The organism is Wenjunlia vitaminophila DSM 41686 (assembly GCF_000380165.1).
Lineage (GTDB): Bacteria > Actinomycetota > Actinomycetes > Streptomycetales > Streptomycetaceae > Wenjunlia > Wenjunlia vitaminophila.
Genome location: NZ_KB904660.1, coordinates 1 through 57,671, shown reverse-complemented (window position 1 = coordinate 57,671; position 57,671 = coordinate 1). Strand labels below are relative to the sequence as shown.

Genomic DNA, 57,671 nt, shown 5'->3' with positions numbered 1-57,671 from the left:
AGCACTCGATGCCCCGGGCGTCCAGCAGCAGGAGCAGGGAGTCACCCTCGCACCCGGGGAAGGAGAAGTGGGCGTTGCCCGGCAGCCGGCCCCGCGGGTCGGGGTCGCCGTTGAGCACCGCGTCGGGCACCGCCCCGGTCACCGCGCGCACCAGGTCGTCGCGGAGCTCGCCGATCCTCCGGGCGAAGTCCTCCCGGCCCCGCACGGCGTGCTCGGCGGCGACCGCGAAGGCCACGATCGACGGGACGTCCAGCGTCCCCGAGCGGACCTCACGCTCCTGTCCACCGCCGTGGAGCTGGGGGACCGGGGCGTGCTCCCGGCCGAGCACCAGCGCGCCCACACCGTACGGCCCGCCGACCTTGTGTCCGGTGACGGTCATCGCGTCCAGCCCGGAGGAGGCGAAGTCCAGGGGCACCTGTCCCAGCGCCTGGACGGCGTCCGCGTGCAGCGGCACCTCGAACTCATGGGCGACGTCGGCGAGTTGGCGCACCGGCATCACGGTGCCGACCTCGTTGTTGGCCCACATCACGGTGGCCAGGGCGACGCTGTGCGGGTCCGCCTCCAGCGCTCGGCGCAGCGCCTCGGGGTGCACCCGGCCGTGGGAGTCCACCGGCAGCCACTCCAGCACCGCGCCCTCGTGCTCGGCGAGCCAGATGACCGCGTCCAGCACCGCGTGGTGCTCCACCGGGCTGGCCAGCACCCGTACCCGGCGTGGGTCCTCCGCCCGGCGGGACCAGTACAGCCCCTTGACGGCGAGGTTGTCCGACTCGGTGCCGCCGCCGGTGAAGACGACCTCGCTGGGCCGGGCGCCCAGGGCGCGGGCCAGCCCCTCGCGCGACTCCTCAACGACCCGTCGGGCACGCCGCCCCGCCGCGTGCAACGACGACGCGTTGCCGGTGTGGCCGAGCTCCTCGGTCATGGCCTGGATGGCCTCCGGGAGCATCGGTGTCGTGGCGGCGTGGTCGAGGTAAGGCATGGTGACGCCATCCTAAGGGCCTGTCTGATGAATACTCCCGGGGTCCGGGGCGGCGGGGAGGTCCCGCCGCCGGCACCGGTCGGGTCACCGTGTCCGGCGGGGGGTCCTGGCGAGCTGACGGGACTGGGCGACCAGGCGGTCGGCGCTGTCCCAGACCTCGGCGTCCTCCTCCAGCAGGCCCCCGGCCAGGTTGCGGGTGCCCAGCACCACCCGCAGCGGCCCGGGAGCCGGCCTGGCACGGACGTGGACGGTGAGCTCCAAGGTGGGCACCCAGCCCCGTATCCCCAGGTCGAACGCCGTGGGTGGGAACGCGTCGGTGGCCAGCAGCACCGCCAGCGGGTCGTTGGGCCGCCCGTCCGCGAGCCGGAACCAACCGCGGATCTCGCCGCGGCCCGAGGGTTCGCCCAGCGCCCAGCCGACCGTCGCGGGGTCCATGCGGACATCCAGCCGCTCGATGAGCCCGTTGGTCTCCCGGGGGCCGAACACCCCGTCGGGGGCGTGTTCCGCGCCGACGCACTGGTGCGGCGGTGGCATCACCGGGGGCGACGCCGAGGTGCGCACCTCCGTGGGAAGCGCGTCGAGGTCCCCGTGGTGGGCCACGACTCGGAGCCGTTCCACCTCGTTGCCCTCGCTGTCCGTCTGGAGCACCCTGGCCTGCCCGGTGGACATCGACCGCCCGGTGCGCACCACCTCGGTGCGCACCACGGCCGGTCCCGGGACGGACGCCGTCAGGTAGTAGGCGCTCACCGAGAGCGGGTCCGGATGCGGCAGCACCTGGGACAGCGCCCGGTCGGCGATCGCCAGCAGGTAGCCACCGTTGATCCCCAGGCTGATCGTCCAGCCCGAGGAGAGGACCGCGTCGAACACGCCGGGGTCGTCGGAACGCGGGACGACCTCCGTGTCCCGGTCGAACTCACTCTCGCCGACGGGCAGTTCCGCGGCGGTAGGGGGGGACATACGGGCGCCTCCGGTGCTGATGGGTCGAACAGGTGGAGCGGAGTGGAACCAGCGAAGCCGGGCCCCGACCGGGCCCGGCTCACCGTACTCCACAGCCGTGTCACGGCGGAGCGGTCAGCCCTTGCGGGCCCTGACCTCCTCCGTGGCCTGCGGCAGGACGTCGAACAGGTCGCCGATGACCCCGAAGTCGGCCAGATCGAAGATCGGCGCCTCCGGGTCCTTGTTGACGGCGACGATGGTCTTCGAGGTCTGCATGCCGGCCCGGTGTTGGATCGCCCCGGAGATCCCCGCGGCGACGTAGAGCTGCGGCGACACGGTCTTGCCGGTCTGGCCCACCTGCGACTGGTGCGGGTACCACCCGGCGTCAACGGCGGCGCGGGAGGCGCCCACCGCACCGCCGAGCGCGTCGGCGAGCTCCTCGACCACGGGGAAGTTCTCGGCGCCGTTGACCCCGCGCCCTCCGGAGACGACGACCGAGGCCTCGGTGAGGTCGGGGCGCCCGCTGCGCGGCTTGAACACCCGTTGGGCGATGGTGGCCAGCCTGGCGGCGTCGGAGAGCGCCACGGCGACGTCCACCCGCTGGGCCGCGGTGGGGGCCGGCTCGGGCTCCGTGGCGTTGGGGCGCATGGCGATGATCGGGGTTCCGCGGGTCACCCGCGCCCGTACCAGCGTCGAGCCGCCGAAGACCGACTGCTCGGCGACGAGGCAGCCCTCGACCTCGGTGACGTCCACCGCGTCGGTGAGCACTCCGGACCCGGTCCTGACCGCCAGCCGCGCGGCCACCTCCTTTCCCTCGGCGGTACCGGCCACCAGCACCGCGGCCGGCTCTCGCGACGTCACCAACTGGGCGAGCACCTCGGCCGTGGGCGCCACCGGGTGAGAGGTCAGCTCGGGGGCGTCGGCCACGTAGACCTTCCCCGCACCGAACTCCGCGAGCCGGCCTTCCGCGGTGTCGAAGCCCGGGCCGACGAACACCGCCGCGGGTTCCCCCAACGCACGGGCCTTGGTGAGCAGTTCGAGGGTCACCTTCTTGACGTCCCCGTCGAGGTGGTCGACCAGGACCAGGATCTCAGCCATGGGTTCTCGCTCCTGTGGAAGTTGGGAGGGCGCCCGCGTCCGTGGCCACCGGAGGGGCGGGGAGGAGGGGAGGGAGGTGCGTCACACCAGCTTCCGCCCGGCCAGGAAGGCCACGAGCTGCCGGCCGCCCTCGCCCTCGTCCTTGACGAGTTCGCCGGCGGCGCGCGGGGGCCGGACGGTGAAGTCGTCCACCGCGCTCCAGGCCCCGGCGGCACCCACCTCGGTGGCGTCGAGCTCCAGGTCGGACAGGTCCAGGGTGCGGACCGGCTTCTTCTTGGCTGCCATGATCCCCTTGAAGGTGGGGTACCGCGGTTCGTTGATCTTCTCCACCACGGAGACCAGCGCCGGGAGCCGCGCGGTCACCACGTCGTGGCCGTAGTCGGTGAGCCGTTCGACGGTGATCTCGGTGCCGTCGGTCTCCACCTTCTGCGCGAAGGTGAGTTGCGGCAGGCCGAGGCGCTCGGCGAGCATCGCCGGTACCAGGGAGGTCCGTGCGTCGGACGCCTCACAGCCGAGCAGCACGAGGTCGAACCCGACCTCCCGCAGCGCGGCGGCGAGGACCGCCGAGGTGGCCACCGCGTCCGAACCACGGAGCGCGTCGTCGACCACGTGCAGGGCCCGGTCGGCCCCCATGGACAGGGCCTTGCGGATGGTGTCCGCACCCTGCTCGGGGCCCATGAGCAGCACGGTCACCTCGCCGCCGGTCCGCTCGGCGAGTTGCAGCGCCTCCTCGACGGCGAACTCGTCCATCTCGTTCATCACCGCGTCCACCGCTTCGCGGTCCAGGGTGAGGTCCTCCGGCCGCAGCGCCTTCTCGGACTCGGTGTCCGGAACCTGCTTCACACAGACGACGATCTTCATGGGGAAGAGACCGACCTCTCGAACGGAGTGGGCGCGACCGTCCCGGCAGGCCGGGACGACCATGGCCCACCTATGTTACCCATCGGTAGCTACATCGGGTCCAGCCCTCCGCGGCCTGCCGGCACGTGGTGTCGGTCACCCTCGGGATCGACCGCAGGGTCCGTTCCGCCCCGGCGCTACGCTCGGCCCATGGACGATCGAATGCGGGCCGTCTGCGACCTGATGGTGCCCTCGGTGCGCGAGATGGCCGGGTTGCACCAGTACGATGGCCGGGTGCAGGACCTCTCCCCCGAGGGGGTGCGGGCGGGACTGGCCGCGCTGCGCCGGGCCCGGAGGGACGGCGGGACGTTGGCCGACCCCCAGGACGAGGCCCACCTGTCGGTGTTCGAAGAGACCCTGCGGGTCCAGCTCGGCGAACTGGAACTGCACCGCCGCGATCCCTACCTCCACCTGTCCAACCTGGAACTGACCGCCTACGACCGCGAGTACGCGCCCGCGGAGGAGCGCGCCCGGGCCCGGAGGCAGCACCTCGCGGCGTGGCCGGACGCGGTGGACGGGGCCATCGCCTCGCTGGACCTGCTCTCCGCACCGGTGGCGCAGGCCCTGCTCGGCGCGGTCCGCGGGCTGACGGCCGATCTCGACCCGGCCGGGGGTCCGGAGGTCACCGCGGCGCTCAGGGCACACGAACGGCTGGTCGCCCACATGGCCAGGGCGGCCGAGTTCGGCGACCCGGACCCCACCCTGGGCGGTGCCGCGCTGGCCGCGCTCATGGGCAGCCAGGAGGGCGTTCCGCTGGACCTGTCCGCACTGGCCGAACGGGCCGACGCCGAACGCGACCGGCTGGTGCAGCTCCTGGCCGACGCCTGCCGGGACCTGGACCCGTCCCGGAGCGTGGCGGAGCTGGTCCCGGAGCTACTGGGCGACCATCCCGACGCCGACCAGGTGGTGGCCGAGACGGCGCGGCTCACCGACGAGGTGCTGGAGTTCACCAGGGAGCGGCGCCTCGCCCCACACCTGGACGGAACGTGCCTCGTGGGGATCGCTCCCCCGTCCCGCCGCTGGTCGTCGGCGATGATGACCTGGGCGGGCCCGGAGGAGCCCGAGGCGCCCTCCTGGTACCACCTGACCCCTCCCGAGCCTGACTGGCCCGAGGAGGAACGCCGTGAATGGCTACAGAACTTCAGCCGCACCACGCTGCCCGCGGTCACCGTGCACGAGGTCGCTCCCGGCCACTACGCCCACGGGCGCTCACTGCGCCGGGCGCCGACCCCGGTGCGCCGGGTGTTGCACTCGCTGTCCTTCTGCGAGGGGTGGGCGCACTACGCGGAGGAGGTCTGCCTGGAGGAGGGCTTCCGCCGCCATGACCCGCGGTTCGCGGTGGGTGTGGCGCTGGAGGCGCTCACCCGGGTCACTCGTCTCTACTGCGCCATCGGCCTGCACACGGGCGCGATGGACGTCGCGGAGGCCACCCGGCGGTTCATGACCGACGCCCACCTGTCCCACGCGGCCGCGGCCGCGGAGGCACGGCGCGGCACCTTCGACGCCGCGTACGGCCGTTACACGTGGGGCAAGCTGGAGATACTGGAGCTACGGTCGCGGGCCCGCGACCGATGGGGCGCGCGGTTCAGCCTGGAACGGTTCCACACCGCGCTGCTGAACCTCGGCAGCCCACCGCTCGGCCTGTTGGACGCGGCGCTGGACGACCCCGCCCCTGACGCCTGAGACCCCACGGCACCCCACCGCCCCGCCGCCCCCGGTCTTGTGACGACGCCCGGCCCCGGATTCCGTGGTCGCGAGCAGCCAGCCCTCCGTGCCCGTCGCGGGCGGCCGGCGTTGGGACCCGGCTTTCGGCCACCGCCGCTCATCGACGCGGCGGAGTGTCCGCGCGAGCTCCCCCGCCCTGGCCGGCGTCCGCAGCGCTGGCCCCCCGTGCCCCTCGCCCTAATTCATGTACATGGCTACAGTAGCCATGTACTATAAAAGTATGAGCGGGGAACTCAGAGAACCAACGCCCGGGTACCTGGTCTGGCGGCTGTCCATCAAGTGGCGGGTCGCGGTCGACCGCGCACTGGCGCCGTTGGGCCTGACCCACGCCCAGTACGTACTGCTGTCCTCACTGCTCGGCATGGAGGAGGCCGGCTGCCGACCCAGCCAGCGGGAGCTGGCCGACCACACCGGCCTGGAGGCGCTGTACGTGTCCAAGCTGGCCCGCACCCTGGAGAGCGACGGCCTCGTCGAACGCGTCCGCGACCCCGCGGACACCCGCGTGGTGCGGCTCGGCCTCACCGACCGGGGACGCGAGGCCGTCACCCCCGCCATCGCCACCGTCCAGGCACTGCTGACCCGGCTCCTGGCACCTCTGGGCGGCCTGGACGACCCGAGGACCGCAACACTCGTGCGCGACCTGACGGCCCTGGTGAACACCCCGCTCGACCTCCCCACCTAGCGAAGGGGCCCGACGTGCCCGAGACACCCGTACTCGACTCGACCATCCACTACCAGGACTCGGGGACCGGCACCGCCTTCGTCTTCCTCCACGGCAACCCGAGTTCCTCACACCTGTGGCGCGACGTCCTGCCCCGCGTGGGCCGGGGACGGCTCCTCGCACCCGACCTCATCGGCATGGGCCGCTCCGGCAAGCCGGACATCCCCTACCACTTCGCCGACCACGCCCGCTACCTCGACGCCTGGTTCGACGCGCTCGCACTGGACCGGGTCGTCCTGATCGGCCATGACTGGGGCGGCGCCCTCGCCTTCGACTGGGCGGCCCGGCACCCCGAACGGGTGCGGGGCCTCGCGTTCCTCGAGAGCATCGTCAAGCCCATGGCCTGGGAAGAGCTGTCCCCTCAGGCGCGCAAGCGCTCCGAGACCATCCGCACCCCCGGTGCCGGTGAGGACATGGTCCTGGACCGGGATCTCTTCGTCCGCCAGGCGTTCACCGGCGGAGTCCTCACCCCGGTCGGCGACGCGGACCTACGGACCTACCTCGCCCCCTACCCGACCCGCGACAGCCGCCGACCCATCCTCGCCTGGGCCCGACAGATGCCGCTCGGCGGCGAGCCCGCCGCGCTCGTCTCCCGCATCGAGGCGTACGACAGGTGGCTGGCGGCCAGCACGGACGTCCCCAAGCTGCTCATGACCTTCGAGGGGTCACCCACCCTGCTCATCGGCCGTGACCTGGCCGACTGGTGCAGGACACACATCGCCGCGCTGGAAACCGTGCACTGCGGCGAAGCCGGGCACCACGCCCCCGAGGACCGCCCGGACGAGATCGCCGCCGCCGTCTCGGCCTGGGCGGACCGGCACGGGTTGCGCCAGCTCCCGCCATCGCAGTGATCCCTGGCCGGGGCCCCGCGGTGTCCGTGGAGCGCGGTCCGTCACCGGACGTCGGTGCGTCCCGGTCGCACCGCACGCCGCAGGGCGCTCACGGCTGGACGCCCGGACGGCCCCACCGCAGGGACTTCCCCGGCCGGGACGCCCCCGCCCCAGTCCTGATGTGAGCCTGACAGTTTGAGCAGCTTCTAGTACGGCCTGCCGGGTTGGTGCCAGCCCGGTTGGGAGGGCCATGCCGGTTGGGGTGCCCCGGGAGCGGGTGGCCAGGTCGGCGCGGGAGCCGGGGCCGGGATCGGGGCGGCGAAGGCATCCCGGTCGAAGAACGGCCGCTGGTAGGCGCGCATCCACATGGCCACCTGGTCGTACTCGTCGGCCATGACCACCGTCGATATCGGCAGGCCCTCCGGCGCGCCACCCAGACAGTGCTGCATCATCTGCCGCACCGCCTCCATCGCCTGCGGTGCGGTGTCGTACAGGTCCAGCCCGATCGCCAGGTAGGGATCGCCCAGCGCCGGGTGCACCCACGCGCGGCGCAACGAACGCACCACCGGTGTGTGGTGGGCGGCCTGACACAGCAGGGCGTAGAAGTGGTCCAACGGCAGGGTCGGCTCGCTGAGTTGCAGCGGGCCGGCCGGCAGCCGGTCCAGGCCGGTGGCGACGCGGCGCAGGTCGAGCCAGGGGACGCCCACCCCGCCGCCCGGAGCGTGCGGGTTGAGCCAGAGCCCCCAGCGGGTGCGGAACAGGGAGTTGGCGATGGTGCGGCCCTGGATGATCTCGTGGGAGCGGTTCCAGCCGCTCGCGGAGAGCTCACGCGCCGACGTCACGCAGGGCGCGTAGCCGTAGCCGTCCACGTCCATGTTCCCGTACTGGGCGTCGGGGGAGCCCGGTTGCCCCTGCCAGAGCAGCATCCACACCTGGTCCTGGGCGAGCGCCCTGAGCAGGGCCTCGTAGGCGTCGTACCGACCGGGCGCGACCTGGTGCAGCAACTGCTCGACCTGGCCGGCCGCCGCCGCACCGCCTCCCACGCCCGCGCTCACCGTCGCAACCGCCCTTCTATCGCCGTCCCAGACCGCGCACACCTGTGCGCCGCCGCCATCAAATCAGGTTACGGGTCCGTAGCCGGCAAGGTCCCCGATGACTGTCCTAGTCTTGCCGTTCGGCGTTCCCCCCGCCCCGCTTCCGCCCCTTCCCGTCGCCTGGCGGCCGGCGGACGGGGGCCGGCACGCGACCGGGTGCCGCACCGTCACCCTGCGCCATGGCGCTCGCAGATGGCTCGGCCCGGTAGCGGCGCGAACCCACTGGTGACCGACCGGTCAACGTCGGTCACTCGCGGGTGTAGAACGGCTCCACCCGCTCCAGCATCCAGTCACCGACCGGGTCCTGGGCGATGTCGAGCAGCACGCAGTTGACCGCCCAGGGCAGTGGGACGACGCCCAGCGCCCGGCCCAGGGCCTGCATCGCGGCAGCCCGGTCCTCCTCCTGCCAGCGGTCCAGCTCGACCCCGACGAAGAGCGCCGGGGGCCCTCCCTCGACGCTGCCCAGCGCCCGCCGCGCGGACAGCACCACCGGGGTCACCGCCAACTCGCCCGCCGCGGTCGCCAGGAAGTCCACCGGCTCGCTGGCCGAGTCCGGCTCCCACAGCCGCACCCTGGCCCCCTGACGCGCCGCCCTGAGCTCCCCGTGGCCGGTCGGGTCGGTGGCGTCCGCCCGGGGGTCGACGGGGCTCCGGCACAGCTCGGGAACCGCGGCCGGCGGGACGGGCACCGCCACCGCGCCGTCGGGGTTGACCACCACGCCCACCTGGGGCGGGAGGCCACGGGCGAACTCGTACATGGGCGCGACGGCACAGGGCATGGCCCCCGCGACCCGCCGGAACTGCTCGGGGGAGCTGAACACCGGCACATAGGTGACCCCGTCGAGCTCGACGGTGGGCAGGTCCAGGTCCGGGCTGTCGGGGCCGCCGCCGGACGGCAACGGTATCCACACCTGAGCCCCGGCCAGCGCCTGGAGCAGGCGGGGAGCGACCTCCGGGTGCCCCACCGACGCGGCCAGCACCTGCTCGAGCTCGTTGCTGGGGAACCCGGCCACCGAATCACCGTATCCCTGCGCCGGGATGCCCATCGCGCTCCACCCGCCCCTCACCGAACCCCGTCGGCGTACCGTTCCGCACTTCCGCCCCGATCTTGCCAGCTCCGTCCGGGAACCCCGCGCCGGTGTTCAGCCCCCGAAGGAGATCCGGCGGAGTTCACGCGCGGCCGGCCGGTCGATCAGCACCGCTGAGACGCACCCCGGGGGCAGGGCGGAGCCCGCGGCCCCAACGGCCCGCACGGCGCCCTCGACCAGCCGCTGGCAGGCCCGCCGGTGCCGGGCGAACGCGTGGTCGGACACCCGGCGCCCGCGCGCCCGCTGTCCCTCGACGGCCACCTCGGGGGGCACGTCGAGGACGAGCAGGTGCATCCCCCGGCCCCGTCGCCGCGCGAGACGGGCCAGCCCCGACCGCACCCAGGGCACAGAACCGCAGTCGTGCACCACCAGGCTGAGTCCGGAACGGGCCGCGCGCAGCAGCCGGCAGTAGTGGGCGACGCGGACCACCGGCCGGTACACCAGGTAGGGGACCCAGCGCGGCAGCCGCCGTTCCCAGCGCTCCCGCACCTCCTGGGAGTCCAGGCACCGCACGGTCCCGCGGGCGCCGGCGACCGTCCGGTCGATCAGCGTGCTCTTCCCGCTGCCCGGCAGCCCCGAGACCACCACCACGTCGCCGACCGGGTAACACAGCGCGCGCACCGCCCTCGTCGGGTGCGGTCCCGGGCCGCGGCGGAGGTCGAGCACCCGGTCAGGCCACACCTGTCGGGTCCGCGCCGACGGGACGTACGCCCGCCCCGAAGCGGTGCGAGCGGCCCCTCCGCCCGTCGCGGGGACACACACCGTCGTCATGCCTGCGTTCCGCCACCACACCGGTTCGCCCTTCCCCCAAGGTCATCCCCCGACTCGTCCAAGAAAGGGTAATGGCGTATCCCGACGGTGCACCGGAGCTGTGCGATGATGTGCCGGTCAATTCCATACCGGCCGTTCGAGGCCGCGCGGGAGAGTCCCCGTCCACGACGCCGGTTGTCGTGCGTGGGGCGCCGAAGGAGCAAGTCCTCCCCGGAATCTCTCAGGCAACCGTAACCGCGTGGGCGAGGCAGTTCTGAAAAGCGGACCCTCGGCCTGCCGGCCACCGGTCCCACCCAAGGTGCAAGCCGGGCCCCTCGCTGGCCCCGGCGAACCTCTCAGGTTCCGATGACAGATGGGGAGGACCCGCCTCCCCGTACGCCCACCTCGGAGCCCGTGATGACCAGCGAACAAGGCAGCACCAACGACATGCGTGACGGCACACCGCCCACGGCCGGGTCCGCGCCCCGCAGGACCCCGCTTGACGCGGTGCACCGCCGGCTCGGCGCGACCATCGCCCCGTTCGCCGGTTGGGACATGCCGCTCCGCTACGGCAGCGAACGCGAGGAGCACCTCGCGGTGCGCCAGCGGGCGGGCCTCTTCGACCTGTCCCACATGGGGGAGATCACCCTCACCGGCCCCGGGGCGGGGGCGGCGCTCGACCACGCGCTGGTCGGGTACCTGTCCGCGCTGGCGGTGGGGCGGGCCCGCTACACCATGCTGTGCGCCGAGGACGGCGGCATCCTCGACGACCTGATCGTCTACCGCACCGGGGACGAGGAGTTCCTGGTGGTGGCGAACGCGGCCAACGCCGAGCGGGTCCTTGCGGAACTGCGGTCGCGGGTCGCCGGGTACGCCACCGAACTCCGCGACGACCGCGACGCCTACGCGCTGGTCGCGGTGCAGGGCCCGGCCGCCGCCGGCATCCTGGGTCGGCTCACCGACGCGCCCCTGGCCGGGCTGAGGTACTACGCGTGTCTGTCCGGGACCGTCGCCGGTGTCCCCGCGCTGATCGCCCGCACCGGCTACACCGGCGAGGACGGCTTCGAGCTGTTCGTCCCCCCGGGGGACGCGGAGCGCCTGTGGGACGCGTTGACCGACGCCGGAGCGGACGACGGGCTCGTCCCCGCGGGCCTGTCCTGCCGGGACACCCTGCGGCTCGAGGCCGGCATGCCGCTGTACGGGCACGAACTGACCGACGCCACCACGCCCTTCGACGCCGGCCTCGGCCGGGTGGTCCGGTTCGACAAGGGCACCGGGGACGTTCGTTTCGTCGGCCGCGAAGCCCTGGCCAGGGCCGCGGAGGCGGCTGCCGGAACGCCCGGGAGGGCCCTGGTCGGCCTGGTCGCCGAGGGACGGCGGGTGCCCCGCGCCGGCTACCGCGTGACCACCCCGGACGGAACGGTGGTCGGCGAGGTCACCTCGGGCGCGCCATCGCCCACCCTGGGCCGCCCGATCGCCATGGCGTACGTGGACGCCGAGCACGGCGAGCCGGGCACGGAGGTCGCCGTGGACATCCGTGGCGGCCTGGAACCGCACCGGGTGGTCGCGCTCCCCTTCTACCAGCGCCCGCGTTGACCGGACGGCCAAGCGCCCCGCCCACCCAGCACCGCGGGGCCGGCCGACCCACCAGCCCCTGACCGCGCGGCCACCCACCGGCCAGGAGCGGGCCGCCCCGGTCGCGCCGCCGCTCCGCCCCTCCCTCCTCCAACCGACCCAGCCGTCCCCGGCCCGGTCCCCCGGGCAACCGGGCAACCGGGCAACCGGGCAACCGGGAGCCACCCGGGTCGGTGAACACCGTGGCCGCCATCCCGGCCGCACCCCGTTCCCGGGGACACTCCCAACGGGTCCCCTGGACCCCCTCGTACGACCACCTCCCACGATCCAGGAGAATCCCTGCCATGAGCACCCCAGACAACCTGCGTTACAGCAAGGAGCACGAGTGGCTGTCCGCCACCGTGGACGGCGTGGCCACCGTGGGCATCACCGAGCACGCCGCCAACGCCCTCGGCGACGTGGTCTTCGTCGACCTGCCGCAGGTGGGCGCCACCGTCTCCGCCGGCGAGGTCTGCGGCGAACTGGAGTCCACCAAGTCGGTGAGCGAGCTGTACTCCCCGGTCTCCGGCGAGATCACCGAGATCAACCAGGACGTGGTGGACGCGCCGGCCCTGGTCAACTCGGGGCCCTACGAGAGCGGCTGGCTGTTCAAGGTGCGGGTGTCCGAGGAGCCGACCGACCTGCTCGGCGCCGACGAGTACGACGCCTTCACCCAGTCCTGACCCGCCCGGTCCGGTCGGCCCGCCCTGCATCCGCCCCGGAGCACAGCACGGTCATCCGCCCCGGACCACAGCGGTGTCCTGTTCCGGCGCCCCCACCGACGGGCGCCGGAACAGGACACCGGCACCATCCGGACCGGCACCACCGGCCGCACCGTTCCCCGTCCAACCCGGCACCCCGGCCCCGGACACCGCCCATGCCTGCCGCTCCCCCACCCCCGCGGGAACACACCCAGAAGGAACCCATGTCCATGACCCCCCAGTCGATGCTGAACAGTCCGCTGCACGAGTTCGACCCCGAGGTCGCCGCCGCCGTCGACGCTGAGCTGCACCGCCAGCAGTCCACGCTTGAGATGATCGCCTCGGAGAACTTCGCCCCGGTGGCGGTGCTCCAGGCGCAGGGCTCCGTCCTCACCAACAAGTACGCCGAGGGCTACCCTGGCCGCCGCTACTACGGCGGGTGCGAACACGTCGACGTGATCGAGCGGCTCGCCATCGACCGGGTCACCGCGCTGTTCGGGGCGGAGGCGGCCAACGTGCAGCCGCACTCCGGCGCCCAGGCCAACGCGGCGGCGATGTTCGCCCTGCTCCAGCCGGGCGACACCATCCTGGGCCTGGACCTCGCCCACGGCGGGCACCTGACGCACGGGATGCGGATCAACTTCTCCGGCAAGCTCTACAACGTCGTCGCCTACCACGTGGACGCCGAGACCCACCGGGTGGACATGGAGGAGGTGGAGCGGCTCGCCAAGGAGCACCGCCCCAAACTGATCATCGCGGGGTGGTCCGCGTACCCCCGGCAGCTCGACTTCGCCGCCTTCCGGGCCATCGCCGACGAGGTCGGTGCGTACCTCATGGTGGACATGGCCCACTTCGCCGGCCTGGTCGCCGCCGGGCTGCACCCGTCCCCCGTCCCGTACGCCGACGTGGTGACCACCACCACGCACAAGACCCTCGGCGGGCCCCGCGGCGGGGTGATCCTCTGCCGTGACGAGTACGCCAAGAAGATCAATTCCGCGGTGTTCCCGGGGCAGCAGGGCGGCCCGCTGGAGCATGTGATCGCGGCCAAGGCCGTGGCGTTCAAGGCCGCCGCCTCCGAGCAGTTCCGGGAGCGCCAGCAGCGCACCCTGAGGGGCGCTGGCCTGTTGGCCGAACGCCTCACCCAGGCGGACGCCGTCGATGCGGGCGTGTCCGTGCTGACCGGCGGCACCGACGTGCACCTGGTCCTGGTGGACCTGCGCGCGTCCGAACTCGACGGGCGGCAGGCCGAGGACCGCCTGCACACGGCCGGCATCACGGTCAACCGCAACGCCGTCCCGTTCGACCCGCGGCCCCCCATGGTCACCTCCGGACTCCGGATCGGCACCCCGGCCCTGGCCACCCGCGGGTTCCAGGAGGCCGACTTCCGTGAGGTCTCGGACGTCATCGCGGAGGCCCTGAAGCCGGGCTTCGACGACGCGACGGCACGGCAACTGCGGTCGAGGGTCACCGCGCTCGCCGAGGGGCACCCGCTGTACCCGTCCCTGTGACCGATCCAGCAGGCGGTGGCGTTCGGCGCGGCGGGGCACCGCGCCGACGCGTCCGGTGACGCACACTGGACCGAAGCGGTGCCCCGTCGCGTGTCCCTCGTCAGGCACCCCACCACCGACAACGGAGTCTCCGTGGCCATCAGCGTGTTCGATCTCTTCTCCGTGGGCATCGGCCCTTCGAGTTCCCACACCGTGGGGCCGATGCGGGCGGCGTCGATGTTCGCCTGGCGACTGAAGAAGGACGGGTTGCTGGCCCAGACCGCCTCGGTGCGGGCCGAGCTCTTCGGCTCGCTCGGGGCGACCGGCCACGGCCACGGGACCCCGAAGGCGGTGCTGCTCGGACTCGAGGGGCACGTCCCGCGGACGGTGGACGTGGACCGGGCCGACGCCGAGGTGGCCAGAATCCGGTCCACCGGCCGGCTGCGCCTGCTGGCCACCGAGATAGGCGCCACCCACGAGATCGACTTCGACGAGCAGAGCCACCTCGTCCTGCACCGCCGCCGCTCGCTGCCGTACCACGCCAACGGCATGGTCCTGCGCGCCTTCGCCCTCACGGGGCAGCCGCTGCTCGAGAAGACCTACTACTCGGTCGGCGGCGGTTTCGTGGTGGACCAGGACGCGCTCGGCGAGAAGCGCTTCAGGCCCGACGACACAGTGCTGACCCACCCGTTCCGGACCGGCGACGAACTGCTGCGCCTGGCCCGGGAGACCGGCCTGTCCATCTCGGCCCTGATGCTCCAGAACGAGCTGGCCTGGCGGACCGAGGAGGAGGTCCGGGCGGGGCTCTTGGAGATCTGGCAGGTGATGCGGGCCTGTGTCGCCCGCGGCATGTCCCGCGAGGGCATCCTGCCCGGCGGCCTGAAGGTCCGCCGCCGGGCCGCCACCGCGGCCCGCGCCCTGCGCTCCGAGGGCGACCCGGTCAGCCGCGCCATGGAGTGGGTCACCCTCTACGCCATGGCCGTCAACGAGGAGAACGCCGCCGGCGGACGGGTCGTGACCGCCCCCACCAACGGCGCCGCCGGGATCATCCCCGCCGTGTTGCACTACTACACCGAGTTCGTCCCCGGTGCCGACGACGACGGGGTGGTGCGCTTCCTGCTCGCCGCGGGCGCCATCGGCATGCTCTTCAAGGAGAACGCGTCCATCTCCGGGGCCGAGGTGGGCTGCCAGGGCGAGGTGGGGGCCGCCTGCTCCATGGCGGCCGGCGGTCTCGCGGAGGTCCTGGGCGGCAGTCCTGAGCAGGTGGAGAACGCCGCCGAGATCGGCATGGAACACAACCTCGGCCTCACCTGCGACCCGGTCGGCGGCCTGGTCCAGATCCCGTGCATCGAACGCAACGGCATGGCCTCGGTCAAGGCGGTCACCGCCGCCCGCATGGCCCTGCGCGGTGACGGCCGCCACCACGTCTCCCTGGACAAGGTCATCAAGACTATGAAAGAGACGGGTGCCGACATGAAGGTCAAGTACAAGGAGACGGCGCGCGGCGGACTCGCCGTGAACGTGATCGAGTGCTGAGGATCTAGCTCTGACCTGCACAGACGCACTCCGCCTGCGGGCGGGGTGCTGGTCGGCGGGGACGGGGGCCTCCGGTTCGCCGCGGAGCGCTGGGGGCGGGGACGAGGACGAAACGCGGGGTGTGCTGCTCCGTGGTCTGTGCTCGCGAGATGAGAGTTTGCAGGACCGCGTGGTGAGAGTTTTTGCCGCAGTGAGCGGAGTGGAATTATGTAACCGGCGAAGGCGGCTGCGGCGTGCTACTGTCGACCTCAGTTGCAGTTGTGGTTCCCAAAACTTCAAGTGCCCCCACTCGGCTCCTGCCGGCGGGAGCGTTTTGTATTTCCGGTCGTTTTCCGGGGCGGGTAATCATCGCGGCGACACGGCGTCCGCGCGGTGCGGATTCCGTTGCACTGCCCCAAAGGAGACATGACATGGCTAGTGGTACCGTGAAGTGGTTCAACGCGGAAAAAGGTTTCGGGTTCATCGAGCAGGACGGTGGCGGCCCTGACGTGTTCGCCCACTACTCGAACATCTCCGCCCAGGGCTTCCGTGAGCTGCTCGAGGGCCAGAAGGTGACCTTCGACATCGCGCAGGGCCAGAAGGGCCCGACGGCCGAGAACATCGTTCTTGCCTGACGCCGACGCGAACTTCGTAGCTGGCGCCCGCATCCTTCGGGGTGCGGGCGCCAGCTACACGCGTTTCCCGCGACGGTCCCACCGGCCGCGGAGCGATCCACAGTCCCACCACGCACAGATCCCGTTCAGGGACGCAGGCGCATCCTTAAGAGCTACACCGCAGTCGGCGCCCGGATCTTCACGCACTCCCGCGTCACCAATTTCGGCACCTACGCCCGCGTGGATTTCCATCGGCCAGCGTGCTTGCTATTACCACCGGCCCATACTTGCAATTCTCCATGCCGCTCACCGCTGCGGGGATTCCTTGATATGCGCCGCATCAAGGAAGGTTCCGCATGAACCGCAGTCACACGAACGACCGCTCGTCCCGCACCCGTAAGGGCGGTGCCCACGCGGGGAAGGGCGGCAGCCGCTTCGGCTCGCCGGCGGCGCGCCGTTCCGGCGGGCCTGCCCGTTCCGGCGGTCACGGCCGCAGGACGGCCGCCGTGCGGGGTGAGTTCGCACTCCCCACGACGGTCACCCCCGCGCTGCCCGCAGTTGAGGGCTTCGCCGAACTCTCCATGCCCAAGCAGTTGCTGGCCGAGCTCGGCAGGCAGGGTGTGAGCGCACCGTTCCCCATCCAGGCCGCGACCCTGCCGAACTCCCTGGCGGGCCGTGACGTCCTGGGCCGCGGGCGCACCGGTTCCGGCAAGACCCTTGCCTTCGGCCTCGCCCTGCTCGCCCGTACCGCCGGACAGCGCGCCCAGCCCCGCCAGCCGCTGGGGCTGGTCCTCGTACCGACGCGTGAGCTGGCGCAGCAGGTGACCGACGCGCTCACTCCGTATGCCCGAACCGTCAGGCTGCGGCTGGCCACGGTGGTGGGCGGGATGTCGATCGGCAAGCAGGCCGGCGCGCTGCGAGGCGGCGCCGAGATCGTCGTCGCGACCCCTGGCCGGCTCAAGGACCTCATCGACCGTGGCGACTGCCGACTGGACCAGGTGGGCAGCACAGTCCTGGACGAGGCCGACCAGATGGCTGACATGGGGTTCATGCCGCAGGTCACCGCGCTGCTCGACCAGGTTCGTCCGGAGGGGCAGCGGATGCTGTTCTCCGCCACCCTGGACCGTAACGTGGACCTGCTGGTGCGCCGCTACCTGACCGACCCCGTGGTGCACTCGGTCGACCCGTCGGCCGGTGCGGTCACGACGATGGAGCACCACGTCCTGCACGTCCACGGCGCCGACAAGCACACCACCACGACGGAGATCGCCGCCCGCGACGGCCGCGTGATCATGTTCTTGGACACCAAGCGCGCCGTCGACCGGCTCACCCAGGACCTGCTCAACAGCGGGGTACGGGCCGCCGCGCTGCACGGCGGCAAGTCGCAGCCGCAGCGCACCCGCACGCTGGCGCAGTTCAAGACGGGTCACGTCAGCGTGCTGGTCGCGACCAATGTCGCGGCGCGCGGCATCCACGTCGACGACCTCGACCTGGTCGTCAACGTGGACCCGCCGACCGACCACAAGGACTACCTCCACCGCGGCGGCCGAACCGCTCGCGCCGGCCAGTCCGGCAGCGTCGTCACCCTCGTCACACCGAACCAGCGCCAAGCCATGGTCCGCCTCATGTCGGACGCCGGCATCCGGCCGCAGACCACCCAGGTCCACTCCGGCGACGAGGCCCTGCACCGGATCACCGGCGCCCAGGCACCGTCCGGTATCCCGGTCGTCATCTCCGCACCGGTGGTCGAACCCCCCAAGCGCGGCGCCTCCCCACGAGGCCGACGCCGCCCCGCTCCGGCGACCAGGCGCGCGTCCGCACGCAAGTCCGCCTTCGACGCGGCGGCCTAGGACCCCCGTGGTCCTCCGTGATCGAGACGGTGGTTGAGGCCGTGGACCCGACCGCGCCGGAGGTCCGTGACGACATCGGCGTCGAGGGCGCCGGCCGTCATGGCCACCGCACGCACGGGCCGACTGGTCGTCCGCGAACCCGGACGACCAGGGCACCGGCCAGGTCACCCAGGCCGAACCGAGAGCCCTGGGCTTCCTCTCCCCCACTGAACCGCCCCGCCACCCCGGCCGGACGGTTCTCCCCTCCTCCCTGCGAGGTCACATGCGCTGCGTCATCGCCCGCTACCCCTTCGAGCTCACCAAGATCGGCGTGCTGGAATCGATGAAGGGCATCAAGCCCGAACCAGGCACCGGTGAATCCGTGACCATCGGCCGCCGCCGCTATCCCGTCATGCAAGTCGGCCAGGTCATCACCCGCCAGGACCGCCGTGATTTCACCGCCGGCGAAGTCCTCCGGGCCATGGAGCGGCTCGGCTTCACCTGCCACACCCTTCCCAAGGCCGCACCCGCACGCCCCCTCAGCCCGCTCCAGCAGGCCTCCGCGATGCTCGGCGCTCCCACGCCCGCCTGACCGGGGGAACCAGGACCGAGCGGCACCTGGACAGCGGTGTGGGCCCGACGGAACGCGTCGGGCCCACCACCGCTCGCAACGGGTTTCCGTCGCAGTGGTTGCACAGTGGCCGGAACAGCCGAAGTCGCCCGTGGCCCAGGCGCTGACATCGGTGACCGCAATGCGGTATGTCCCGCCTGCTCGGGGACACCGACCGCGCCCTGCCTGATCCGGGCGAGATGAGAGTGCAGATGAGGGGCCGTCCCCCCTCTTCGCGAGCGTCCGCGAGAGAACACCGAACTCCTCGGCGTGCCAGCCGACGTCCCTGCCCTGAACGTCACCCGCGGCTTCCCCGGACGCTTCTCCCGCCAAGGCTTCCCCAACCGGCCCCGACGAGGTGTCCCCCTGGAACGCCCATCCGTCTCAGGTCGCGGTGGGCGGGTTCGACGACTCGGCGGCGCGGCGGTATTCGGCGTTGATCCGCTGGGCTTCTTCGAGCTGGTCTTCGAGGATGATGATGCGGCAGGCGGCTTCGATGGGGGTGCCCTGGTCGACGAGTTCGCGGGCTCGGGCGGCGATACGCAGTTGGTAGCGGGAGTAGCGACGGTGGCCGCCGGCGGAGCGGAGCGGGGTGATGAGGCGGGCCTCGCCGATGGCGCGGAGGAAGCCCTGGGTGGTGCCGAGTACTTCGGCGGCCCGGCCCATGGTGTAGGCGGGGTAGTCGTCGTCGTCGAGACGGCCGTACGAGTCGTCTGCTGTCATTGAACCCTCTCATGGAACGCATGGAGGGGCCTGGGTGCCGACCGGCACCCAGGCCCCGAAGGAACTACTACACCATCTGCCAGCGTCAGTACTGCGCTGGCCTTCTGTTTCCGCCGGCCCGACCGGAATGCTGCCGGGGCCGCGGGGATCGCGGTTGCTTGACCGGAGACCACCTCACTATCGATGTCCTGCGGTACCCGGACTCCAGACTTCCGCCCGGGCGATCCTGATGGCGTTCGGCTCCTCCGTTCTTCCCTCAGTGATCAACGGCATACTGCGCACTTCTGGTGATGCGAACTTCTGGTGATGCGAACTGCTCAGCGGCCTGTCGCAGCGCCACCCTCCAGCAGCCAGCCCCGTCGCCGTCCTGCAACCGCTCTGGCTTCGGAACTCCACCACCGCACCGTCCTACGAACGGCAACGATCTGTACTGCGAGTACTGCTGCCTGGCAGTTCGTCCTCTGCCAGGCCCTGCGGACCCTCTAGGTTACGAGAGAAACTATAGCCACACCACCATCCAATGTCTACTGTGGCCGACACAGATTTCTGGGTGCTCGGCGGTGAGGTAGTCGGCTTCGAACGGTGACGGGGCAGAGGCACAGTCCGCCACCGACCCGGAACGCGACGCGGTGGCGAGTCCCGTGAGCGCGGGACTCCGGCGTCCACGGGCGGGCGCCGTTCCCCCCGGCGGGGAACCGCCCTAGCCTTTCGTCCGTGGACACGACGGGACTGCTCCTCGGCGTGGTCGGCACGATCGCCGGTGTCGTGAGCGCCTACTTCGGCTATGTGGCGGTCCGCCACCAGCTCACCAGACGCTGCCAGCCCCCCGCGCCCGCGCCCGGACCTCCGCCCGGCGGCACCGGCCCCACGGAGTTCGACGTGTACGTCTCGTACGCCCCCGAGGACGCCGCCTGGGTGCGGAGGTTCGCCCGGGGACTCTCCGAGCGGGGGGTGCGCGTGGCGTACGACGAGGTGGTGAGCCGACCGGGTGGGGTCCGGGTGCACACCGTGGAGACCGCGATCCGCGCCTCGGCCCACGGACTGCTGGTGTTCAGCCCCACGTCGATGCGGAGCGGGTGGGTGGCCCAGGAGTACGCCGCCCTGGTGCAGCAGTCGATCGAGTCGGGCCGGGTGTTCGTCCCTGTGGTGATCGGCGACGTGGAACTGCCCGGGTTCGCCGCCACCCGGTACTGCGCCGACTTCCGCGCCTCGGGCGACGGGGCGGACGGCGACGGGTACGAGCGAGCCGTGGGAGAGGTCGCACGGGCGCTGCGGACGGCATGACCGCCCCCCGGCGGACAAGGAGGAGCGCACGGGGACGTGGACGCTCGCGCATGTCCGTGAGGGTTTCGGCCATGGGGTTCCCGCGGCCGGCCAGGTTGACTGGGGCCGTGGCCGCGGCGCAGCAGCGCGGCGGCACGGACGGAGGGACCGAACGGTGCAGCACTCAGGAGCGGACACGCCGCGGGGCCCGGCCGCTGCGGCACGGAGCCGCAGCCCGCGCCGGACGCGGACGACCGACGGTGGCCCGCACCCGGCCCGCGTCGCCACGGTCCGGCACGGGCGGTGGGCGGCGTGAACGGGGCGGTCACCGACACGTTGCTGCTGCTCGGCTGTGTCGGGTCGGGCGCGGTGGGCGGGGTCTTCTTCGCCTTCTCGTCGTTCGTGATGCCGGGTCTCGCCCGACTGCCGGAGGTTCAGGGCAGCGCGGCGATGCGCGCGGTGAACGTGGCGGCGGTGCGGCCGGCGTTCCTGTCGGTGCTGATGGGCACGGCGGTACTGGACGCCGTCGTGGTGGTCCTGGCCCTGCTGGACGTGTCGGCGTCGGGATCGGTGCCGGCGCTGCTCGGAGGGGTCCTGTACCTGGTGGGCGCGGTCGGGGTGACGGCCGCCGCCAACGTGCCGCGCAACGAGGCGTTGGAGCGCAGTACCGCCGACGGCGCCGAGGCCGACCGTGAGTGGCGGGCCTACCTGCGCGGCTGGACCCGCTGGAACCACGTGCGCGCCGTGGCCGGCCTGGGCGCGGCGGCGGCGCTGGGCGCCGCACTGATCGCCCGTTAGGGCCGGGCCACTGCCGCGGGACCCACCCACCAACGCACCCAGGTGGACCACCCCTGCCCTCCCCCTCCCCCACCCGATCCTGCCCCGGAGCATTGATGAACCACCCCGCCGCCCCCACGACCACGCCCCCTGCCACCGGCCGCCGCTGGTCCGGTGCCGTCCTCGGGCTCGCGCTGCTCACCACCGGACTGGTCGCCGGTCTGTTCTTCGCGTTCTCCTGCGCGGTGATGCCGGGCCTGGCACGGGTCGATGACCGCACGTTCGTGGAGACCATGCAGGAGATCAACGTGGCCATCCTCAACCCGGTGTTCTACACGGCGTTCATGGGTTCGCTAGCGCTGTGCGCCGTCGCCGCGGTGCAGCAGCGTCGTCTCGGGCGGCGCCACGTGCTGCGCTGGGTGCTGGCGGCGCTGGTGCTGCACGCGCTGCTGTTCCTGGTGACCAGCGCGATCAGCGTGCCGCTCAACGAGGAGTTGGCCGACGCCGGAGCGGCGCCGCGTGACCCGGGCGCCGTCCGGGAGCGGTTCGAGACGCCGTGGGTGGCCTGGAACGTGGTGCGCTCGGTGCTCTCGGCGGGCGCGCTGGTCTGCCTGGGCGCGGCCGTGCAGCGGCACGGCCGCGCCGGGGCCGGCACCGGGGAGCCGCACGCGGCGGTCTCCCGGGCCGTCCACCGGGCGTCGGTGCGTTGAGCGGGACCGGGGCCTACACCTGCCGCTCGCCGAGCGGCTTCCCGTCGGGCCCGGGCGCCTGCGCCAGCGCTGACCTGCCGGCGCGCCACTGCGCCGCGTCGATGAGTTCCAGGGCCCGCTGCATGGGCAGGTGTGTCAGCAGCGACTCCGCGTCCCCGCTGACGACCTGCGGGACGTTCATCTGCTTGAGCTCTGCGAGGAAGTACTGCATCGCGATGGTGTCCCGGCCGAGCAGCTCGATCCTGCGCTCGAGGGTCGCGACGTCCAACAGGCGGCGCTCCCGTTCCGTCGCCAGCTCCGCCTGGCGGATCTCCGAGGTGATGCGGACGTTCTTCAACTGCGCTTCCAGTTCCTGGGTGCGGATCTGTTCCGTGGACACCCGCTTGCGCGCGGTGTTGAGGTCGCCGTCCAACGACTCGACCTCGCCCAGGTTGGTGCTCGCCGCCTCCACGCCCCACGCGGCGAGGGCGTTGCGGACCTGCGCGGCCAGGTCGGTGCGGATGCTGGCGTACCGGGTGAGGAACTCCTCGACGGTGGACTCGGCGGCGATCCCGTTGAAGTAGGTGTCCACGGCGCCGCCCAGCACCCGTTCCACGAACCGCTGGACCGGAGCGGGGTTGTCCACCAGGCCGCCCATCCCCGAGCTGGAGGAGTCCCCGAACTCACTGACCAGCCGGGGAGCCGCGGTCCGCGGGATGTTGAGGGTCTGCCTGAGCTCCACCTGGAGCTGGTGGCCCTGCACGTTGACGCTGATGCGGTCCAGTGCGGCGTCGTAGTTGTCGGCCTGCGAGCTGGCCTTCTTGCTCCAGTCCAGGATGAGCAGCCGGGTGGGGATGAGCACGACGCGGACGAACCACGGGTTGAGCATGGAGACGGCGCCCTCCCCCAGGGTCTCCTCCTGCACGCCCCGCCACCCGCCGTTGGCGAGGAACACCCAGGGGAGCCGGAACCCACTGTGACCGGGGATCAGCGGCCCCACCCGCTTCTCCCCCCGCTCGGGCTCGGCACCGTCCAGGGCGATGACCACACCGATGTGGCCCACCGGTATCGAGATCTCCCTGAGGTGCCGTGGCCGCAGCCCGGCCTGGTCGGACCGCGCCGCGGTCGCCTCGGTGATCACGTCGAAGAGGTAGGGGTTGATGTCGTAGTGGGTGCCGCCGGTGAGGATCGCCAGTTGCCTGCCCTGTTCCCCGCCGCCGCGGAGGAACGCCGCGCCGTCCTGGAAGCTCTCGCACTCCACGAACCTGCCGAAGGGGCGGTCCGGGGGCCGGATGGCGCCGTCCTTGGCGATGACCAGTCCGATGGTGCCCGGTGGCACGTAGGTCCTGGGCACCATCTCGACCTTGAACAGCGCGGTGTTGATGTAGTACGAGCTGTCGCCGGGGAGGACGGTCAGTTGCCTGCCCTGCTCACCACCGTTCCGCAGGAAGGCCACCCCGTCCTGGTAGCTGTCGCACTCCACCTGACGGCCCAGGACGCGGCGGGGGTCGCGGCGGGCGCCCTCGGTGGCGACGACGACGCCGATGTGGTCCTCCGGCACGTGGACGCGCGGGACGAACTGGACGTGGAAGAGCGGGGGAGGCAGCCAGTAGAGGTGTCCCGGGAGCAGCGTGCGGGCCTGCGTGCCACGGGCGTTGTCCGGGTTGATCCGCTTGAAGCGCTGGTCGGAGGGGGCGCGTCCGAACCGTCGGTGGACGATCCCGACGTGGTCCGCCGGCACCATGCACAGACCCGCCCAGGCGCCGAGCCGGCTCGCCCCGTACCGGGCGACGCTGCGCGGGGCCGGACGTCGCCCCGGTGGGCGGGCTTCGGACTGGCCGGACGCGTAGCCGACGACACCGACCAGCGTCACCACCCCCACCACGACCACCGCCACGAGTAAGAGCGTCATGTGTTCATCCCCCCGTTCCGTTCGGCCGAAGGCTGCCCAGCCGCAGGTGGACGGCGAGCACCGTCTCGGTCCACTGGTCGTACCAGTCCAGGTGCCGCTCGCTGAGCGGGTTGCGGAGCGTCGGGAAGAAGCCGACGCTCCCTGACCGGCCCGTGAAGTGCTGGTACCTGGGTACGGTCTCGTCGGACGCTTGTCGCCAGCCGTACCGCAGGGACAGGGCCAGGAAGTCCGCGTGCCGGCCCCTGCCCACCTGGGCACGTCGCCGCTGCGCGCTGAACCCGTGGACGTCCCCGGAGTAGCGTGCCCAGAGGGCGTCGACTCCGCGCAGCAGGGCGTCGGGTAGCCGCGGGCCGTCCGACCGGCGCATCCAGCCGTACTCCAGCCGCCCCACCGCGTCGAGCAGCAGCGCGGTCGTCAACAGGTCGGCGTGTTCGGTCTCGTGTTCGGCGAGGAGTGCCTCGAGCCGGCTCAGTGAGACGTGGCCGGTGCTGCCGGCCGCTGCCGGACCCCATGCCCCGGGGGCCGGCGAGGGCGACGCCGGCAGGGGTGGCGCCGGCAGGGGTGGCACGGTGGGCACCTGCCCGCCGCCCGGCCCCGGCAGGGGTTCGTACCCGCCGGGGCCCGGTTCCGACCGGCCCGACTGGCGGGAGTCGTACAGCCGGCGCAGCAGGCGCATCTCGTCCGACCCTGGCAGGGCTCCGTTCCTGGCGTCGAAGTACCAACTGCTGGCGAGCAGGTAGTTGCGTTCCCCGCGCAACAGGACGGGGAAGAAGTCACGGCTGTGCCGCTGGCCCTCGAGGATCTCCCGGGTGACGTCCTCGGACTCCTCGGCGTCCGGGGACATCAGGACGACGACCGCCAGGGCGTGCCGGAGTCGCTGTCTGATGGCGTCCAGGTAGTCGTCGCCCCAGCGGAGGTTCCCCAGCGACCAGGCGGGCAGGTCGTGGCGCCGCAGGTGGGTGACGAGCCGCTCCCCGTAGCCGGCGTCGGTCCTGGCGTAGCAGACGACGAACGCGGGGGGCGCCGGCCCGGTGTCGTCACGGCGGGGGCGCTCGGGGCGGGCCAGGTCGAGCAGTTCCGGCGCCACCCGGTTCCGCGGGGCGGGCTCCTCGCCGCGGAGCACCCCGGCGAGCTCCGCGACCTTGGCGTCGAACGTGGCGCCGCTGAGGTGGCGGAAGTCCACCCAGGCCCGGGTCGCCGCGAAGGGGGGCAGTTCGGCGTCGCCGCACAGCACCGGGATCAGCCTCAGTCCGCGTCCGCTCGCCGCTTCCAGCAGGGCCGCGTACTCCTGGCGCGCCCAGGGGTGGGTCATGGTGAGCGGGCCGACGACCTGGATGCCGTGGCTGGCCTGCCGGATCGCGGCCTCGAGTTGGTGCACGACGACGTCGCCGGGCCGCAGGCTGCACTGGTCGAAGAAGAGGCGCACCCCGTGGGCCCGCAGCCGGTCGGCGAGCGCGCGCGCCCAGTCGCCGTCCTGGCGCGCGTAGGAGATGTAGGCGTCGTACACCGTTGCCCCCCTGGTGGGTGCACCTCGGTCGTGCCGTGACGGCGGGGGCGGTACGGGCCCGGAGGAGTTCGCCGAACGCGGCTTACCGCACGTAGTCACGCACGGCGGTCACCCCGTGGTTCCACCGGGAGGGCACCGGTGGCCTGTCGGCAGTGGTCCACCGCGCCCCGCTCCAAGGGCACCACAGCCACCGTGCGCCCCCCGTCCGCAACGAGTGGGCGAACCCGAACCTTGACGCGGTCGGAAGCGGGACGTCCATCCTTGACCACTCAGCCTCCTCGGACGTTGAGTGGCGGCTTCTGGCGGACCGTGCCACAGGCCCCGCACAGCTTGCTGCTGGGAACCAGCGGTCGATCACCACCAGCTCGGCCCGTACCAGGCGCACGGGTACGCCAGCATCAAGGAGGGCCCGATGTCCAACCTCTTACCCAGCTCCCCACCGCCATGGCCCCACTGCGGGCGCGGTGCCGACAGCGGCGACCCGGTGGGCTGCCGTGGCCGTGCCGTGGAGCCGCACGGCACCTGCCTGGCCCACCTCCACGACGTCGAACGCGCCGCCTACCTGGCTTCCCTGTCCCCGGGCAGCGACCTCGACCACCGCGGCACCGTGTTCACCCGCGAGTTGCTCGGGCGTTTGCTCACCCCACTCGTTGACCCCGCCACCACCCGGCCGCGGCTCGGTGAGGCCCATTTCGAGGAGGCCACGTTCCGCGGGGAGGCGGAGTTCGGCCACGCGACGTTCTCCGGCACCGCCAGCTTCGACCACGCGACGTTCTCCGCCGAAGCGGGGTTCTACCACGCGACGTTCTGCGCCGACGCCGGCTTCTACCACGCCACGTTCTCCGACCATGCCAGGTTCGGCCAGGCGAGGTTCTCCGGCCACGCGGGGTTCGGCCACGTGACGTTCTCCGCGGACGCCGGGTTCTCCCACGCCACGTTCTCCGCCCAGGCGAGGTTCTACCAGGCGACGTTCTCCGCCGACGTGGAGTTCGACCACGCCACCTTCCGGGCCCATGCGGGTTTCGACCACGCGACGTTCCGCGGTGACGCCGGGTTCGGCCAGGCGCGGTTCTTCGCCCACGCGGGCTTCTTCCAGGTGAGGTTCGAGACCGCGGCGCAACTGGGTCCGCTGGTGTGCCGCGGCAGGCTCGATCTCACCGGTGCGTGGTTCGGCGCCCCGGTGAGCGTGGAAGCGGCGGCGGCACGTGTTCACCTGCAACGTTCCCGCTGGGGCTCGACGGCCACGGTGCGCCTGCGCTACGCCACCGTGGACCTGCGGGACGCGGTCCTCGAATACCCCGTGAGCATCAGTGCGCGCGCCTCCGCGTACCCGTCCCACCTCGGGCCGTTGGACGAGTCGCCGCTGAGCCGGTGCGGCTACGACCCCGGAGTGCGGATCACCTCGATCAGCGGTGTGGACGCCACCCACCTCGTGGTCAGCGACGTGGACCTGTCCGACTGCCAGTTCTCCGGCGTCTTCCACCTGGACCTGCTCCGCCTGGAGGGCCGTTGTGTCTTCGGGCGGACGCCCACCGGCTGGCACCGCCAGCGCCAGGTGCCCAAGCACTGGACACCACGGGTCACACTGGCTGAGGAACAGCACTGGCGCACCGCCCGGCAGACACCGGGGTGGAACGTCCCGGCCCCCGAGGACGCACCCGTGCCGGGGCCCGCAGCGCTGGCCCGCGTCTACCGGCACCTGCGCAAGTCACTGGAAGACAGCAAGAACGAGCCCGACGCGGCCGACTTCTACTACGGCGAGTGCGAGATGCGCCGCCACGACACCGAGCGGCCAACGGGAGAAAGAGCGCTGCTGTTCCTCTACTGGGCGGTCTCCGGCTACGGTCTGCGTGCCTCACGGGCCCTGGCCTGGCTGCTGATCGCGATGACCGTGACCGTGTCCGCACTGATGCTCTGGGGACTGCCCCAGACGACCCCGGCGCCGACGACCAGGGGCACACTGACCCACGGCCACGTCATCCGGGCGACCACCGACACGCCGGCCCCGGCCAAGCCCACCGGGCCGTACCTCCAGCGGATCACCGGTGACCGGTGGGAGAGGTCGCTGCGCATCGTGCTCGAGTCCGTGGTGTTCCGTTCGTCCGAACAGGACCTGACGACCGCCGGCGCCTACATCCAGATGGCCTCCCGCGCCGCGGAGCCGGTCCTGCTCATCTTTGCGATCTGGGCCATTCGCGGACGGGTGAAACGCTAGGGCCTGTCTGATAAGTCCCGCCTGGGTCGTGGCGCCTGGCACGCACGCTCGCTGCGTTGTCGGGATCGTCCATGTACGCCCAGTACGAGGACGACCCTCCACCTTGCGATCGCACGCACCAGACGCCGCGACCCCCGCCCTCCGGGCGGACGACGCTACTCATCAGACAGCCCCCAGGGCGGTCCCGTGCGGCGGACGGCGCTCCTGGACGTGCCGGCCGTCCGGGGCTTCCCCACCGCCACACAGCATTGAAGGCATAGACCTTCTAATAACGTTTCAAGGCAATGACCCCCCTCCCACCAGGCCCTTCTTCTTCAAGAGGTGTAGACCTCTTGACCAGAGTCCGCGTACGCCTCTACGGTCCGGTCATTCCCCCACAGCCGTTGGCAACGTGACGACAGGGAGGCGACCAGCGGCACGGCGCAAGTGCCGTACCAGGACCGGCCGTCCGCCCGGCGGCGCCCCGGGCACCGGTCCTCCCGTTCCCCGGGTCCACGCGGCGGGCGCGCCCGGTCCGCACCCCGGAGTCCGCCGGCACAAGGCCCCCGACCCGCACCGGGATGCCTCGGTGGACGCGCCCCGCTCCCACGCCCCACGACGTGGACGCGACCCGTCTCGGCCGCCCCCGCCGCCCGCACCGGAAGACCCGCCCGCACCGGAAGACCCGACCGCCCACCACACCTCCCGCCAGGAGAAGACGATGCCCCCATCACTCGACGAGCACTTCGTCCGCCGCAGAACCATCCTCGCCGCCGCCGGTTCCGCGGCGCTGGTCGCGGCGACCGCCGCGCCGGTCGTGGCCGCCCCGAGCGCGGGGACCACGGCCACCGACACCGCGACGACGGCGGCCGACTCCCCCTGGCCCGACCAGGTGCGGGACGTCGCCCGCGACGGGACGGCGAGCGCGTCGAGCGTCTACGACCTCGACCCGGCGAAGTTCGCCGCCGAGCACGTCAACGACGGTGACCTGGGCACGCGTTGGGGGTCGAACTCACCCGAGAACGGGTATCCCGACCCGAGCCGGGAGTGGGTGCAGGTGGAGCTCGCCGAGCCGAGCCCGGTGCACCACGTGGTGATCCACTGGGAGACCGCACACGCCGCGCACTACGAGGTCCAGGTGTCCGACGACGGCGAGACCTGGCGGACCGCGCTCGACGTCCCGAACGCCCCCGGCGGCCGGGAGGTGCTGGAGCTCAACCTGACCACACCGGTCCGCTTCGTGCGCATGCAGGGCGTCGCCGTGGCGACGGGGTGGGGCTACTCCATCTGGTCCATGGAGGTCTGGAACGGCCCCCGCCCCGGCGTGGGGCTGCCCGCGGGCCGGGTGATCCCGGTGCCCGTGTCCGAGACCAGGACGGGTGCCCAGCCCTACGTGCTGGGGCGCCACTCCCGGATCGTCGTCTCCAGCCGGCACGCCCGGGAGGTCGCCGGGCTGCTCGCCGGGTACCTGCGTCCGGCGACCGGCTTCCCCCTGCCCGTGGTGGCGGCGCCGGCCCGGCCCGGTGACATCGAGCTGGTGCTCGGCCGTTCCGAGGCACCGTCGCGGGCCCGGCTCGCCGTCGCCGAGGGCTACACCCTCGCCGCTGACCACCGGGGGGTACGGATCGGTGCGGCGACCGGGCACGGGCTGTTCAACGGCGTCCAGACGTTCCGGCAGCTCCTGCCACCGTGGATCGAGGGCGACCGGGTGCGGCCGGGGCCCTGGACCGTCGAGGCCACCGAGATCAGCGACTACCCGCGGTTCACACACCGGGGCCTGATGATCGACCCGGCCCGGAACTTCCTCGAGGTCGCCGAGGTCAAGGCGCTCATCGACGGCCTCGTGCGAAACAAGGGCAACGTGCTGCACTGGCACCTGACGGACGACCAGGGCTGGCGCCTGCAGATCGACTCCTGGCCCCGGCTGACCGAGGTCGGTGGGGGCATGTCCATGCCCGGCGGCAGGACCGGGTTCTACACCAAGGACGACTTCCGCGAGGTCATCCGGTACGCCGCGGCACGGCACGTCCAGGTGATCCCCGAGATCGAGATGCCCTCGCACTCGCACGTCGCCAGGACCGCCTACCCGGAGCTCTCGGGCAACGGCGGTTACCTGGCGGACCGGGAGAGCACCTACGCGTTCGTCGACGACGTCATCCGCGAGGTCGCCGAGATCTCCCCCAGCCCGTACATCCACCTGGGAGCGGACGAGTCGGACATGCCGCACGACGAGTACGTGCGGTTCCTGCGGCGGGTCGAGCAGATCGCCCGCGACCGCGGCAAGACGATGATCGGCTGGTCCCCGAGCTGCGGCGTGGGCCTCGACCCGTCGGCCGTGCACCACTACTGGCAGGACCAGAGCCGCGAGATGACCAAGGAGTGGTTCGATCCGCGCCGGCCGGTGCTGCTCTCCCCGACCCAGCAGGTGTACCTGGACTACCCGTATCCCGGGTACAACACCCGGCGCTCCTACTCCTGGAACCCGTTCGACCTGACCGACGGGTGGACCGGGGCCAAACTCCAGCGCGACTACGGGCTCAACAACGACGACATCATCGGCATTGAGGCACCGATCTGGGGCGAACGCATGCTCCGGGGGCTGCCCGACGTCCAGTACCAGGTGTTCCCCCGGTTGCCCGCCATCCTGGAGAAGGCCTGGTCGCCGGCCGAGGCCACCACGGACGCGGACGGAGTCGTCGCCAGGATGCAACTTCAGGGCGCCCGCTGGCTGTTCGGTGACGCCAACTTCTGGCTCGACCCGGAAGTCAGGTGGCAGACCGCCGCCGTCGGCGCCGTACGGGAGTCCGCGCCGGACGGCTCGGTGGACGGCAGCGTCGCCTCCGTGGCCATCCCCGGAGCGTCGCCGGCCGCCGTCACCGCGGTGATCGAGTGGGGCGACGGCACCACCAGCGACGCCACGGTCACCGGCCGGGCTCCGGGGGACCGCCAGGTCGGTGGCCTGCTGGAGATCGAAGGCAGCCACCGCTACGCCGACCTCGGCACCTACCGGGGAACGGTCCGGGTCAGTGGCCCCGGCGGCGCCGAGCTCAGCGCCTCGTTCACCGTGGTCAACAAGGGGGAGGCCAGCGACGGGGCCTGACCCGCGGGCACGGCGCCCCGGGGCGCCGTGCCGGCACGGTGGCTCACTCCGCCCCCGTCACCACGTCCGGCGGTCCAGGTGGCGGGGGTGTTCCCCACGCGAACGGGGCGCCGCGGCGCGGCTCCGCCAGAGGCCGAGCAGGAAGTCGGCGCCCGCCGGGGTGACGTAGGTGACCTGACGGCTCACCGAGCCGTTGGTCTCCGTCCTGACCCGGAAGTGGTCCGCGGCCCTATGGGCACCGCGGGGCACGTCCTGTCGGCCGCCGTACCGGGAGCGCTCCCGGTGGAACACCCCCTGTTCCACCAGCCAGTTCGTCAGCTCCCGCACGGGCACGTGGAGGAGGCCGGCGATGGTCGTCATCGCGATCAGTCCGTGCGCGTCGGTGAACCGGTCCCACCTGCCGGCGCCGGAGCGGACGGCTGAGCCCTCCCGGACCCGGGCGAGCAACTCCACCAGGGCGTCGTCGTCCTCGGGCACCGCGGCCGTGGCGGCCAGGGGGGCCTCCGCGGCCCTGATCCGCATGGCGAAGTACGTCTGTGCCGCGGCCACCTCGGGTTTGCGCGGGTCGGCGTTCATCACGACCATGTAGGCGCCATAGCGGGTGAGCTGGTAGTCCGCCCGGGGCCTCGGCCCACCGGGGAGGCGCTCGGCCCGTCGGGCGATGTGCAGGCAGGCCGCCTGACCACAGTTGGTGACCGCGGCCCGGGCACGGGAGAGCGTGTCCTCGAAGACGTCCCAGCTCGCGTACCCGAGCAGTCCTGCCAGCTCACGGGCGGACCACCACTCGCCGTCGTCGTCCATCCGACGGGCTCGGTGGAATGGACTAGACCCCCCGCTGTCGCCACCCGCTACCGGAGGGTTACTGTGGGGCTGTGCCATGGGTCCTCAATTCTCATGGTCAACTAGCCCTCACGCGGGGGTGCGATCCCCGTGTGAGGGCACACGTGATTCTTTCGCGACTCGAGGAATTCACGAGTCGGTGAACCAGAGTACCCCTCACGGGTGACCGTGCGTACGGATGGGCGCCTGACACGCCCGTTTGCCCCGGGGAATGTTCACGTACAGTCAGGAACGACTCCGCACGGCACCGCCGTCGGAGCCTACCGTTCCGCCACGCGCGCGCCCGACCACCGGCCGCCAGCAGCCCCCGTCCCCGCCGCCCGCAGGGCGCACCGGCACCCGTCCCGCGCACGCATGACGGTCGGGGCACACCTCCCACCCAGGTGCGCCCCGACCGCGTCCACGCCGCCGTGCGGCTGGTCCAGGCGTCCCGTCAGGACGCCTGCCACAGCGCCGGGGTGACCGGCGGCTCCCAACCGACCTGGGCCTGGTGGCCCTGGAGGCAGACGTAGCTGGTGGAGCCGTAGGTGACCTGGTCACCGGCGGCGTAGACGGTGCCCGCGGCCCAGGTGCCACCCGGGTTGCCCGGCCCCGGACCGGGGTCGTCGCCGGTGGTCCTCAGGGTCAGCCCGTAGGCCGAGAGGATCTCGTTGACGGGCTGGTAGAACGTGGTTCCGCCGCTGCTGCAATTGCCGGAGCCTCCGGAGGTCACGCCCTGGGCCTGGCTGCCGGATATGTAGGAACCGCCGGAGTCACCGGGCTCGGCGCAGACCGTCGTCTGGGTCACCTCGTAGACGGTGCCCTCCTGGTACGTGACGCTGGTGCCGTGCACCTGGATGGTGCCGCAGTGCCAGCCGGTGGTGGAGCCCGAGCGGCACACCGACTGTCCCACCTGGGCCTGGGTGGAACCGGTGACCTGGACGTTCGCCCCGCCCTGGCCCTTCACGTACGGGGTGGCGGTCCAGTTGCTGTTGGTCGCCACCCACGCGTAGTCGTTGCCGGGGAAGGAGGAGCCCTGGAACGTTCCCTGGGCGACCTGGTTGTAGCCCTGGGTCGCGGTGCCGGCCCGGCCGCAGTGGCCGGCGGTGGCGAAGCCCTGCGTGGTGCCCTTGGTCACCGGGAACCCGATGGAGCACCGCCCGCCCATGTAGTAGGCGTCCCCGCCGCGAAGGTCGTACAGGGCGCGGGGGCGTTCGGTGAGCCGCTCCACCCGCACCAGGTGGCGGTCGGCGCCGCTGGCGGCGATGAAGGACCGGGCGGCGGCGGACGAGGTCGCGCGGACCACCACGCTGTTGGAGGTGATGTCCACGTACCAGACCGGGGAGGCGGTGGTGGAGTGCGTGGTCGCCGCGCGGTCGAGGGCGGCCTTGGCCGCGTCGAGTTCGGCCAGGGAGTGGGTGACCACTTCGGCCCTGGCTCCGGCGGCGGTGATCTCCTCCGCCTCGTCGGCGTCGGTGGTGGCCACCGTCAGCTCCGCGGCGTCGCCCTGGAGCCAGGAGCCGGCGAAGCTGCCGCCGAGGGACACCCGGAGCTGGCCGGCGACGCCGCCGGCCCGGCTCTCGTTGACCAGGCGGGCCCTGGCCTGGGCCGCGGTGAGGCCCAGGTCCCGCTGCATGGCGTCCAGCACGGCCGGGTCCACCTGCGCCGCGGACCGGTCAGTCGCTGACGTCGAGGAGCCGGCCGGGCCCGCGGTGGCCGGGCCGGCGAGGCCGGTGAGGACCAGCGCGCCCACCGCGACCGCGGCCGAGCACACAGCCATGACACGTCTGTGGAGCATGGAAGTCTCCTTGGTTCGGGGGATGCCGAGCCAACGTAGCCGTGAGCACGTCAACCGGAGGAGACGCCAGTGCGCCCCTGCCACCGCGTTATGGGACGGCCGTGCCGAACTCGGGGTGGTCCGCCAACCAGTCCCGGTAGCTGGGGACCCGCTCCACCGCCTCGGCGTGCGCCGCCCTGGTGTGGCCCACCACCGCGGGGGCGACCGAGGCCGCGGACGCGTCCTGGTGCCAACCGATCAGGTGCCGCCAACGCAGCGGGGCGCCCGTCAGCGGCCTGGTGACCAGCCCCTCGGTCGGGGGGAACGTCGCCCGGCACAGCCCCACGGCCCGACCCACCTGGACCAGGTGCACACAGGAGGCGGTGTCCGTCTCGAACACCGACACCGGGGTGAACCCGACCCGGGCACAGGCGGCGGCGAAGCAGTCGGCGAAGCACCCGTCCCCGGGCACGTCGGCCCAGCGCTCATCGGCGAGCATCCCCAGGTCCACCTCCCGCCGGTCGGCCAGCGGGTGCTCGGGGTGCAGCATCACGAACACCGGGTCCACCCCCACCTCGCGCCACACCATCCGGTCGCCGACCGGAGGGGAACTCTCCCCGCAGGTGCCGATGAGGGCGTAGTCCAGTCGCCCCTGGGTCACCATCGAGGCCAGCTCCCCCACCGACCAACTCGTGTAGGTGGTGACCGGGGCCGCCGGGTGGTCGGTGGCCAGCCGGTCCACCAACCGGCCGAGGAGCGGCCCGTGGGTCGCCCCCAGTCGGAACCGGCGCGGCGTGTCGGGGGACCCGGCGGCGTGGGCGAACCGCACCGCTTCCTCCTGGAGTTCCCGCACGGCCGGGAGCAGCACCCGCGCGCGGTCAAGGACCAGCTCCCCCAGCGCCGTCGGCCTCACCCCGTGCCTCCCCCGTTCGAACAGCGGCCCGCCCAGGGCGCGTTCGATGCGTTTCAACTGCGCGCTGAGCGCCGGCTGGGCCAGGCCGAGCGAGGTGGCCGCGCCGGTCAGACTGCCGGCCTCGGCGATGGCCCGAATCGTCTTCAGGTGCCGCAGTTCCAGGTCCATGACCGACAGCTTGGGGCCCCGGGCGCCGGGCCAGCAACCGACGGTCCGGGACCGGCCGACGGCGTGGCCCGGCACGGGTCAACGGGGCGACGGGCGGCACCGGGAGGCTCCCTTCTCCGGTGAGCGGGACGCGGTGTGGAACCGCGCCTCCGGCGCTGGGCGGAGGTGGACGCGCGGCCCGCCACGTGGACCCGTCGGTACCCGGGACGGTGTCAGTTCTTGCGCGGTCTCTCTCCAGGCAGGGAGCCCGCCGCCCGTGCGGACTGGCCGTCGAGCGACTTGGGGTCGGTCTCTTGACATGCAGATGTCCGGCGGGTTTCCTAGGACCACCCGTTCGAATACATCTGTTTCTGTTTGGTTTTGTTGGCCGAACGGCCACTCAACCGCAGAGCCCGCGATACCCAGCCCTCCATCGGTCACGGCCGGTCCACCCGGCACGGCGACCCAGTACGCCGTGCGCCCGCCCCAGTGGGGGCGGACCAAGCCGTCAACTCCGTTCCAGGTACAGCATTTCGCCGCCCCGTGCCGCCCTGTGTCACGCCCGGTGACCTGCCGGCCCGTCACCACGCAGCAGGGGTCGGTGCGCACCCACTCCTCACTCGTCTACCCCTGAATGCGAAAGGCACATGGCACTAACGAAAGCCACCTCCAGAACCTTCTCCGTGCTGGTACCCGCTCTGGCCGCGACGCTCGGACTCGCGACCCTCACCGCGCCGGCCGCGCAGGCGGAGGACCAGCCGCAGAGTTGGACGGTGAGTCAGCCCCTGGCCTCCGGACAGGCGCTCACCGCCACGGTCGCGCTGAACGCCAGCGGCGAACTGTCCCTGGGAGTCCGAAGAGGCAGCACCACCGTGCTCGAACCGGCCCCCGTCGGGCTGGTCACCTCCCAGGCGGACCTGTCCACGGGCCTGCGGCCGACAGGTCGCAGTGACAAGCTGGTGGAGGAGACCTACCAGGCCACCACCGGCAAGCGCCTGAAACGTTCCACGTCGATGAACGAGACGCGGCTGTCCTTCACCGGCGCCCATGACACCCCCATCGACCTGGTGGTCCGGGTCTCCGACGACGGTGTCGCCTACCGTTACGACCTGCCGACCACCACCAGCGGCACCGTGAGCCAGGAGAAGTCGGCGTTCCAACTCCCGGCGAACGCGACGGCGTGGCTCACCAAGTACGGGGTGAACCACGAGGAGCACCACACGGAGACCACGGCTGTCAACGCCGCCACCGGCTCCTTCGGGTATCCCGCCCTGTTCCACGTGCAGGACTCCTACGTCCTGCTGTCGGAGTCCGGCGTCAACGGCAGCTACGCCGGCAGTCAGCTCGCCCACACCTCGGGCAGCAACCGTTACACCCTCAAGCTGTCCGATGACGACGTCGACATCAACGGACCGCTGACGACGCCGTGGCGCGCCGCCATCGTCGGTGACCTGGCCTCGGTCACCGAGTCGACGTTCACCGACGACATCGCCCCCGCCTCCCGGATCTCGGACACGTCGTGGATCAAGCCGGGCAAGGTGGCGTGGTCCTGGCTGGCCGGGGGCCACTCCGTGCAGGCCAGTCTGGCGGCACAGCAGTCGTTCGTCGACTACAGCGCCCAGCACGGCTGGGAGTACAGCCTGGTTGACGACGGCTGGAAGGGGCAGACGTGGATGCCCGACCTCGTCCGTTACGGGGCCCAGCGGGGCGTCAAGATCATGGCCTGGATCCACTGGACCGATCTCGACACCGAAGCCGAACGCGACACCGTCCTCACCCAGATGAATGAGTGGGGTGTCTCAGGCCTGAAGATCGACTTCATGGACTCGGAATCCCAGAGCCGTTTCCAGTGGTACGACGAGATACTGAAGGCGACCGCCGAGCACAAGCTCATGGTCAACTTCCACGGTTCGACCATCCCCAACGGCATACAGCGGACCTGGCCCCACGTCATCACCCTGGAGGCGGTCCGAGGCGCGGAGTACGGGGGGAGCCACTCCCTCACCGACCTGACCACGAACCCCTTCACCCGGAACGTCGTCGGCTCCATGGACTACACCCCCATGGACTTCCAGCAGGGCGGACACACCAACTCCGAGGCGGCCGAACTGGCGCTGTCCGTGGTGTACGAGTCAGGCTTCCAGAACCTCGCCGGAACCCTGAGCGCGTACCGCGCCCGGCCGGAGGTGGAGCGCTTCCTGGAGCAGGTGCCCACGGTCTGGAACGACAGCAAGCTCGTCTCCGGTCTCCCGGGGCAGGGCGCGACGTTCGCCCGCCGCAGCGCCAATCGCTGGTTCCTGGGGTCGATCTCCTCGGGCGGCGCGCACACGGAGCAGGTCCCGCTGGGCTTCCTGGGCGGGGGCGAGTGGCTCGTCGAGACCGTCCGCGACGGCAGCGACGGCCTCGTCCGCGAGTCCCACACCGTGAAGCGGAGCGACACCCTCTCTGTGCCCGTGCCGGCCAACGGCGGCTTCGTCGCCATCGCCTGCCACGCGAAGCCGGGCCAGACCACCTGTGACAAGGCGGTCGACGGGCTTCCCCCCGCGAGCTTCACCCTCACCCCCGACAAGGTGGAGATCGAGCCGGGTGCCACGGCGGAGGTGAAGGGCCGCTTCACCGTTGACTCCCAGGTCCCGGTCACGGACGTCTCCATCACGGCCGACGCTCCGGCGGGTTGGACGATCACCGGCACCGGTACCAGCGCCGACTCGCTCGCCGAGGGCGAGGCCCTCACCCCCACCTGGACGATCACCGCTCCCGCGGACGCGACCGTCAACACCGGGACCGACGTGTCCCTGACGGCCACCTACAGCGTCGAGCGCAAGGGCAAGGACGCGACCCTCACCAAGGAGAGCAAGCTGCGGCTCTTTGTTCCGGAGCCCGGTGTGGACTATGTCAGCGCGCTGCCGTTCGCCGCGGAGTCCAACGGCTGGGGCCCGGTGGAGCGTGACACCTCCAACGGCGAGAACAGCAGGGGCGACGGCAGCCCCATGCAGATTGCCGGCGACCGGTACTACAAGGGGCTCGGAACTCACGCCTCCAGTTCCGTGTCCGTCCAGCTCGACGGCCGGTACACGCGCTTCATCACCCAGGTGGGCGTGGACGACGAGGTGGGCAGCAACGGCGCGGTCGCCTTCGAGGTCGTCGCCGACGGCAAGGTGATCGCGACCACACCGGTGCTGACCGGGGACGACCAGGCGCTCACCATCGACGTCGATGTCACCTCGGCCCAGCAGCTCACCCTTCGCGTCACCGACGGTGGCAACGGAATCAACCACGACCACGCCGACTGGGCCAACGCCCGCCTGGTGCTGGCCGGCTGACCTCCGGCATCGACGGGCACCGCTGACCGACTGGTCCCCGGACGCTGTTGGCGCCGTGCCGCCCGCGTGACGGCGGCCCGTGCGACCCCCGTGGGGGTTGCGCGGGCCGCCGTTCGTGTTCACGGGTGGGTGCGGGTTCCCGCGGGCGTGCGGCGCCAGGGCTGTCCGAAGGAATACGACCCGACCGGACACAAAAGTCCGTCAGTAAGCCGACGGTTCCTCACGAAAGACCGAGGCTCATTCCCTCCGTCTCCCAGGATGGCGAGCGAAACGGGAAAGGGGCGGCGATGAGATGACAGTCATCAATCATTCCCGGGGGCACCGGAATCCGGTGCCGTGACCCTTCCGTGTGAAGCGCTCCAGAACATATCGCCGACGTGGGCGTTGTGGTGGATGCTGTCGTCTCGACGCGATTCCATCAATCGCCGCGTCATTTCGCGACGGTTGCCGTTTCTCAGGAGAGAGAGGGAAGATGGGCTTTCGACAGGCGGTATGTGGCGCGGTCCTCGGGACAGCGGTCGTCACTGCAACCGCGCTGGCCGCGATTCCGCAGGCCACAGCGGCCCAGAGTGCCAGCGACGGCATCCCGGAGACCGAGTCGTTCTCCATCAGGACTTTCGCCGACAAGTGCCTTGACGTGGAGGGCGCCAGTAGTGCGGACCTGACTCGGATCATCCAGTACACCTGCCACGGCGGCGCCAACCAGCAGTTCACGCTGCAGCCTCTTCACCACGGCAGGTATGCCATCAAGACCTTTTCCGGAAAGTGCCTTGATGTTGAGGGCAGAAACACCGCCGACCGGGCCCGGATCATCCAGTACACCTGCCACGGCGGCCCCAACCAGCAGTTCTCGTTCGAACCGGTTCCGGGCGGAAAGCTCCTCATCAAGACGTTCATCGGGAAGTGCCTCGACGTCGAGGGCGCGAACACCTCGAACCTCACACAGATCATCCAGTACACCTGCCACGGCAGGAGCAACCAGCAGTTCGTGATCTAGCTGGGCCGGGCCGTCCTGCCGGGAACCGGTTCCCGGCAGGACGGCCCGGGCGACGGGCAGTGGACATCAGCGACCACCGCGCGGCGACGGGCGGTGGGTGCACCGGAGTGCGGTACCGGGGCACCAAGAATTCGATTCTTTGTCGCATTAACGTCGCATTAACGATTTGCCGTCACTGGCCCGCGCTGCCATAGTCGAAGATGTCCGGAGGGAACACCACCGGACCAGACGTGATGGTCCTCTGACCCGGGCTCACGTCAGCGTACTGGCCACCACACCCCTCGATTACCGGTGGCACACGTGGCCCCGATCAGCCTCCAGGCGATCGGGGCCTGCCGTCCTTTCCGGACCCGCCCCGAGGCGTGGCGCACCGCGCTACAGCGGCGCCCGCAACTCGAACCAGGTGGTCTTGCCGTCGGGGAGGAGATCCACCCCCCAGCGGTCGGCGAGCGTATGCACCAGGAAAAGGCCCCTACCCCGCTCGTCCAGCTCCCGCACCAGCGGGACCAGGCAGGGCAACGCGCGGGAGGGGTCGCGCACCTCCACCCGGACCCACCCCCGGCGGCGGGCCATCCGCAGCGCGAAGTGGCGGGCACCGGCGTGCCGCACCGCGTTGCCGACCAGCTCGGAGACGAGCAACTCGCCCGCGTAGCACAGGGCGGGCAGGTTCCAGCGGCGCAGCACCGAGACCACCGTCCGCCGCGCGGCCCCCGCCTGGCCGGGGCGGGACGGGAACCACACCTCGTCCGTCGAGGGGTCGGCGACGACGTCCACGAAGGGGGAATGGCGGGCGGGCTCCCTCACGGGAACGCGTTCCATCGCGGTCACTGCCGATCCCCACCCCTGCTCTCGTCCACCAGGGCCCGTCATGGCCCCATGATGACCAAAGCGGTGGGCATTCGGGATGGATCTGGGGGAATTGATCCGGGGGGATGACGGGGGAAAGCGCACGCCAAACCGTATATGCGACAGACATACCGGGCTGCACCCAGGAGGGTTGTTTTGTTGAAACGTCGTCGCTCGATAGGAACAACGTTTCCTTCACCCTGTCCGCGGCGTTCCTGTGGTCCTCACCGGAGCTCACGACAAGACCGGTGGGAAGACGCGGACCAGGAACGCGAACGGGTTCGGCGGCGGGACCGTGGAACCCGGCCCCGCCGCCGGGATGACCGTGCCGGTCAGCGGAACTCGGCCTTCCCCGGTCCCTTCTCCACGAAACTGCGCATCCCGATCGCCCGGTCCTCCGTGGCGAAGAGCCCGGCGAACAGGTGTCGCTCGATGTCCAGGCCGGTGGCGAGGTCGGTCTCCAGCCCCGCGTCCACCGCCTCCTTGGCCGCCCGCAGCGCCAACGCCGGTCCCGCGGCGAGCCGGGACGCCCAGGCGTGCGCGGCCTGGTACACCTCGTCGGCCGGTACCACCTGGTCCACCAGACCGATCGCCAACGCCTCGGCGGCCCGCACCTGCCGGCCGGTGAAGATCAGGTCCTTGGCCCTGGCGGGGCCGATCAGCCGGCTCAGCCGCTGGGTGCCGCCGGCGCCCGGGATCAGACCCAGCAGGATCTCCGGCTGGCCGAGCTTGGCGTTCTCCCCGGCGATCCGGATGTCGGCGCACAGCGCCAGCTCACAACCGCCGCCCAGGGCGTAACCGGTGACGGCTGCGACGACGGGCTTGGGAATGCGGGCCACCGCGGTGAACGCGTCCTGGAGGCCACGGGCCCGACGGACCATGTCCTGGTACTCCATGGCCTGCATCTCCTTGATGTCCGCACCGGCCGCGAACACCTTCTCACCGCCGTACACGATCACGGCCCGCACGTCGTCGCGGCCGGCGGCCTCCGCCGCCACCCGCCCGAGGGCGTCCTGCATGGCGATGTCGAGCGCGTTCATCGGTGGACGGGCCAGGCGGATGGTGCCGACACCGTCTGCGACCTCGAGGGTCACGGTCATGGAGCGCCTCCAGGCGGTCGTTGGTCGGTTGCGCGGCGAGCGTAACGCGTGCCCCACGACCGCCGGCAGGGCCGTCGGTCCAGCCGCGCGGAGGTCCGCCGTCCCCCGGCGTCTCAACACCCGCCGGGGGCGTTCTCACTCCACGCCCGCAGCAGCACCAGGGCGCGGGCACCCACCCGTAGCCGGTCCGCCGCCCGGTGGCGGGTGCGCGGGGGCGCGGACTGGTCCTCGGGGGCGGTGTCCACCTCGACCTCGTAGTGGGTGGCCCAGGGCGGTCCCGGCAGGGTGAACCGCACCGGCCGCGGCCCGGTGTGCCAGACCAGCAGGAAGCTGTCGTCACTGATCGGCTGACCGAGGGGGTCGCGTTCCGGCAGGTCCCGCCCGCACAGGAACATCCCGACCGTCGCGGCCGGCTGGTACCAGTCCGCCTCGGTCATCCGCCGCCCGGCGGGGGTGAACCAGGTCAGGTCGGGCGGACCACCCGGCCGTCTCGGGTGACCGGTGAAGAACGCCGCACGGCGCAGCACCGGGTGCCGGCGGCGGAGCCGGACCAGGCGTGAGGTGAGCTGGTGCAGGGCCCGCCAGGCGGGCTGGTCGCGCAGGGACCAGTCCACCCAGCTCGTCGCGTCGTCGTGGCAGTAGGCGTTGTTGTTGCCGCCCTGGGTGCGTCCCATCTCGTCGCCCGCGGTGACCATCGGCACCCCGGTGGACACCAGCAGGGCGCCCATCAGGTTGCGTGCCTGCCGGTGGCGCAGGGCGTTCACCAACGGGTCGGCGGTCTCCCCCTCGTGGCCGCAGTTCCAGGAGCGGTTGTCGTCGGCGCCGTCCCGGTTGTCCTCGCCGTTGGCCTCGTTGTGCTTGGACCGGTACGAGACCAGGTCCCGCAGGGTGAAGCCGTCGTGGCAGGTGACGAAGTTGACCGAGGCGCAGGGGGAGCGCCCGTCGTGCGCGTACAGGTCGGAGGAGCCGGAGAGTCGGTAGCCGATCTCCCTGAGGTCCTGGTGGGCACCGCGCAGGAAGTCGCGGGCCGCGTCACGGTACCGGTCGTTCCACTCCGACCACGGCGCCGGGAACGCGCCCACCTGGTAGCCGCCGCTGCCCACGTCCCACGGTTCGGCGACCAGCTTGACCCGGCGCAGCACCGGGTCCTGCCAGATCGCCGCGAGGAACGGTGCCCGCATGTCGACCTCGTCCCCGCCGTGGCGACCACCGCGGGCCAGGGCGGCGGCGAGGTCGAACCGGAATCCGTCCACACCCATCTCGGTGACCCAGTGGCGCAGGCTGTCGGTGATCAGGCGCAACGCGGGGGGCTGGCCCGCGTCCACCGTGTTGCCGCACCCGGTGGTGTCGGCGTAGCGGCGGGGGTCGTGCTGGGTGCGGTAGTAGGCGCGGTTGTCGATCCCGCGCAGGAACAGGGTGGGGCCGCGTTCGTTGCCCTCCGCCGTGTGGTTGTAGACCACGTCGAGCAGGACCTCGATGCCGGCGGCGTGCAGGGCCCGCACCATCTCCTTGAACTCCCGGACCTGCTGACCCCGGGTGCCCGCGGAGGCGTAGCCGGCGTGCGGGGCGAAGTAGCCCACGGTGCTGTAGCCCCAGTAGTTGGTCAGCCCCCGGGCCACCAGGTGGCCGTCGGCGACGAACTGCTGGACGGGCAGCAGCTCGACCGCGGTCACCCCGAGGTCGGTCAGGTGCTCGATCACGGCGGGGTGGGCCAGGCCGGCGAAGGTGCCGCGCAGCTCCCGGGGGACCTGCGGGTGGCGCATGGTGAAGCCCCGCACGTGGAGCTCGTAGATCACCGTCTCCGCCCACGGGGTGGCCGGGCGCCGGTCGGCCGACCAGTCGAAGCGGTCGTCCACCACCACGCCCTTGGGGACGTGGGGGGCCGAGTCCCGGTCGTCCCGGACCGTGTCGGCGACCTCGCGGCCCGGCCAGTCGCGGACGTGCCCGTGCACCTCGGCGGGGACCCGGAACTCCCCGTCCACCGCCTGGGCGTACGGGTCGAGGAGGAGCTTGGCCGGGTTCCACCGGGCACCGGCGAAGGGGTCCCAGCGGCCGTGCACCCGGTAGCCGTAGCGCTGCCCGGGACCCACCCCCGGCACGAAGCCGTGCCACACCTGCCGGGTCCGCTCGAGCAGCGGGTGCCTGGTCTCCCGCCCGGCGTCGTCGAACAGGCACAGCTCGACGGCTTCGGCCCCGCCCGCCCACAGGGCGAAGTTGGTGCCCTCCCGTCCGTCGGGCCCGACACCCACGCTCGCCCCCAGTGGCTCGGGCCCGCCGGGCCACACCGCGGGGCCCGGCGTGCGGGCGCGGTCGCGTCCGCCGGTCCCCGCTGCCCGCACCTCCTGCTGACCCGTGTCCGACATCGGCTGTGACCTCCCCGAGCGTGGCGACCCCGCGTCCAGTCCTTCCCGGAACGGGGGTGGATGTCACGTTTCCTTACCCGTGGTGCCGTCGTTGTCCCCGGCGAGAGCCCGGGCCCGGCCGGAAGGAATGACCTGTGGAGGCAGCGCGGGGTGTGTGGCGGGGCGGCGGGCGCGCCGTGACGGGCGGGTTCCTGCTGGCCGTCACGGCCTGCGGCCCTCCCCCCGACCAGGACTCCGAGGACCAGCGGCCCCCTCGGTCGCCGGCCGTGGTGCGGGTGGTCCCGGCCGACGGGGCGCGCGACGTGCGCCCCCTCGGGGTGCTCCGGGTGGAGGCGGGTCCCGGCCGGCTCGTCGGCGTCCGGGTGATCGACGGTCGGGGCCGTGCGGTGGTCGGGCGGCTCAGCCGCGACCAGCGGCTCTGGTTGCCACGGGGGCGGCTCTCCCCCGCCACCACGTACACGGTGGCCGTCGTCGCGGTCAACGCCGAGGGGGAGCGCACCGACCTGCGCTCGAGGTTCACCACCGCGTACCCGGAGGGCGCCCTCGTCGGCCACTTCACCCCGGAGGACGGCTCGGTCGTGGGCGTCGGGATGCCCGTGTCGTTGCGCTTCAACCGGCCGGTCACCCAGCGGGCGACGGTGGAACGGGCCATCCGGGTGAGCGCGGACCCCGCCGTGGAGATCGCCGGGCACTGGTTCGGCGACCAGCGCCTGGACTACCGCCCCCGGGAGTACTGGCTGCCGGGCACCCGGGTCACCCTGCGGCTGCGGCTGGCCGGCGTGGAGGGGGCGCCGGGCTTCTACGGGGTGCAGGACCGCACGGTCCGGTTCACCGTCGGCCGCAGCCAGGTGAGCACGGTGGACGTGGCCCGGCACACCATGACGGTGCGGCGCGACGGCCAGGTGGTGCGGGTGATCCCGATCAGCGCCGGCAGCCCCGACCACCCCACCTACAACGGCCGGATGGTCATCTCCGAGAAGTCCCCGGTCACCCGGATGAACGGTGCGACGGTCGGCTTCGGCGACGCGTACGACATCCCGGACGTGCCCCACGCCATGCGGTTGACCGCGTCCGGCACCTTCCTCCACGGCAACTACTGGGCGGCCCAGGAGGTCTTCGGCAGGGCCAACACCAGTCACGGCTGCATCGGCCTCGCCGACGTCAAGCCGTCCCGGCGCCGGGCCAAGGGCGTGCGGCCGGCCCCGCGGGACACGACGTCAGGTGAGACCCCCGCGGCGTGGTTCTACCGCCAGTCGATGACCGGTGACGTGGTGGAGGTGGTCAACTCGGTGGACCGCACGGTGGCCCCGGACAACGGTCTCAACGGCTGGAACCTGGACTGGGCCGGCTGGCTGCGCGGCGGCGCGCCGCGCTGAGCACCGCCCGGCCCGGCGAGCGGGTACGGGAAACGGCGGTGGGGCGGGCCGGGGGAACCGGCCCGCCCCACCGGGCTGGGGGCGCGGGGTCGGACGGCGGGCCGCGGTCCGACCCGAGCCCGCTGCCGCGGTGTTACCTCAGGCCGTAGGCCTTGACGATGGTCTGCTCGGTGCGGTTGCCGTCACCGTCCCAGACCTCGACCTTGACCGACACGAACTTCTTGTCGGCCCCGGGGTTGCGGTAGGAGGCGCGGAAGGAGTCCCCGTCCACGCGACCGACCTTCACCGGCGTCCAGGTGGCGCCGTCGTCGGTGCTGATCGACACCTTGGCACCGGCCATCGCGGTGGAGCCGGTCCAGCCCTTGGCCCGGGAGGCGTTCACCGTGAAGGAGTAGGGCGATCCCGCCCCCACCTCGTTGAGCAGGTCCGCCTTCATGTCGTAGTCCAGCAGGACCACCGGCAGCGGCTCGCAGTGGGTGGTGCCGGGGAACAGGTCCTGGCAGTAGCCGGTGCTCTCCGTGGTCGGCTGGGCCGAGGTGAAGGTGAACTCGGTGCGCGTCGTCGGGGCGAGCACCAGGCCGGGGACGTCCCTGGGCCGGCTGGTCTCCTGGACGAACCGGTACTGGGCCTTCTCCTTCACCATCAGGTTGCCGGGATCGGTGATCAGTTCGCCGTTGCGGTAGTAGGTCATGCGCTGCGTCCGACCCCAGGCGAGGAAGTGGTCGGGGTCGCTGTCGCCGCCGGGAAGCGCCCCGAGGACCGTGTAGCGCTCGGTGCGGCAGTAGTTGCAGCTGAAGGCGGAGGCGTTGGACGGGTGCATGGGCGTCCCGTACCAGTCCTCCCGGTAGGCCTTGCCCGCCCGGTAGCTGTGGAGGGTGGCCTCGCGCATCTCGCCCATGACGTCCAGGCTCTGCCCGACCGACTGCGTGTAGCGCAGGCCCGGCGCGGTCCGCAGGTACTCGACCCGCTCGTGGCCCAGCTCGCTGATCTCAGCCGCACGGTACGAGGTGATGGGCTGGGCGCCCCAGGAGTTGATGGTGTGGAAGCCGACGCGGTACGTGCCGTCACTGTGCAGCCTGTTGGTGACCTTGGCGATCTCGTCGGCGCGCAGGTTCAGGGTGGGGCCGGCCTGCATGGCGCCGCTGTGGTCCCACTGGCCGGAGTACGCGTACCGGGAGTTCCGCACGCCCTGGAGCGTCACCGTGGTGCGGCCCTTGGCCAGCCGCTCGGCCAGTGCCCGCCCGTCCTGGTAACTGACGGCGACACTGGGGATCTCCCCCCTGACCACGAACTGCTGCGAGGAGTCGTCGTTGGGGACCACGATGACCGCCGCCGCCCCGGCCTCCTTCAGGGAGGCCAGCAGGTAGCCGGCCTCGGTCACCGCGTCCTTGTGCACCACGGCGGCCTTGCCGGTGAGGTCCTTGCCGGCGATCTGCTCGGCGGAGCCGTCACCCACGTCGACGAGGTCGTACTGCTTCTTCCCGGTGAAGCGGAAGCCGTACGGGGACACCTTGGTGTCCAGGGCCAGTTCGTCCGGCCGGGTGACGGTGGCGCGCACCAGCGGCTCCCGCACCCCGTGGAAGAACGTGCCCCGCGCCTCGCCGGTGGCTGGCGCGTCCCAGGGGATGGACCCGTACCGCGTGTCGCTCCAGGTCGCGCCACTGGCGAGGCCGGCGGAGGCCTGCATGCGGTCCTCCCTGACCCGGGTCGCGATGTAGGACAACACGTTGTCCTCCACCGGGCGGTCCAGGCCCTCGACCTCCATGGTGATGTCGCGGGCCTCGCTGGCGTCCACGGTGACGTCGCGGGCCTGGTCACGCACCTCGACCTCGGGGATCTGGAACAGGTCCTGGGCCGCCACGACGGTGGCCTTGCCCTCGCCGGTGGTGGCGAGCGAACCGGCGATGCCGTACTTCCCCGGGGGGACCCGGACCGTCAGGGAGTCCTCGCCCGCCAGCATGCCGGTGTTGAACGAGTCGTTGTCGAGCCCCATCACGAAGAAGACGGCCTGGTACGGGGCCTTGCCGTTGCGTCCCTTGAGGTCGATGGTCAGGTCGTACCGCTCGGTGTCCTGGACGTAGCCGAACGCGGTGTGCGCGGTGGCGCCCGTCGCGGTGGTCGCGGTGATGGTGCCGGTGTACCGCTGGTTCGTGGGCACACCGTTGGGGTCGAGGGTGACCTGCACCTCGACGCTGCCACCGGCCGGGATGGCGACCTCGGTCGCGGAGAGGGTCACCGCGCCCTCGGGGAGGGTGTCGGGAAGGTCGGTGGAGAGGGTCGCGGTGGTGTCGGTCCCGCTGCTGTTGGTGAGGGTCAGGGTGCGGGTGAGCTTCTCAGCGGTGTCCTTCGACCACGGCACCAGGCCGAAGTCCGCGGTGCCGGTCAGCTCCAGCTCCGGGCTGAGGGCGGCGGCGACGTCCACCCGGCCGTTGCCCTGCTCGTACGGGGTGTAGTCCGGCGAGGCAACCGAGTGGCTGGTCAGCGCGGCCTTGATCCGCTCACCGTCCCAGTCGGGGTGCCGCTGGGCGAGGATGGCCGCGGCCCCGGCGACGTGCGGGGTCGCCATGGAGGTGCCGTTCGCCGAGGTGTAGCTCTGGTCCACCGGGGTGCCCATGGCGGTGCCGCTGGCCCGGGCGGCGACGATGCCCACGCCGGGCGCGGTGATGTCCGGCTTGATGGCGAAGTCGTCGAGGCGCGGACCGCGGCTGGAGAAGGACGCCAGCACGTCGGACTTGGTCACCGCGCCGACGGTGAGGGCGGAGTCGGCGATCCCCGGGCTGCCCAGGCTGAACTCGTTCGGGCCGTCGTTGCCGGCCGCGATCACGAACAGGGTGTCGCTCTGGGCGCTGAGCTGGTCCACCGCCTCGGACAGGATGTCGCCGCTGCCGTAGGCCGGTGCGCCCAGGCTCATGCTGACGACGTCGGCGTCCTGGTTGACCGCCCATTCCATGCCGGCGAGGATGCCGGAGGCGTCACCGGTTCCCCCGTTGCTGAGCACCTTGCCGACGAGCAGGTCGGCGGCGGGCGCGACGCCCTTGTACTTGCCGCCGGAGGCCGCCCCGGTGCCGGCGATGGTGGACGCGACGTGGGTGCCGTGTCCGTGCCCGTCGGCCACCTCCTCGCCGGGCACGAAGCTGGCGGACCCGACGATGCGGTCCTTGATGTCGGGGTGGTTGGTGTCGGCGCCGGTGTCCAGGACGGCGACCTTGGTGCCCTTGCCGTCGTAGCCGGCCTCCCACGCCTTGGGCGCGGATATCTGCGGGACGCTCTTGTCCAGGGTCACCCGCACCGGGGCGTCGTACCAGATCTTCGTCACCCGGCTGCTCGACGCCGCGCTCGCGCGGGCCCCGTCCCCCTTGGTGGCAACCGGCTTGGCGGACCGCCAGAAGGACTGCGCCGCGCTCTTCTCGATCCGGACGCCGGCCAGGTCGAGGCGGTCCGTCACCGCGCCGCGCTCGCTGGCGGGCAGGGCGTCCACCCGCTTGTTCAGGGTCGCCCTCGACGGGGCGTCCCCATAGGAGACGATCACCGGGAGCTGGTCGCTCTCGGCGTCGCCGTGGCCGTCCCTGATCAGTTGGGTCACGTTGAACAGACGCCGGTCCAGCGACTGGGCGGCGAGGCCCTCGACGGCGTCGGACGGGATGACGTACACGTCACCGTCGGGATCGGTGAGCGTCTGGAACGTCTTCGCCGTGCCCTTCGCCGGCTGGATGTCCACCGCCTGCTCGCCACCGGCCTGGGTGGTCACCGTGACGACGTCGCCGGTCACCAGCGTGACCTGGGCGGAGCTGGCCGTGGACGGCGACTGGACCACGGGCGTCGTTTCGACGGTGGCCGAGGGCGCGGCCTGGGCGCCGGCGGTACCGGCGAGTCCTGGGAGCGAGGCGCCGACGGCCACTGCTGACCCGACGGCCAGCAGGCGCTTTCTGAACCTTCCGCGCGAGTAACTACGCACGTGTTCTCCTCGTTTCGGGGGGAGTGGGAGACCTGCGCCGATTCCGGGTAGGACGAAACACGCTTTGTCTGTCATGTACGGGAACTTTCGGCGCTCGTTCGGCACGCTACTGCCGGCCGCCACCACTGTTCACGCCCCTGTCGCGGCGCATTCGTGCCAGGGACACGTAAAGGCCAAACCCCTCCCCCGCGCCCTAGCCGTTCGACGTGTCGGGCTCGAGGCGGGTTCTGGCGCCCACCTCCTCCGCGGCACTCCCTCCGGACGGGGGCTGGGAGGGGCCCCGACGGGCCAGCTCGATCCAGTCACGCCGGGCCGCGTACCAGCCGAGCTGCACCCGGGTGGCCACGCCCGCGCGGTCCATCAGGCTCCTGACCCGGCGCAGCACGGTCCTGCGGCCCATCCCGAGCTGGCGGGCGATCACCTCGTCGGTGAGCCCGCTGAGCAGCAGCGTGAGGACCTGCACCTCCACCGGGTCCAGTTCCGCCGCCGCGGCGCTCTCCTCCTCGCCGGGCAGACCGAGCGGCAGCGCCTCGGCCCAGACCCGTTCGAAGAGGTCGATCAGGCCGTCGAGCAGCGAGCTGGTGTGCACCATCACCACGCCGCCCGGCTCCGAGCCGTCACCCCCCGGGGTCGCGAGCACCCCCAACTCCCGGTCCACGATCATCATTTTCAGCGGGAGGCGGGAGGCCACCCTGGCCTCCTCCCCGGCCTCGATGTAGCGGCTGATCAGTGCCAGCCCGCCCGGGCGCTCCACCGACTCCCGGCTGTACACCGACCGGTAGCTCACCCCCGCGGCGAGCTGCTCCCACTCGCGCTCGTTCAGCGGCAGCACGTAGGGCGGGGCGTCGAAGATGAGCACCTCGCGCCGCGCCCTGCGCTGCACCTGGTCGACGAACTGCGGTATGGCGACGCCCGGGGTGTACTGCACCGGCACGCGTTTGACCCGCGGCTCCAGGGCCCTCGACCGGTACTCGTCGGTCAGCCGCGCCATCTTCGCCCTGGCGGCGAGCAACTCCTGCATCCGGCGCAGCAGCAGGACCTCTCCGGCGATGTCCGGGGGTGAGGCGATCACCGTCGGTGTCTCGCGCCCCTCGAGGGTGACCAGGCCCTGGTCCGCCAGCACGTGCAGCGCCTGGTCGATCCGCCCGGGTTCCAGCCCGAGCAGTGCGGGCAGCCGCTCCACCTCGCAGGAACCGAAGCGCACCAGCTCGGTGTAGATGTGCGTCTCCTCGCCGGTGAGTCCCAGAGCGTCGAGCGTCACGTTCTCCCCCTCCCCCTCGGAGCCCGGCGGGTGGCCGATACCAACCGTGCGGAACTCTGCAATGCGGACATCGACCCGTGCTTGCGGCAGATCCTGATTATTTATGGACTACACCTCGGACCTTTGGCCAGAACTTTGCGGTCGGAGGTGATCATCTCTGCTTGCCGGCCCCCGGCACGTCCGACTCCCCGAGCGACCGGAACGCCGGGACGGGACCCCGCGGCGGCGGAAGCGCGCCCACCGCCCCCCACCCGCCCGCGGGACGCTCGTTCTGGGACCGAACAGTGACAAATGAGAGGCCGATATCGGTCATCCGGTGTGGTTATCTAATCGGTGCCGGGCGCACAGGGGGTCTCAACGCGGCTGCGTCCGAACTGGGGATCAGCGTGATGTCGGCCGGCGACTGGGGGCGCCCGTTGGCGTTCCCTCCGGAGGGCCGCGAGGGGAGACAGGGTGAAGCCGATACAGGCGGGGTGGTCGCGAACCGGCCGGAGAGGCGGTCGGAGGCGGCAGGGCCTGGCGGCCCTGGGTCTCGCCGCGATGTTGCTGCTGGTCCCCGCGTGCGGGGGCGACGACGACGGCGGCGGCGGCAAGGACGGCGGCGACCAGAAGAGCAACAGCGTCGGCTCGGACAAGGTCAAGGAGCGTGACACCGCCGCCTCCAAGGCCGTGGTGACCGTCGCCCCGGAGAACAACGCCGACGACGTGGCCACCAACGGCGTGCTCAAGGTGACCGCGCAGAAGGGCAAGCTCACCAGCGTCAAGGTCACCGACGACAAGGGCGGCGAGGTCCCGGGGGAGATATCCAAGGACGGCATGAGCTGGGAGCCGTCCGAGCACCTGGGCACGGGGACCAAGTACGTGGTGGACGCCGTCGCCGAGGACTCCGAGGGCCGTGAGTCCGCCAAGCACTCCACCTTCACCACCGTGGTCCCGAAGGACACCTTCATCGGCTACTTCACCCCGGAGAACGGCCAGACGGTCGGGGCCGGCATGGAGGTGTCACTCAACTTCAACCAGCCGATCACCAACCGGGCCGAGGTGGAGGAGGCCGTCCAGGTCACCGCCAACCCGTCGGTCCCGGTGGAGGGTCACTGGTTCGGCAACCAGCGGTTGGACTTCCGTCCGGAGAAGTACTGGGCCGCCGGGACCAAGGTGACGCTCAAGCTGCGGCTGAAGGGCGTCGAGGGCGCCGACGGCATCTACGGCACCCAGTCCAAGGACGTCAGCTTCACCGTCGGCCGCAACCAGGTGAGCGTGGTCGACGCCACCAAGAAGACGATGACGGTCACCCGGGACGGCAAGCTGCTGAAGACCATCCCGATCACCGCCGGCGCACCCGCCACCACCACCTACAACGGCAAGATGGTGATCACCGAGAAGCTCCAGGTGACCCGGATGGACGGGGCCACCGTCGGCTTCGGTGGCGAGTACGACATCAAGGACGTGCCGCACGCCATGCGGCTGACCACCTCCGGGACGTTCATCCACGGCAACTACTGGAAGGCGAAGTCCATCTTCGGCTCGGAGAACGTCAGCCACGGCTGTGTCGGCCTGTTCGACCGGAGGGGCGGCTCGGACCCGACCACCGACGCCTCCTGGTTCTTCAACAACTCGCTGATCGGCGACGTGGTCGAGGTGGTCAACTCCGAGGACAAGATCGTGTCCCCGGACAACGGCCTCAACGGCTGGAACATGTCGTGGGCGGAGTGGACCGCCGAGCAGTAGGCCCCCCGCACCGCCGCGTCCCGGCCCGGTCCCGCAACCCGCGGGGCCGGGCCGGCGCTTCGGCCCACGCGGGGCGCACACGGCCGTCCCGATGGTTACCCGCCATGCCGCACCCGCCCGTGGAGGCTCGCACGCTCGGGCGGGTGGGGTCGGGACCTGCGAAGAAGCACCCGCGGGGGCCTGCTGCAGGGCGGGGGCAGGGACGAGACCCCGCCAAAAAGTTGACGCGCCCCTGACAGAACGGCGGATGGCGTGGCACTCTTACCTCGCTCGTCCGGCGCGGCGGCACCACCGCTCGCCGCCGCACGACGCTCGCACTCACCGCCCCCTGCCCCGGCCTCCTCCCCTCCCCGAGGGTCCCCGCCCGGCAGGTGGCGCTCGCTCTGTCCGGTCGGCACAACCCCGTCGACCGGTTCCTCATACGGCCGTCACCACGCGGCCGGTGCAGAAGGAGCTGAGTCACCAGTGACACGTTCCTCGCGTTCCAGCAAGGCAGTCACCACCGGCGCCCTGGTGGCCGTCGGCACCATGCTCGCCGTGGGCCTCTCCTCCGGGCCCGCCGGCGCCAACGCCGACCCGTCCGCCAGCCAGAAGGTGATCGAACAGGCCAGGTCCGGCAAGATGCCGGTCAAGCTCTCCCCCACCGAGCGCGGTGCGCTGTTGCAGGCCGCGGCCAACGCCCGGGCCGAGACCGCGGCCGCGATCGGCCTCGGCTCACAGGAGAGGCTGCTGCCCACCGAGGTCATCAAGGACCAGGACGGCAGCGTCCACACCCGGTACGAACGGACCTTCGCCGGGCTGCCCGTGCTGGGCGGCGACCTCACCGTGCACCAGGGCGCAGACGGCGACATCGCCAGCACCACCTGGGCGACCAGGGCCACCATCACGGTGCCCTCCACCCAGGCCACGGTGCCCGCCAGCCGCGCCTCGGCCGCCGCCGTCGCCAAGGCCAAGGCCGACGACGTCACCAAGGCCGCGATCACCGGCACCCCCCGCCTGGTCGTCTGGGCCGGTTCCGGCACCCCGACCCTCGCCTGGGAGAGCGTCGTGGGAGGCCTGCAGCACGACGGCACCCCGAACGAGCTGCACGTGATCAGTGACGCCCGCACCGGCGCGGAGCTGTACTCCTACCAGGCCGTCATGAACGGCACCGGCAACAGCATGTACAGCGGCACGGTCACCATCGGCACGTCCGGCAGCTACCAGATGAACGACACCAGCCGCGGCGGGCACAAGACCTACAACCTCAACGGTGGCACCAGCGGCACCGGCACGCTGTTCACCGACGCCGACGACGTCTGGGGCAACGGCACCTACACCGACCCGCAGACCGCCGGCGTGGACGCCCACTACGGCGCCCAGCTCACCTGGGACTACTACAAGACCGTGCACGGCCGCAACGGCATCCGCAACGACGGGGTCGGCGCCTACTCCCGCACCCACTACTACACCAACTACGTCAACGCGTTCTGGCAGGACAGTTGCTTCTGCATGACCTACGGCGACGGCCAGAACAACCGCAAGCCGCTCACCTCGATCGACGTCGCGGCCCACGAGATGACCCACGGCGTCACCTCGAACACCGCCAGGCTCGTCTACTCCGGCGAGTCCGGCGGACTCAACGAGGGCACCAGCGACATCTTCGCCGCCGCGGTGGAGTTCTGGGCGAACAACCCCTCGGACAAGGGCGACTACCTGGTCGGCGAGAAGATCGACATCTACGGCACCGGCAAGCCGCTGCGGTACATGGACCAGCCGTCCAAGGACGGCTCGTCCAAGGACTACTGGTACTCCGGGATCGGCAACATCGACGTACACTACTCGTCCGGTGTGGCCAACCACTTCTTCTACCTGCTGTCCGAGGGCAGCGGCACCAAGACGGTCAACGGCGTCACCTACAACAGCCCGACCTACGACGGGCTGCCGGTGCCGGGCATCGGCCGGCAGAACGCCGAGAAGATCTGGTACCTCGCCCTGACCAAGTACATGCAGTCCACCACCAACTACGCGGGTGCCCGCAAGGCGACCCTGGACGCCGCCACCGAGCTGTTCGGCCTCGGCAGCGCCACGTACAACACCGTCGCCAACACCTGGGCCGCCGTGAACGTCGGGAGCAGGGTGTCCTGACGCCCCCGCGGAGGGGTCCCGGGCCCGGGACCCGAACCGACCTCGGGACCACCGCGCCGGCGCGGTGGTCCCGCTGGTCTCACCCCGGGGACAGCCACACCGTGGCTAGCGGCGGCACGGTCAGGCTGATGCTGGCCGGCCGGCCGTGTGCCGGCAGTGCCGCGGTGACCAGGGGCTCCGGGTTGGTGACCCCACTGCCCCCGTACACCAGTCGGTCGGTGTTGAGCACCTCGCGCCACCTGCCCGGGGTGTCCCCCGGCTGGTCGGGGACGCCGATCCGGTAGTCGTGGCGCACCACCGGGGAGAAGTTGCTCAGGCACAGCAGCGGGGGGCCGTCCCCGGCGCGGCGGACGAACGAGAAGGTGTTGTCCTCGGCGGCGTCCGCGTCGATCCAGGCGAACCCCTCGGGTGAGGAGTCAAGGGCCCACAGCGCCGGGTTCGCCCGGTAGAGCCGGTTCAGCTCCCGGACCAGGTCACGCACGCCCCGGTGGTCGGCCTCGGCACCGTAGTCGGGGTCGAGCAGCCACCAGTCGGGTCCGCGGTCGTGGGACCACTCCCCGCCCTGGGCGAACTCCTGGCCCATGAAGAGCAGCTTCTTGCCCGGGTGGGCCCACATGAAGCCCAGGTAGGCGCGGGCGGTGGCGCGCCGCTGCCACCAGTCGCCCGGAGCCTTGCTGACCAGCGCCCGCTTGCCGTGCACCACCTCGTCGTGCGAGATCGGCAGGCAGTAGTTCTCCGAGTAGGCGTACACCATGGAGAAGGTCATCTCGTGGTGGTGGTGCCTGCGGTGCACCGGGTCCCTGGACAGGTACTGCAGGGAGTCGTGCATCCAGCCCATGTTCCACTTCAGTCCGAAGCCGAGCCCGCCGAGGCCGTTGCTCCCGGTGTGGTGGGTGGCCCGGGTCACGCCGTCCCAGGCGGTGGACTCCTCGGCGATGGTGACCACTCCGGGGCAGCGCCGGTAGACGGTCGCGTTGGTCTCCTGGAGGAACGCCACCGCGTCCAGGTTCTCCCGGCCCCCGTGCGCGTTCGGCCGCCACTGGCCGTACGGCCGCGAGTAGTCCAGGTAGAGCATCGAGGCCACCGCGTCCACCCGCAGGCCGTCGATGTGGAACTCCTCGCACCAGTAGACGGCGTTGGCGACCAGGAAGTTGCGGACCTCGTTGCGGCCGTGGTCGAACACCAGGGTGCCCCAGTCCGGGTGCTCGGCCACGACCGGGTCCTGGTGCTCGTACAGGCGGGTGCCGTCGAAGTGGGCCAACGCCCAGTCGTCCTTGGGGAAGTGCGCCGGGACCCAGTCCATGATCACGCCGATCCCGGCCTGGTGCAGCCGGTCCACCAGGTACCGGAAGTCGTCGGGGCCGCCCAGCCGGGCCGTCGGCGCGTAGTACGACGACACCTGGTACCCCCAGGAGCCTCCGAACGGGTGCTCGGCGATCGGCATCAGCTCCACGTGGGTGAACCCCAGGTCCGCCACGTAGTCCGGGAGCTGCTCGGCGAGCTGCCGGTAGGTCAGCCCGGGCCGCCAGGACGGCAGGTGCACCTCGTACACCGAGAACGGCGAGGCGTGCGCCGGTCGCTCCGCGCGGCGGCGCATCCACTCCTGGTCGGACCAGACGTGCATGGACGCGGTCACCACCGACGCCGTCGCCGGAGGGCACTCGGTGGCCCGGGCCATCGGGTCGGCCCTGAGCGAGCGGGTCCCGTCGGGGCCGATGACCTCGTACTTGTAGCGGGTGCCCGGGCCGAGACCCGGGACGAACAGCTCCCACACCCCGGACGCGCCAAGGGAGCGCATGGCGTGTCCCGTGCCGTTCCAGTGGTTGAAGTCCCCGGCCAGCCGCACCCCGCGGGCGTTGGGGGCCCACACGGTGAACCGGGTGCCGGTGACCTGGTCAACAGTGGTGACGTGCGCCCCGAGGGCCTCCCAGAGCCGCTCGTGCCGGCCCTCACTGATCAGGTGGAGATCGAGTTCGCCCAGGGTGGGCAGGAAGCGGTAGGGGTCCCCCAGCGTGTGCTCCTGGCCGTCGTAGGTGACCAGCAGGTGGTAGTCGGGGACCTCGGGCAACGGGAGTTGGGCGGTGAACAGGCCGTCGCGCTGTTCGACCAGGTCCACCCGGAGCCCGGGGGCCGCCAGGCAGACCGCCTGCGCGTACGGGCGCAGGACGCGGATCGCGAGGCCGCCCCGGACGTGGTGGGCTCCGAGCAGGGCGTGCGGGTCGTGGTGGCGGCCGTCCAGCAGGGCGTCCAGTTCGTCGTCGGCCAGCGGCGCGGCGGCGGGACGCTTGAGCCGGGTCCGCGCCGCCGGTCGGCGCGGGGCGGGCGGGTTGGGACGGGACGCGGGACGCGGGGCCGGGCGGGCGGGGGGCGGTGCGGCGGCCTGGCCCGACCCGGCGGGACCCGGCCCCGGGTGGCCGCCGGACCAGGCGGCGCCGCGCAGGGCCGGGGGAACGGCGGGACCCGGGGAGACGGCGGGACCCGGGGAGACGGCGGGCCCCGGGGAGACGGCGGTGCCTGGGGCGGGCCCCGCCGGACGGCGGCGGGTGTCGCCGGGCGACGGCGTGCGGGCGACGGGTGGATCGGTTGGCTGGCGCGGGGTCACTTCGCACACTCCTCGGTGGCTGGGGACTGCTGTCGCGGACCGCGGCGGGCGCGCGGCTCAGGAGGACGGGGTGGCCAGGCGGTGGACGGCCGACATCGGGATCGGCAGCCAGGAAGGACGGTGCCTGGCCTCGTACAGCACCTCGTACACCGCCTTGTCGGTCTCGAACGCCCGCAGCAGCACGTCCTCGGTGTGGGGGTCCTGGTCACCGACGGCCGCGTACCCGGCGCAGAACGCCGACCGGTTGTGCTCCGCCCAGACGTCGGCGTGCGCCCCGGCGCCGTGGTGCCGGGCCGCGTAGTCGAACGAGCGCAGCATGGCGGCGACGTCCCGGACCGCGGGCTGTGGACGGCGGCGTTCCTCCAGCGGGCGTGCCGGCTCGCCCTCGAAGTCCAGCAGCACCCAGCCCTCGGGGGTCCGCAGCGCCTGGCCGAGGTGCAGGTCGCCGTGGATGCGCTGGGCGGTGAGCACCCGGCCCCGGCGGCCGAGGTCGGCGAGGTCGGCGAAGGCGGAGCGCAGGGCCGAACGGTAGGGGGTGAGCGCGGGCACCGCCGCGGCGGCGGCGTCCAGCCGCTGGGCCATCTCACCGGCGAGCTGGTCGATCAACGGAGCGTCCAGGGTCACCCGGGGCAGGGTCCTGGCCAGCACCGTGTGCACCTCCGCGGTGGCCGCGCCGAGCAGGAACGACTCCGCGGTGAAGTCCTGGGCCGGAACCGAGGAAAGGGCCAGTTCCCAACCGTCGGCGGCGCCGGGCAGGTAGCGCTGGAGGAGCCCCAGGGTGGCCACCGGTCCCGCGGGCCCCACGGCACCGGGCCAGGGGGTGTCGAACCAGGCGAGCGGGGTGGGCACCCGCGCGCTGCCGGCCTCGGCGAGCGCGAGCGACAGCTCGAGGTCCGGGTTGGTGCCGGCGCTGATCCGGCGGAAGACCTTCAGGATCAGCGCGTCGCCGTAGACCACCGAGGTGTTGGACTGCTCGGCGGTGCCGACCCTGGCGGGCAGGTGGGTGGGGACGTCGGCGCCCGGGCGCCGGTGGAATCGCAGGGCGTCCACGGGTCCGCCCCGGCTCAGCAGGGTCAACAGCAGCGCGGCGAGCTGGGGGTCGTGCAGCGCGTCGAGGACGACGAGGCCGTCGTGCCGACCGCCCTCGATCCGGCCCAGCAGGGAGTCGGCGAGCACGGCCGGGGCCTGCGCCCGGGTGCCGAGCAGCATCTGGTAGCAGTCACCGTCCGCGGCTGCCCCGGCCGGTCCCGGTTGTTCCACCCGTAGCAGCAGGTGCAGCAGCCCGGGACCGCCGCCCCGGGGGTCGGCGAGTTCGGTGGCCGCCAGCACGCCGAGCCCGGTGATGGGCCGGCCCTTTCCGGCGAACCACCGTTGCCGCGGCAGCCAGCGGGTCACCAGGGGGAGGACGGCGTCCAGCAGGTCGGTGCCCGGTGCGCCGGTGGGCGAGGACCGCGGCCGCGGTGTCACCGCGCGGGTGGAGGAGATGTCCGACATGACGTCCTTTCCCCGGGGCCTCTCGGTGGCCGGGAGTCTCCCGGAAGACGACGGTGACTGTCCGGCGGTGGGCCCCGTGTCGCGTGAGGATCGTCCGTGCAGGGGGTGCAACTGGCCTAGGGCCTGTCTGATAAATCCCGCCTGGGTCGTGACGCCTGGCACGCACGCTCGCTGCGTTGTCGGGATCGTCC

39 protein-coding genes, 2 pseudogenes and 1 riboswitch (1 of these 42 running past the window's edge) are annotated in these 57,671 nt (G+C 72.0%); of the genes and pseudogenes, 20 read left to right on the top strand and 21 right to left on the bottom strand.

Going from position 1 to position 57,671, the window contains the following annotated elements:
* The 4 genes and pseudogenes from A3IG_RS29250 to A3IG_RS0110240 all read right to left on the bottom strand — a co-directional run.
* A pseudogene (locus tag A3IG_RS29250) lies at nucleotides 1-976 on the bottom strand (cysteine desulfurase family protein); its annotated part reaches 182 nt to the left of the window's first position; the annotation flags it as partial.
* Between the two features lie 84 nt (nucleotides 977-1,060).
* Nucleotides 1,061-1,933, bottom strand: coding sequence for a thioesterase family protein (locus tag A3IG_RS0110250; RefSeq protein ID WP_018383472.1), 873 nt, complete (start codon nucleotides 1,931-1,933; stop codon nucleotides 1,061-1,063).
* 114 nt (nucleotides 1,934-2,047) lie between these two features.
* A complete protein-coding gene (locus A3IG_RS0110245) occupies nucleotides 2,048-3,010 on the bottom strand; it encodes an electron transfer flavoprotein subunit alpha/FixB family protein (RefSeq protein WP_018383471.1) in 963 nt (320 codons plus the stop codon).
* A gap of 81 nt (nucleotides 3,011-3,091) precedes the next feature.
* Nucleotides 3,092-3,871: an electron transfer flavoprotein subunit beta/FixA family protein gene (locus A3IG_RS0110240; RefSeq protein WP_018383470.1), complete on the bottom strand. Its 780-nt coding sequence runs from the start codon at nucleotides 3,869-3,871 to the stop codon at nucleotides 3,092-3,094.
* A gap of 189 nt (nucleotides 3,872-4,060) precedes the next feature.
* Between A3IG_RS0110240 and A3IG_RS0110235 the strand changes: the two genes are divergently transcribed.
* The 3 genes from A3IG_RS0110235 (at nucleotide 4,061) to A3IG_RS0110225 (ending at nucleotide 7,207) form a co-directional block, all read left to right on the top strand.
* Nucleotides 4,061-5,593 (top strand): DUF885 family protein, encoded by a 1,533-nt coding sequence (locus A3IG_RS0110235; RefSeq protein WP_026220106.1) that lies wholly within the window; start codon nucleotides 4,061-4,063, stop codon nucleotides 5,591-5,593.
* Nucleotides 5,594-5,855: 262 nt separating this feature from the next.
* Nucleotides 5,856-6,317 carry a MarR family winged helix-turn-helix transcriptional regulator gene (locus A3IG_RS0110230; protein WP_018383468.1) on the top strand — a complete coding sequence of 154 codons (462 nt, stop codon included), beginning with the start codon at nucleotides 5,856-5,858 and terminating at the stop codon, nucleotides 6,315-6,317.
* A gap of 14 nt (nucleotides 6,318-6,331) precedes the next feature.
* On the top strand, nucleotides 6,332-7,207 hold the full coding sequence (locus tag A3IG_RS0110225; RefSeq protein ID WP_018383467.1) for a haloalkane dehalogenase: 876 nt from the start codon (nucleotides 6,332-6,334) through the stop codon (nucleotides 7,205-7,207).
* A 185-nt stretch (nucleotides 7,208-7,392) separates the two neighbouring features.
* Here A3IG_RS0110225 and A3IG_RS29245 read toward each other — a convergent pair whose 3' ends face one another.
* From A3IG_RS29245 to A3IG_RS0110210, 3 genes are all read right to left on the bottom strand, one after another.
* Nucleotides 7,393-8,241: an enhanced serine sensitivity protein SseB C-terminal domain-containing protein gene (locus A3IG_RS29245; protein ID WP_051087448.1), complete on the bottom strand. Its 849-nt coding sequence runs from the start codon at nucleotides 8,239-8,241 to the stop codon at nucleotides 7,393-7,395.
* A 286-nt stretch (nucleotides 8,242-8,527) separates the two neighbouring features.
* Nucleotides 8,528-9,325 (bottom strand): enhanced serine sensitivity protein SseB, encoded by a 798-nt coding sequence (locus tag A3IG_RS0110215; RefSeq protein WP_018383465.1) that lies wholly within the window; start codon nucleotides 9,323-9,325, stop codon nucleotides 8,528-8,530.
* A gap of 96 nt (nucleotides 9,326-9,421) precedes the next feature.
* The gene (locus A3IG_RS0110210) at nucleotides 9,422-10,138 is read right to left on the bottom strand and encodes an AAA family ATPase (protein ID WP_078500251.1); all 717 of its coding nucleotides are present in this window, start codon (nucleotides 10,136-10,138) and stop codon (nucleotides 9,422-9,424) included.
* Nucleotides 10,139-10,275: 137 nt separating this feature from the next.
* A riboswitch (glycine riboswitch) is annotated at nucleotides 10,276-10,385 on the top strand.
* A 149-nt stretch (nucleotides 10,386-10,534) separates the two neighbouring features.
* On the opposite strand from A3IG_RS0110210, the gene gcvT reads away from it, so the two are divergent.
* The 7 genes from gcvT to A3IG_RS0110175 all read left to right on the top strand — a co-directional run bounded on the left by gcvT (nucleotide 10,535) and on the right by A3IG_RS0110175 (nucleotide 18,469).
* Entirely contained in the window at nucleotides 10,535-11,713 is a 1,179-nt protein-coding gene (gene gcvT / locus A3IG_RS0110205) for a glycine cleavage system aminomethyltransferase GcvT (protein ID WP_018383463.1), read from the top strand.
* Between the two features lie 323 nt (nucleotides 11,714-12,036).
* A complete protein-coding gene (gene gcvH, locus A3IG_RS0110200; protein ID WP_018383462.1) occupies nucleotides 12,037-12,414 on the top strand; it encodes a glycine cleavage system protein GcvH in 378 nt (125 codons plus the stop codon).
* A 248-nt stretch (nucleotides 12,415-12,662) separates the two neighbouring features.
* Nucleotides 12,663-13,940 carry a serine hydroxymethyltransferase gene (gene glyA / locus A3IG_RS0110195; protein ID WP_018383461.1) on the top strand — a complete coding sequence of 426 codons (1,278 nt, stop codon included), beginning with the start codon at nucleotides 12,663-12,665 and terminating at the stop codon, nucleotides 13,938-13,940.
* 132 nt (nucleotides 13,941-14,072) lie between these two features.
* Nucleotides 14,073-15,455, top strand: a complete 1,383-nt coding sequence (locus A3IG_RS0110190; RefSeq protein ID WP_026220104.1) for an L-serine ammonia-lyase — start codon at nucleotides 14,073-14,075, stop codon at nucleotides 15,453-15,455.
* A gap of 410 nt (nucleotides 15,456-15,865) precedes the next feature.
* Nucleotides 15,866-16,069 carry a cold-shock protein gene (locus tag A3IG_RS0110185; protein ID WP_018383459.1) on the top strand — a complete coding sequence of 68 codons (204 nt, stop codon included), beginning with the start codon at nucleotides 15,866-15,868 and terminating at the stop codon, nucleotides 16,067-16,069.
* Between the two features lie 335 nt (nucleotides 16,070-16,404).
* Nucleotides 16,405-17,898, top strand: coding sequence for a DEAD/DEAH box helicase (locus tag A3IG_RS0110180; RefSeq protein ID WP_018383458.1), 1,494 nt, complete (start codon nucleotides 16,405-16,407; stop codon nucleotides 17,896-17,898).
* Nucleotides 17,899-18,160: 262 nt separating this feature from the next.
* Complete coding sequence (locus A3IG_RS0110175; RefSeq protein ID WP_018383457.1) at nucleotides 18,161-18,469, top strand: SCO5918 family protein; 309 nt, start codon at nucleotides 18,161-18,163, stop codon at nucleotides 18,467-18,469.
* Between the two features lie 402 nt (nucleotides 18,470-18,871).
* Here the strand turns inward: A3IG_RS0110175 and A3IG_RS0110170 are convergent, their stop codons facing one another.
* On the bottom strand, nucleotides 18,872-19,210 hold the full coding sequence (locus tag A3IG_RS0110170) for a MerR family transcriptional regulator (RefSeq protein ID WP_018383456.1): 339 nt from the start codon (nucleotides 19,208-19,210) through the stop codon (nucleotides 18,872-18,874).
* 714 nt (nucleotides 19,211-19,924) lie between these two features.
* Between A3IG_RS0110170 and A3IG_RS0110165 the strand changes: the two genes are divergently transcribed.
* From A3IG_RS0110165 to A3IG_RS0110155, 3 genes are all read left to right on the top strand, one after another.
* A complete protein-coding gene (locus A3IG_RS0110165) occupies nucleotides 19,925-20,494 on the top strand; it encodes a toll/interleukin-1 receptor domain-containing protein (protein WP_018383455.1) in 570 nt (189 codons plus the stop codon).
* A 291-nt stretch (nucleotides 20,495-20,785) separates the two neighbouring features.
* Nucleotides 20,786-21,271, top strand: coding sequence for an anthrone oxygenase family protein (locus A3IG_RS0110160; protein WP_040911187.1), 486 nt, complete (start codon nucleotides 20,786-20,788; stop codon nucleotides 21,269-21,271).
* 95 nt (nucleotides 21,272-21,366) lie between these two features.
* The gene (locus A3IG_RS0110155) at nucleotides 21,367-21,960 is read left to right on the top strand and encodes an anthrone oxygenase family protein (protein WP_018383453.1); all 594 of its coding nucleotides are present in this window, start codon (nucleotides 21,367-21,369) and stop codon (nucleotides 21,958-21,960) included.
* 13 nt (nucleotides 21,961-21,973) lie between these two features.
* On the opposite strand, the gene A3IG_RS29240 is transcribed toward A3IG_RS0110155, so the two are convergent.
* From A3IG_RS29240 to A3IG_RS35105, 3 genes and pseudogenes are all read right to left on the bottom strand, one after another.
* Nucleotides 21,974-23,851 carry an SPFH domain-containing protein gene (locus tag A3IG_RS29240; RefSeq protein ID WP_018383452.1) on the bottom strand — a complete coding sequence of 626 codons (1,878 nt, stop codon included), beginning with the start codon at nucleotides 23,849-23,851 and terminating at the stop codon, nucleotides 21,974-21,976.
* 4 nt (nucleotides 23,852-23,855) lie between these two features.
* Nucleotides 23,856-25,358, bottom strand: a complete 1,503-nt coding sequence (locus tag A3IG_RS0110145; protein WP_018383451.1) for a TIR domain-containing protein — start codon at nucleotides 25,356-25,358, stop codon at nucleotides 23,856-23,858.
* A 278-nt stretch (nucleotides 25,359-25,636) separates the two neighbouring features.
* Nucleotides 25,637-25,760: pseudogene (locus A3IG_RS35105) on the bottom strand (zinc ribbon domain-containing protein); the annotation flags it as partial.
* Nucleotides 25,761-25,770: 10 nt separating this feature from the next.
* Here A3IG_RS35105 and A3IG_RS0110140 point away from each other — a divergent pair.
* Entirely contained in the window at nucleotides 25,771-27,573 is a 1,803-nt protein-coding gene (locus A3IG_RS0110140; RefSeq protein WP_018383450.1) for a pentapeptide repeat-containing protein, read from the top strand.
* A gap of 700 nt (nucleotides 27,574-28,273) precedes the next feature.
* On the top strand, nucleotides 28,274-30,652 hold the full coding sequence (locus A3IG_RS0110135) for a family 20 glycosylhydrolase (protein ID WP_018383449.1): 2,379 nt from the start codon (nucleotides 28,274-28,276) through the stop codon (nucleotides 30,650-30,652).
* A gap of 57 nt (nucleotides 30,653-30,709) precedes the next feature.
* Here A3IG_RS0110135 and A3IG_RS31840 read toward each other — a convergent pair whose 3' ends face one another.
* From A3IG_RS31840 to A3IG_RS0110120, 3 genes are all read right to left on the bottom strand, one after another.
* Nucleotides 30,710-31,453: a phage antirepressor KilAC domain-containing protein gene (locus tag A3IG_RS31840; protein ID WP_018383448.1), complete on the bottom strand. Its 744-nt coding sequence runs from the start codon at nucleotides 31,451-31,453 to the stop codon at nucleotides 30,710-30,712.
* A gap of 472 nt (nucleotides 31,454-31,925) precedes the next feature.
* Nucleotides 31,926-33,269 (bottom strand): alpha-lytic protease prodomain-containing protein, encoded by a 1,344-nt coding sequence (locus A3IG_RS0110125; RefSeq protein ID WP_040911177.1) that lies wholly within the window; start codon nucleotides 33,267-33,269, stop codon nucleotides 31,926-31,928.
* A gap of 88 nt (nucleotides 33,270-33,357) precedes the next feature.
* Nucleotides 33,358-34,329 carry a LysR family transcriptional regulator gene (locus A3IG_RS0110120; RefSeq protein ID WP_026220102.1) on the bottom strand — a complete coding sequence of 324 codons (972 nt, stop codon included), beginning with the start codon at nucleotides 34,327-34,329 and terminating at the stop codon, nucleotides 33,358-33,360.
* 662 nt (nucleotides 34,330-34,991) lie between these two features.
* On the opposite strand from A3IG_RS0110120, the gene A3IG_RS0110115 reads away from it, so the two are divergent.
* Nucleotides 34,992-37,631 (top strand): glycoside hydrolase family 97 catalytic domain-containing protein, encoded by a 2,640-nt coding sequence (locus A3IG_RS0110115; protein ID WP_018383445.1) that lies wholly within the window; start codon nucleotides 34,992-34,994, stop codon nucleotides 37,629-37,631.
* 472 nt (nucleotides 37,632-38,103) lie between these two features.
* The gene (locus tag A3IG_RS29230) at nucleotides 38,104-38,628 is read left to right on the top strand and encodes an RICIN domain-containing protein (RefSeq protein WP_018383444.1); all 525 of its coding nucleotides are present in this window, start codon (nucleotides 38,104-38,106) and stop codon (nucleotides 38,626-38,628) included.
* Between the two features lie 375 nt (nucleotides 38,629-39,003).
* Here A3IG_RS29230 and A3IG_RS0110105 read toward each other — a convergent pair whose 3' ends face one another.
* The 3 genes from A3IG_RS0110105 to glgX all read right to left on the bottom strand — a co-directional run bounded on the left by A3IG_RS0110105 (nucleotide 39,004) and on the right by glgX (nucleotide 42,937).
* Nucleotides 39,004-39,432: an ATP-binding protein gene (locus A3IG_RS0110105; RefSeq protein WP_322887992.1), complete on the bottom strand. Its 429-nt coding sequence runs from the start codon at nucleotides 39,430-39,432 to the stop codon at nucleotides 39,004-39,006.
* 374 nt (nucleotides 39,433-39,806) lie between these two features.
* Nucleotides 39,807-40,574 (bottom strand): enoyl-CoA hydratase/isomerase family protein, encoded by a 768-nt coding sequence (locus A3IG_RS0110100; protein ID WP_018383442.1) that lies wholly within the window; start codon nucleotides 40,572-40,574, stop codon nucleotides 39,807-39,809.
* 113 nt (nucleotides 40,575-40,687) lie between these two features.
* Entirely contained in the window at nucleotides 40,688-42,937 is a 2,250-nt protein-coding gene (glgX, locus tag A3IG_RS0110095) for a glycogen debranching protein GlgX (protein WP_018383441.1), read from the bottom strand.
* Nucleotides 42,938-43,071: 134 nt separating this feature from the next.
* Here glgX and A3IG_RS0110090 point away from each other — a divergent pair, with 134 nt between their 5' ends.
* Nucleotides 43,072-44,313 carry a L,D-transpeptidase gene (locus A3IG_RS0110090; protein ID WP_018383440.1) on the top strand — a complete coding sequence of 414 codons (1,242 nt, stop codon included), beginning with the start codon at nucleotides 43,072-43,074 and terminating at the stop codon, nucleotides 44,311-44,313.
* A gap of 133 nt (nucleotides 44,314-44,446) precedes the next feature.
* Here the strand turns inward: A3IG_RS0110090 and A3IG_RS0110085 are convergent, their stop codons facing one another.
* Both A3IG_RS0110085 and A3IG_RS29225 read right to left on the bottom strand, forming a co-directional pair.
* A complete protein-coding gene (locus A3IG_RS0110085) occupies nucleotides 44,447-48,268 on the bottom strand; it encodes a S8 family peptidase (protein ID WP_078500247.1) in 3,822 nt (1,273 codons plus the stop codon).
* A 193-nt stretch (nucleotides 48,269-48,461) separates the two neighbouring features.
* Complete coding sequence (locus A3IG_RS29225) at nucleotides 48,462-49,529, bottom strand: helix-turn-helix transcriptional regulator (RefSeq protein WP_018383438.1); 1,068 nt, start codon at nucleotides 49,527-49,529, stop codon at nucleotides 48,462-48,464.
* A 540-nt stretch (nucleotides 49,530-50,069) separates the two neighbouring features.
* Here A3IG_RS29225 and A3IG_RS0110075 point away from each other — a divergent pair.
* A complete protein-coding gene (locus A3IG_RS0110075) occupies nucleotides 50,070-51,257 on the top strand; it encodes a L,D-transpeptidase (RefSeq protein WP_018383437.1) in 1,188 nt (395 codons plus the stop codon).
* A 528-nt stretch (nucleotides 51,258-51,785) separates the two neighbouring features.
* The gene (locus tag A3IG_RS0110070; RefSeq protein WP_078500259.1) at nucleotides 51,786-53,384 is read left to right on the top strand and encodes a M4 family metallopeptidase; all 1,599 of its coding nucleotides are present in this window, start codon (nucleotides 51,786-51,788) and stop codon (nucleotides 53,382-53,384) included.
* A 79-nt stretch (nucleotides 53,385-53,463) separates the two neighbouring features.
* On the opposite strand, the gene glgB is transcribed toward A3IG_RS0110070, so the two are convergent.
* Both glgB and A3IG_RS0110060 read right to left on the bottom strand, forming a co-directional pair.
* A complete protein-coding gene (gene glgB, locus A3IG_RS0110065; protein ID WP_018383435.1) occupies nucleotides 53,464-55,986 on the bottom strand; it encodes a 1,4-alpha-glucan branching enzyme in 2,523 nt (840 codons plus the stop codon).
* Nucleotides 55,987-56,043: 57 nt separating this feature from the next.
* Nucleotides 56,044-57,480: a maltokinase N-terminal cap-like domain-containing protein gene (locus A3IG_RS0110060; RefSeq protein ID WP_018383434.1), complete on the bottom strand. Its 1,437-nt coding sequence runs from the start codon at nucleotides 57,478-57,480 to the stop codon at nucleotides 56,044-56,046.
* Nucleotides 57,481-57,671: the final 191 nt, after the last annotated feature.

Coding starts and splice junctions, on each gene's coding strand:
- A3IG_RS0110250 (WP_018383472.1), bottom strand. CDS start 1,933: ATGTCCCCCCCTACCGCCGCGGAACTGCCCGTCGGCGAGAGTGAGTTC.
- A3IG_RS0110245 (WP_018383471.1), bottom strand. CDS start 3,010: ATGGCTGAGATCCTGGTCCTGGTCGACCACCTCGACGGGGACGTCAAG.
- A3IG_RS0110240 (WP_018383470.1), bottom strand. CDS start 3,871: ATGAAGATCGTCGTCTGTGTGAAGCAGGTTCCGGACACCGAGTCCGAG.
- A3IG_RS0110235 (WP_026220106.1), top strand. CDS start 4,061: ATGGACGATCGAATGCGGGCCGTCTGCGACCTGATGGTGCCCTCGGTG.
- A3IG_RS0110230 (WP_018383468.1), top strand. CDS start 5,856: ATGAGCGGGGAACTCAGAGAACCAACGCCCGGGTACCTGGTCTGGCGG.
- A3IG_RS0110215 (WP_018383465.1), bottom strand. CDS start 9,325: ATGGGCATCCCGGCGCAGGGATACGGTGATTCGGTGGCCGGGTTCCCC.
- A3IG_RS0110210 (WP_078500251.1), bottom strand. CDS start 10,138: ATGACGACGGTGTGTGTCCCCGCGACGGGCGGAGGGGCCGCTCGCACC.
- gcvT (WP_018383463.1), top strand. CDS start 10,535: ATGACCAGCGAACAAGGCAGCACCAACGACATGCGTGACGGCACACCG.
- gcvH (WP_018383462.1), top strand. CDS start 12,037: ATGAGCACCCCAGACAACCTGCGTTACAGCAAGGAGCACGAGTGGCTG.
- glyA (WP_018383461.1), top strand. CDS start 12,663: ATGACCCCCCAGTCGATGCTGAACAGTCCGCTGCACGAGTTCGACCCC.
- A3IG_RS0110185 (WP_018383459.1), top strand. CDS start 15,866: ATGGCTAGTGGTACCGTGAAGTGGTTCAACGCGGAAAAAGGTTTCGGG.
- A3IG_RS0110180 (WP_018383458.1), top strand. CDS start 16,405: ATGAACCGCAGTCACACGAACGACCGCTCGTCCCGCACCCGTAAGGGC.
- A3IG_RS0110175 (WP_018383457.1), top strand. CDS start 18,161: ATGCGCTGCGTCATCGCCCGCTACCCCTTCGAGCTCACCAAGATCGGC.
- A3IG_RS0110170 (WP_018383456.1), bottom strand. CDS start 19,210: ATGACAGCAGACGACTCGTACGGCCGTCTCGACGACGACGACTACCCC.
- A3IG_RS0110155 (WP_018383453.1), top strand. CDS start 21,367: ATGAACCACCCCGCCGCCCCCACGACCACGCCCCCTGCCACCGGCCGC.
- A3IG_RS29240 (WP_018383452.1), bottom strand. CDS start 23,851: ATGACGCTCTTACTCGTGGCGGTGGTCGTGGTGGGGGTGGTGACGCTG.
- A3IG_RS0110140 (WP_018383450.1), top strand. CDS start 25,771: ATGTCCAACCTCTTACCCAGCTCCCCACCGCCATGGCCCCACTGCGGG.
- A3IG_RS0110135 (WP_018383449.1), top strand. CDS start 28,274: ATGCCCCCATCACTCGACGAGCACTTCGTCCGCCGCAGAACCATCCTC.
- A3IG_RS31840 (WP_018383448.1), bottom strand. CDS start 31,453: ATGGACGACGACGGCGAGTGGTGGTCCGCCCGTGAGCTGGCAGGACTG.
- A3IG_RS0110125 (WP_040911177.1), bottom strand. CDS start 33,269: ATGCTCCACAGACGTGTCATGGCTGTGTGCTCGGCCGCGGTCGCGGTG.
- A3IG_RS0110120 (WP_026220102.1), bottom strand. CDS start 34,329: ATGGACCTGGAACTGCGGCACCTGAAGACGATTCGGGCCATCGCCGAG.
- A3IG_RS29230 (WP_018383444.1), top strand. CDS start 38,104: ATGGGCTTTCGACAGGCGGTATGTGGCGCGGTCCTCGGGACAGCGGTC.
- A3IG_RS0110100 (WP_018383442.1), bottom strand. CDS start 40,574: ATGACCGTGACCCTCGAGGTCGCAGACGGTGTCGGCACCATCCGCCTG.
- glgX (WP_018383441.1), bottom strand. CDS start 42,937: ATGTCGGACACGGGTCAGCAGGAGGTGCGGGCAGCGGGGACCGGCGGA.
- A3IG_RS0110075 (WP_018383437.1), top strand. CDS start 50,070: ATGTTGCTGCTGGTCCCCGCGTGCGGGGGCGACGACGACGGCGGCGGC.
- A3IG_RS0110070 (WP_078500259.1), top strand. CDS start 51,786: ATGCTCGCCGTGGGCCTCTCCTCCGGGCCCGCCGGCGCCAACGCCGAC.
- A3IG_RS0110060 (WP_018383434.1), bottom strand. CDS start 57,480: ATGTCGGACATCTCCTCCACCCGCGCGGTGACACCGCGGCCGCGGTCC.